Raw genomic sequence first — 53,102 nt, forward strand, 5'->3', positions numbered from 1 at the left:
TCAACAGAATTTGATGTGCAATTTTCAGAGAACAATAAATTTCTGAATATCTAGTGATGATGGCATAGAGGAAACACTCCTTCCCATTCCGAACAGGAAAGTTAAGCTCTATAACGCCGATGGTACTGCATGGGAGACTGTGTGGGAGAGTAGGAAGTTGCTAGGTACATTGTATGGCTCGATAGCTCAGTCGGTAGAGCAGAGGACTGAAAATCCTCGTGTCGCTGGTTCGATTCCAGCTCGAGCCACCATACAATTTTGGGGGTATAGCTCAGCTGGGAGAGCACCTGCCTTGCACGCAGGGGGTCAGGAGTTCGAATCTCCTTACCTCCACCAAATGAGAGAAGATGTTCAGTGGGAGCATCTTTTTTTTTATAAAAAAGTATAGAATTTGTGGATAAATGTTTCAAAACTATAAAAATATGTGGATAATATATATAAAATCTTAAATATAATTGTCATTTCATAGTTATATTGATACAATAATAAATATATAAGCAATAAAGATAAAGGAGAATTTAAATGGAAAATAAAGTATTAGCAAAAGTTGGTTCATATGAAATTACTGAACAAGAATTAAATGATATAATTTCAAAATATCCTGCAGAAAGAAAATCAATGGTAGAAAGTGAAGCAGGAAGAAAACAATTATTAGAGCAAATGATTCATTTTGAATTATTCAATAAATTAGGTAAAGATCTAAAAATTAATGAAACTGAAGAGTATAAGAAAACAGTAGCTCGTTTAGAAAAAGAAATTTTAACTCAAGCTACAATGAATAAAGTTTTATCAGAAATAACAATTACTGATAAAGAAATAGAAGAATTTTATAATGCTAATAAGGAAAGATTTGCAGAACAAGCTAAAGTTTCTGCTAAACATATATTAGTTGATAGTGAAGAGTTAGCTAAAAAAATAAAAGAAGAAATAACTTCAGGAGAAATAACTTTTGAAGATGCTGCTCTAAAATACTCAAGTTGTCCATCAAAAGAGCAAGGTGGAAATTTAGGTGAATTTGGAAAGGGTATGATGGTTCCAGAATTTGAGAAAGCTGCTTTTGAAGCTGAATTAAATGAAATAACTGCTCCTGTTCAAACACAATTTGGATATCACTTAATAAAAGTTGAAGCTAAACACGATGCTAAAATAAAAGAATTATCAGAAGTTAAAGAAGTAGTTACTCAGCAACTTATGCAACAACAACAAGAAAAGAAATATATGGATACAATTAAAGAATTAGAAGCTAAATACGGAGTTGTTAGAAACTAGTATTTTCTTATTTTTAAGTGTGAACTAATGGTAGATAAAATTATTAGTTCACACTTTTATTATATATATATATATATGAATTTATATGGTGTTTGATTGATATATATTAAATATTTAATATATATGATAGGTTTTATAATGACTTAAAAAAATCACTCTATTAGCACTTGAATTATTATTCTAAATGTATTACATTAAGCGTTTTATAGATAGTTCTTTTAATAATTCAATATAATCTAATATATATTTATCAGAAATGCTAATAAGCTCATTTTTATCATCTATAGACTCTATATCTTCAATAGCTATTGTTTTCATTCCTATACTCTTGGCACTTTTGATAGCAATTAATAAGTCTTCAAATACAATACAATTTTTTGGCGAAACATTTAATTTTTTAGCAGAAAGTAGATAGACATCAGGTTTATCTTTACCATTATCTACTTCAGAAGTAGTTGTTATAGAATCAAATAAATTATAAATTTCATTTTGTTTAAGAGCTGCTTCTAATAAATGATTTGAATTACTAGTAGCTAAACCTATTTTTATTCCTTTATATTTTAAATACTCTAAGAATTCCTTAGCTCCATTTTTTAAAGGTGTAGAAGTTGAATAAAACTTAAATGCCATGTCATTCCATGTATTCATAATAGTCTCTACTGAGTCTTGTATATTAAACCTTTTTTTAAAGTATTCTGCTGTTTGATAGAAACTTAAGTGGCCTATATCTTTATGTAAATCTTCTGGAACAGATAAATTTTTAGATTTAAGATATTCTATATCGATTTTATGCCAGATGCCTAATGAATCAATTAAAGTTCCATCCAAATCAAATATTGCAGCTTTTATATTATTAAGTATCATATTTATCCCCCTTTAAATAAGCTTATATATTATTATACTATATAATATGATTATTAATTAATTAAAATGGAAATACTTTTAATTAGAAAATATTTAAGCGAGATATTATAAAGTGGAAGGAATGAGTAAATAATGATAGTATTTCTCTTATTTTATATAATAATATTAATAGTTATAATAGCCTTATGTAAAGCAGCAGGTAAAGGAGATAAAGATATAGAAGCTATAATTAAATCAGAAGATGAGTTTAAAGAGAATATAACTCATAAAGAATAATAAAGAATTTCTATGAGGAGTTTATAAACTTACATATGAACTAATATATATTTTACAAGTATATAGTATTAAAAACATATAGTTGTACTTATATATTTATTTAGAAAGAAAATAAAAAAAAGAACTTATCTTTTGATAAGTTCTTAAATGGTCGGGGTGACAGGTCTCGAACCTGCGACCTCATGGTCCCAAACCATGCGCGCTACCATCTGCGCCACACCCCGTTGATTACTTTATATAGTATATGCGAAAATTATATAAAAGTCAATCGTATTAATAAATTTTTAAAAAAGGTTACAAAAATGAAATTTTTATGGTATTATATATATATGGAAAATAAAATTATATGTTCATATTGGTTAGGAAATTGTAAAAAATAATTTGTGATACTAATTAGAAAAATTAGCATTACTCTTAATGAAAACATTATCAATAAATTTTATAAAATTAATAAAAAATTACTAAATTTAATAAAAAAACACTTGAAATTTATAAAATGTAAGATAATTGTCAGAAATAATATTGTTCATAATTTTCTTAAATGATATAATAAAATATGTGTTAGGGGAAAACACACAATTTGAAAGGGGGGGAGGTTCTTAGGAACCGTTTGACTCATGAAAAGAAAAATAATAGCTGCGATAGTTGCGGCGGCATTGACATTAAATGTAGTACTACCGACAATAACAGCTAATGCTGAGCCAGTTAATAAAGAAGTACAAGCTGCTCAAGATCAATATGCAGAAATGCAAGCAAATATAGCTAAGATAACAGAAAAGATTAATTCATATAATTCACAAATAGAACCATTAGTTGTTAATGTTCAAAATAATAAACAAGAAATATCAGATTTACAAAAGCAAATGGAAAATACTCAACAAGAAATTGAACAAGCTAAAGAAAAAATATCTAAGCAAGAAGAAGTTCTTGGTAATAGATTAAGTGATATGTATAAATCAGGTGGAGAATTTAGTTATGTAAATCTTATATTTGGTGCTAATAACTTTAGTGATTTAATAAATAGAATTGAAGTTGCAACAAGAATAATAACAACTGATAAAAATATAGTAGAAACATTAAAAAATGATAAAGAAAATTTAGATAATCAAGTAAAATCATTACAGGAAAAAACAAAAAAAGTTGAAGATTTAAAAACAAAAAATGAAAAAGAACTTGAAAATCTTCAAAATTTAAAATCAGAACAGGAAGTTATTGGACAGAAAGCTAATGAAGCGCAAAAAGAGTTTGATAAAAAATACTTATCAAGATATGAGAAAGAAATTGTTTCAGGACAACTTTCTGTATTAAATAACAATTCAAGTTCAATAAGTGATTTAAAGAGTGCTATATCTCAAATAACAGATTTAAATAATAGTCAGATTAAAAGTCCTATAGTTAAGCAAGAAATACAAGATGCTATAGCTAATGGAAAAAGATTAATTAGTCAAAAAGAAGCGCAAGCTAGAGCAGAACAAGAAGCACAAGCTAGAGCAGAACAAGAAGCTAATAGAGGAAGTAACGGAAATAGTACAAGCAATAGCAGTGGAAGTAGTAGTAATAATAATGGAAGTAGTAATAATGTAGCTCCTCCATCAGCGAATAAAGCTACAGCACAAGCTGTTTTAAATGAAGCATATAAACACTTAGGAAAGCCTTATGTATGGGGTGCTACTGGACCAAATTCATTTGATTGTTCAGGATTTACAAGTTATGTTTATAAAAAAGTAACTGGAAGATGGATTGGAAGAACTACTTATGATCAAATTAATGTGGGTACTCCAGTTTCAAGATCACAATTACAACCAGGAGATTTAGTATTTACAAGTGCAGGACATGTTGGAATTTATGTTGGAAATAACAATTTTATAAATGCGCCTAGAACAGGTTCAAATGTAAGTGTTATGCCACTATGGTCATTCTATGCTGCTAGAAGAATATTATAATTTACAATAACTATAAAAAGTAATATGATTATAGAAGGTTTATGTCAAATTTATAATAAAAGACATAAACCTTTTTTATTATATATAATACTAATATAGAAAAGAATTATATTAGTAATTAAATGTGCAAATATTACATTGATGATTAAGTATTGATAATAAATAGATTGAATATGTTATAGTATTGTTATGTAAAATGCTTTAATGTATAATTAAAAGAATAATTAAAATATTAAATAACATAAGGAGTTTAGTAGTGGATAATAAGCTTGTTAGAGAAGATGAAAATTTAGATGATTTACAATTAAAAGGTCTTATGCTTATTCAAAAAAAAGATGGATTCAAGTTTGGAGTAGATGCAGTACTTTTATCGCATTTTGCAAATGTAAAAAAAAAGCATAGAGTTATAGATTTATGTACTGGTACAGGAATAATACCATTTTTATTAGAAGGAAAATATTCACCAAAGGATATTTTAGGAATAGAAATTCAAGATGAATTTGTAGATATGGCTAATAGAAGTGCAACTTTAAATAAAACTCATAATATATCATTTATAAGTGAAGATTTAAAAAATTTGAAAGCTCTTAAAAATATTGATAAGGCAGATGTTATAACAGTAAATCCACCATATAAGTTGAATAATGCAGGAATAGTAAATCCTTCTGATAAATTAGCTATTGCAAGGCATGAAATTATGTGTAATTTAGAGAATGTCATAGAAGCTAGTAGAATTTTATTAAAGGATAATGGAAGAATATATATGGTTCATAGACCAGAAAGGCTTGCTGATATAATTACACTTATGCGTAAATATAAAATAGAACCAAAAAGAATACAAATGGTTCATCCAAAATTAGGAAAAGCTCCTAATATTGTATTAGTTGAAGGCCAAAGAGATGGAGGGGCATTTTTGAAATGGGATGCACCTTTATATGTATATAATGAAGATGGAAGTATTTCAGATGAAATAAATAAAATTTATGGGAGGGATGTAAATGAATAATGGAAAATTATATTTAGTTCCAACACCAATAGGAAATCTTAAAGATATAACTTTAAGAGCATTAGAAATTCTAAAAGAAGCTGATGTGATAGCTGCAGAGGATACAAGACAAACTTTAAAGTTATTAAATCATTTTGATATTAAAAAGACTTTAATTAGCTATCATATGCACAATGAACAAGGAAAAAGTGAGGAAATAATAAATAGATTAAAAAATGGGGAGAAAATAGCATTAGTAAGTGATGCTGGAATGCCAGGAATTTCAGATCCTGGAAGCATTATTATAAAAAAGTGTGTTGAAGATGGAATCGAATTTGAAGTTCTTCCAGGAGCAACTGCTTTTGCAACTGCTTTAATATATTCTGCATTAGATAGTTCAGCTTTTGCTTTTAGAGGATTTATTTCAAGAGAAAATAAAGAAAGAAATAAACTTATAGAAGAAATAAAAGAAATGAAAGAAACTTTGATATTTTATGAAGCTCCACATAGATTAATTAGTACCTTAACATTTTTACAAGAAAACTTAGGAAATAGAGAAATGGCTGCATGTAGAGAATTAACTAAGCTTCATGAAGAAATAAAGAGAGGTAGAATATCTGAAGTTAAAGAACATTTTTTAGAAAATCAGCCAAGAGGAGAATTTGTTCTTGTAGTTAGTGGGAAAACGGAAGAAGAATTTGAAAAAGAAAAAATGGAAGAATGGGAACACTTAACAATAGAAGATCATATAAGAAAATATATAAATGATGGTTTTTCGAAAAAAGATGCAATAAAAATGGTTGCTAAAGATAGAAAAGAACCTAAAAGTGTAATATATAAATATTCAACTGAAATATAATACTAATAGGAATGTTGTATAAATAACACAGAAGGATAAATAGAGAGAAAGAATGGTTTTAATTTATATTTATTTGCATGTAAAAGATATCTATAATGAGCAAATACAATAAGATATAGGTTTGTAATTAATATAGAATTGTAAGTTTATAAAAATATTTTTTATAATATAAATATTTAAATTAAAAAGCTGATGCTTATGCATCAGCTTTAATCAACCAAATTAATCATATGTAACTATCTTTTATAAAAAGATTATTTTTTAAGTTCAGCAAAACAGTTTTTGCAGATATTTTTACCTTTGTAGTTAACTACGTCTCTAGCATCACCACAGAAGATACAAGCTGGTTCATATTTTTTTAATATGATTTGCTCTCCATCTACATATATTTCTAATGCATCTTTTTCTGCTATGTCAAGAGTTCTTCTTAACTCTATTGGAATAACTATTCTTCCTAATTCATCTACTCTTCTTACTACTCCTGTTGATTTCATAAAGGTTCCTCCTAAAATTAAATTGTGTATCTATCCTACAAGTTTCGACATTTCACTATGTTATCTTACCAAAACTGTAATTTAAAGTCAACAGATAAATGTTAACATTTAATAAACTACAAAAAATAATAATAAATACTACAGTTATAATATACTACCAAAAAATACTAATGTCAATAGTTTACAAATTAAAAAATTATTAACTAATTTTATTCAAAAATTAATAATAAATACCAGCATATATATACTAAAAATAGCTTTTTAATAAATAAATGTCTATATTTTATCGAATTGGATAAAATATATAAAAAGTCGAAAAAATAATTATAAAAAACAATAATAATTGTAATTTTATGGAGTTATAAGAGAAGATAAAAATTAGAAAATAATGATAAAATTAACTTGTAAAAGGTTTATATAAACTATATAATAATATTATAAATAGGGAAAAGAAAGTAAGGGTGGATATAGTGACTATGAAAATAAATTCAGATTATATTGCTGAACTGACAGAAGAGATGTCAAGAAGTAGCATGATAGCTTATGATGAGTTACCAAAATATGATTTATTCTTATCTCAAGTAATTGATTACTTAAATGATAAATTTACTGAAGATAAATATACAAATAATATAGTACAAAATTACATAAAGAGTGAAGTTATAACTAAACCAGAAGACGGAAAAAAAAGAGGATATACTAAACTTCATCTAGTTCAATTAGTTCTTTTAAGTTATATGAGACCAATTTTAACTACAGATGAAATTAAAAAAGTTTTTAGTCTTGCTTTTAATAACATAAACGACAGAACAGATGATATAATATCTTGGGAAACTGCATATAAAGTTTTTTCCGAAACTCAAAAAGAAAGTTTAGATTCCTTTTTAGCTTCTTCAAATGATATTGATGAAAAATTGGATAATTTAGTAAAAGAACTTAAATTAAATACAGACGAAGAGGATAAAATAAAAACTTTTATGTTTGTATTATCATTAATAGCTCAAGCGAGTGTTATAAAAAAATTAGTTCAAAAAATAGTGAAAGAACAGCATAATAAATAAAAATATTAATTATATAGAAGAGTAAAATTTAATATTAAATTTTACTCTTTTTTCATTTTCTTAACTGTAACACTATAAAATTAGGAGATTTATGGGTTAATTTCTTAATTTAAATAGGAAATTTATAAGTAATAATATTTTATTATTTAGAGAGAGATAAGAAGTTGAAAATTTAAACTAATTTGGCAGTTAATAAGAGGAAAATTAATATAAGATAAGTTATTAAGAACAAAATAAGTTTAAAATTATAGATTACGTAACTTTTATGAGTAGGTTATAATATAAATAATTAAAATAATGGAGGTTTGTGATGAGTAAAGTTTTTATAAAAGAATCTGTGAGAAGTCTTGTAGAATTTATACTTAAAAGTGGAAGTATAGATAATAGATTCACATCTATAACTAATAAAAGAGCATTAGAAGGAACTAGAGCTCATCAAAAAGTTCAGAAGAATAATGAGGATTTCTATAAAAAATATGATAAAGAAGTTTATTTAAAATCAGAATTTGATTTAGGAAACTTTATTTTAAAAGTAGATGGAAGAGCTGATGGAATAATAATAGAAGGTAATGATGTTATTATTGAAGAAATTAAATCTACTTATAAAAACTTAGAAGATATAAAAGATGATAATGAGACGCATTGGGCACAATTAAAATTTTATGCATTTATTTATGCTTTAGATAATGATTTAAAAGAAATAGATATTCAACTTACATATTATCAATTAGATGTAGAAGAAACTAAAATCTTTAGGAGAAAGGTTACTTTTGAAGAAATTGAAAAATATATATTAAGTATATTAGAAGAATATAAGATTTATTTTGATCTTCTTACTACATATAGAGAAAAGCGTGATTTAACAATAAGAAGTATGGAATTTCCTTTTGAAAATTACAGAAAAGGACAATTAAAATTAGCAAGGTCAGCTTATGGAACTATAAGAGAAAAAGAAACTATTTTTATAAAAGCTCCAACTGGAATAGGAAAAACTATATCAACATTATTTCCTGCGATAAAAGCTATTGAAGCATTAGGTAGAGAAAAGATATTTTATTTGACAGCAAGAGGAGTTAATGGAAAAGTAGCAGAAGATACATTAAATGTGTTGAGAGATAAGGGATTATATTTTAGAAGTTTATCTATAATGGCTAAAGAAAAGATTTGTTTAAATGATAAAGTTAGTTGTAATCCAGAGGAATGTATATATGCTAGAGGATATTATGATAAAAATAAAGAAGCAATAAAAGAATTTTTAGGTAAAGGAAATCATATATACAGTGATGATATTATAGAAATTAGTAAAAAATTAGAGATATGTCCATTTGAATTATCTTTAGATTTAATTGGATGGTGTGATTGTATAATTTGTGATTATAATTATATGTTTGACCCTAGAGTGGCTTTGAAAAGAGTTCAAGATGATGAAGACAAAGGAAAAATACTTTTGATAGATGAATGTCATAATTTGGTGGATAGAGGAAGGTCTATGTATTCTGCTTCACTTAATAAAGAATCTGTAATGAATTTAAGAAAAAAATTAAAGGGAAAAGATATAAATCTATATAAAATTCTAGGAAAAATAAATGATTGCTTTATAAAGCTAAGAAAAGAATGTGATGAAATTGAGAAGGAAAATTTCATCACAAAAGAACCTCCAGGAGAAATATTTAGACATTTAAGAAGATTTATGAGTGAGAGTGAAGAGAGTCTTGCTAAATATAAAGCAGAAGAATTTATAGAGGAATATCTTCAATTATATTTTGATATAAATAAATTTTTATCTATAGGAGAAATATATGGAGATGATTATGTAACTTATATAAAAAAGTCCGGAAATGATATAACTCTTAAATTATTTTGTGTTAATCCTTCTGAAAAATTATTAAATATATTGAAAGGTACTGGGGGAAATGTGCTTTTTTCTGCAACATTAACACCTATGAGTTATTATATGGACTTAATAGTAGGAAAAAGAGAAGCTTATAGATTAAATTTAGAAAGTCCATTTGATAAAAATAATTTACAAGTTATAAAAAAAGGAATTGATATAAGATATAAAGCAAGAGAGAGAACTTTAAGTATGGTTTGCGATGAAATAAAAAGATTTGTTTTAGAAGAAAAGGGAAATTATCTAGTATTTTTTCCATCATATGAATATTTAGATATAGCTTTTGAAGAAATAAAAAGTATTGATAATATGACTTTAATGGTTCAAGATCAATATATGTCTGATAGAGATAAAAAGAGATTTATAGAAATATTTGAAAATGAAAAAAATATTGTAGGACTTGGAGTTCTTGGAGGTATGTTTTCAGAAGGAATAGATTTACCAGGAGAAAAGCTTATAGGAACTATAATTGTAGGAGTTGGTTTTCCTAAAATATCCATTGAAAGAGAAATAATAAAAGAATATTTTGAAGATAAAGGTTTTGACTATTCTTATATTTATCCTGGTATTAATAAAGTTATGCAAGCTGTTGGAAGAGTTATAAGAACAGAAGAAGATAAGGGAAGGGCTCTTTTAATAGATGATAGATATTTCAATTATAAATATAAGAATATATTACCTAAAGATTGGTATTAAAATTTTAGAATAAGATTTTATATATTAAAAATAATATTTATTTAATGTGAAAAATTGAAGTAGATTAACTAAAAAGGTGCATAGAAATTTTATTAAATTAAATTTCTTATGCACCTATTTTATTAAAATATATATTTATACTGTTATTGTAATAGTATAAGAACAATTAAATTCTTCATCTATATTAAGACTTTGAATTCCTTCTTTTTCTTTAAATTCTCCAGTAAAATCTTCATAATCAGAATGACCAAACCAAGGTTCAATACATACAAATGGAGCACCAGTTGGTTTAGACCATAATCCCATATATGGGAATCCAGTGAAATCCATAGTTAAACTTTTATTATGATTTTTTGATTTTAATGAAATTTTGTTTGAGTTTAAGTTATCAAATACTAATGCATCATTTTTAAAGACTTCTTTGCTTAAATTTATTATATTTTTATTATTTAAGTAAGGTAATCTTTCATGTGAGAAATATCCTTCGGAATTAAGTGTTAAAAGGGATGAAGTTTCTTTTTTATTAAATTCAAAATAATAATCATTCATTGTTTCTTCAGGCATAATAGGACACATAAAGGCAGGGTGTGCACCTATTGAGAAAAATATTTCTTTTGAATCTTTATTTATTACTTTATAGCTTACTTTTACTCCGTTTTCAATTAAATCATATCTTATTTGAAGTTCAAACTTATAAGGGTAAACTTCTAAAGTTTTATTTGAATATGGAAGAGAGAAAATTATTGAAGTATCAGTTTTCTTTATCATATTAAATTCGGAAATTCTTGCTAGACCATGTTGAGGCAATGAATAAGTATTTTCTTCAACTATATATTTATTATCTTTAACTTTACCTACTATAGGGAAAAGTATAGGTGCGTGATATTTCCAAAACTCTTCATTTCCATTCCATAAAAATTCTGTTCCATCAATTTTAGATGTTAGGTTATGAAGTTCTCCACCAAAAGGACTTGCTGTAATTTTTATATTTGAATTTTCTAGTGTATAAATCATATAAAAACTCCTTTAAAAAAATAATTATTAATAATATGTTACCATATTATACAATAATTAAGAAGTAAATGTTATTTTACTTATAGCATGTACATATGATAATATAATTCAAAAGAAGTAATAAAATGAAAGAAAACTATTAAATGGTGAAGATATGAGAAGAAAAATAAAAAGAGAATCAATAATTGATACTTTAGTGTATCTCATTGTAAAAGTTAAAAATGATGATATTTTTGCATCAGGAGCACAACTAGCATATTATTTAATATTATCTTTTTTCCCTTTCCTTATTTTTTTGATGACATTAATAGGATTTAGTAATTTAAGTTCATCAGAAGTATTAATGTGGTTGCAAAGAGTATTACCACTTAATGTTGTAGATTTAACTAAAAATACTATTATTGAAGTAGTAGATTTTCAACATACAGGAATTTTAGGGGTATCTATTATAATTACTCTTTGGACAGCTTCAACTGGATTTAGAGGAGTTATAAAAGGAGTTAATAGAGCTTATGATATAGAAGAAAATAGATCTTTTATAACAAGATGTATAATTGCAATGTTAGGAGTAATTGCTTTAGCATTAACAGTTATTTCTACGCTTTTAATGTCTGTATTCGGAGAAATAATAGGAAGATATTTAAATGAGGCACTACCATTTGAGCATATTGTAGCATTTTTATGGAATGCACTTAGGCATTTTGTTATTATTGTTATACTTATAGTCGTTTTTGCAATTATATATAAAATAGCTCCAGCAAAAAAAGTTAGGTTTAGAGATGTATTACCAGGAGCTATAACTAGTACACTTGGATGGTTAATTGCATCAGCTGGATTTTCATATTATGTAAATAATTTTTCTAATTATTCAAGAATATATGGAAGTTTAGGAACAGTTTTTATTCTAATGACATGGCTCTATATTACATCTATGGTTTTTATATTTGGAGTAGAATTAAATTCAGTATTAGAAGAAGAAAAAAAATGGGAGTAAGCATTTTGCTTACTCCTAAATTTTTATTTTTCATATCCGTTTGGATGTGCTTTATGCCAATTCCAAGCAGTTTCTATTATTGTATCTACTGAATTAAATTTTGGTTTCCAATTTAGTTCTTCCATAGCTTTTTTACTTGAAGCTATTAAAGTAGCAGGATCTCCAGCTCTTCTTGGAGCAACTTCTGCAGGAATTGGATGTCCAGTAACAACTCTAGCTTTTTCAATCATTTCTTTAACTGAGAAACCAGTACCATTACCTAAATTGTAAATTCTGCTTTCTCCACCATTCATTAATCTTTCTAAAGCTAATGAGTGTGCTGATGCTAAATCAGAAACATGTATATAATCTCTTATACAGCTACCATCTTTAGTATCATAATCATCTCCGAAAATCATTATTTTTTCACGTTTACCAAGTGCAACTTGAAGAATTAATGGGATAAGGTGAGTTTCAGGTGAGTGATCTTCACCAATTTTACCATTAATATGTGCTCCAGCAGCATTAAAATATCTTAAAGTAGTATATTTTATTCCATAAGCTGTATCACACCATTTTAATATTTTCTCAACTAAAAGTTTTGATTCTCCATAAGCATTTGTTGGAAGTGTTTTTAAATCTTCTGTTATAGGAACAATTTCTGGTTCACCATAAGTTGCAGCAGTAGATGAGAATACAATGTATTTAACATTATGATCTTTCATTGCTTCTAAAAGATTTATTGTCCCATATACATTATTATTAAAATATTTAAGTGGTTCAGTCATACTTTCACCAACTAGAGAATAAGCAGCAAAATCAATTACAGCTTCAATGTTATTTTCAGAAAAAACTTTATCTAATATTTTTCTATCTCTTAAATCACCTATATAAAGCTTTCCTCCTAAAATAGCATCTTTATGACCTTTTTCTAAATTATCTAAAATAACTACATCTTTTCCATTTTCAAGAAGTTCGGCTACCATATGACTTCCGATATAGCCGGCTCCTCCACATACTAATATAGACATGTTGCAACCTCCTTACGTTATATAAAAATATTATAACATTATTCAAAAGAAAAATAAGCATTTTATATAAAAAATTATTTTTCGACAAACTAATACTGAAAGTGGAAAATAAAAGAATAATAATATGGGGAAAGATAGAAAAAAATATATAAGTTTAAAAGAATTAAAGGAAAAAAAATTTTTTTAGCTATCACCGTTTGACATAAAATCTATTAGAAATATGGTATATTTCAATTAAAGGATTATTGAGGGGGAATATAGTATGATAAAAGAGAATTTTGTATTTGTAAGAGTAACTAATGGAATTGAGAGAAAATATTTTTATAAATTGATTGAAAATGTTGTAAATAAGAGAGTAGTTTATGGAATTGAAATTGAAAGAATTGATTTTAAAGGAACAGAAGAGATTGATTCATTTAAAGATTCAGTAGAGTTAATTTCACCAGATGAGGACAAGGTAAGAGCACTTTTAGTTATGCTTTATGATAATCAAGTTTCGCCATTACATTTAATAGATATAGCTGGTGAATTTATTGATGAATGTGTGCATGATTTTGCTGAAGTAAGGATATGATTATAAATTTAACTTAACTTAGGTTATAATAGTTTTGAGAAGGAGTTGATTATATGATTTATGGAATAGGAAATGATATAATTGAAATAGATAGAATATCAAAAGCAGTATTTAGGACAAAAAACTTCTTAGCTAAATTATTTACAGAAAAAGAAATAGAATATTTTAAATTAAAGAATATGAAAGCTGAAACTATAGCAGGAAATTTTGCTAGTAAAGAAGCTATAAGTAAAGCTTTAGGAACTGGCGTTAAAGGATTTAGTTTATTAGAAATAGAAATATTAAGAGATGACAATGGAAAGCCAATTGTAAAATTAAGCGAGAATATATTAAAAAAATTCAATTTAGAAAATGCAGTAGTTCATGTCACTATTTCACATAATAAAACATCAGCAATAGCATTTGCAGTCATAGAGAGGTAATTTTTATGGAGATTTTTAGAAAAACTTCCTGTAAAAAAATGGAAGGAGAGGCGATTGAAAGCTTTAAAATTCCATCAATAGTATTAATGGAAAACGCAGGAGAAAGAATAGCAAATTATATTAAAAATGAAGGTGAAAAATTTGTTATAATAGCTGGTGTTGGAAATAATGGTGGAGATGGATTAGTAATATCACGTAAATTAATATTATCTAATAAAAAAGTACATATTTTTATTGTAGGAAATTTAGATAAATGCTCTAGTGAATTTAAAATAAATTTAGATATACTAATTAATATGAAAGTTGACATTTGTCATTTAAAATCAGAAGAAGATCTGCTAAATTTAAATAGGTTAATAGAAAGAGACACATTAATAATAGATGCTCTTTTTGGAATAGGTTTAAATAGAAATATAGATGGAATATATAAAAAAGTAATAAGTATAATTAATAAAAGCGAAAAAGTATTTTCAATAGATATTCCATCTGGAATGGATTCTGATACAGGAAAAGCATTAGGAATTTGTGTAAAAGCTTATAAAACTTTTACTATTGAATGTATAAAAAGAGGTTTTATACATAATGAAGGTGTTATTAATGTAGGCGAAATTAATGTAATAAATATTGATATTCCAAAAGAATTAAAAGAAAAAAATTCAGAAAAAGTATATATACTTCCTAGAGAAGCTTATATAGATAAAATCAAAAAAAGAGATAAATTAGGCCACAAAGGTGACTTTGGAAAGGTGGGGATAATTGGAGGGAGTAAAGACTTTGTTGGAGCAGTTTATATAGCTTCTGAAGCAGCTATAAGAACTGGGAGTGGCTTAGTAACACTAATTACGAATAAAGATATAGCTTCAATACTTAAATGTAGGGTAATAGAAGCTATAGTTAAAGAGTATGAAAGTACATATGAAATTAGTGGTTTAGACAAATTTGATGTTATTGCTTGTGGTCCAGGTTTAGGAAGAAGCAATGAAGCAAAAGAGGTGTTATATAAAAGTATAAAAGAAACGAAATGTCCACTTGTAATTGATGCAGATGGATTAAATATTTTAAGTGAGAATAAAGATCTTTTAAATTATATAAAAAATAGATCTATTCTTACTCCTCATCTAGGAGAAATGAGTCGACTAATAGGAAAAGATATAAAATCAATAGAAGATAACAAAATAGAGATAAGCAAGAAATTTGCAAAAGAAAATAATGTAATATTGTTATTGAAAGGGTATAATACAATAATTACAGATGGAGAGTATGTATATATAAATAAAACTGGAAGTAGCAAAATGGCATCAGGTGGTATGGGAGATTGTTTAACAGGAATTATAGCTTCTTTAATTGGACAAGGATTAAGTTTAATTGATTCTGCGTTATTAGGAGCATATATACATGGTTATTCTAGTGATTTTATAGGTGAAAAAATGTATTCTGTAAGTGCAAGAGACATAATAAATGTTTTACCTAAAATAATAGAAGATTTATTATGTGAAAATTAGAATAAATTCCTCATTTGATTAATATTACTATAAAGAAGCATTAATTAATGGGGGACAAATGAGTTTACTAGAAAAATTTAAAAAAAATGATAACAAAAATCTAAAAAAGAAAATAAAAATAGGAAGTATAATTATATTGCCAATATTTATACTAGGATTAATAGTATTTTTTAGGAATGAAGTTTCACTAACTAATGAACAGATTATAGATTCAATAAAAAATATGAAGCAGTATGAAAGTATAGTAGAGTTCACAATAACGAATACTAGAGGATCATATGTTGAAAAAGCTAAACTTCATTATTCAAAAAATCATGATCCTATTATGGAATTTGGTGATAGATTAGTTAAAACCTATAAGAAAGATTCTATTATAATGAAATATAAAGATGGAAAAGAATATAATTTAGAAAAAGATACTGATAGCTTTTATGTATTAGCAATAATTAATAATCTTCTTAATAATCCAGTTACTAAAATAGAAAATGAATCATTAGAATGGGGAGACTTGGAATATATAAAAGTTAGTATTGATATTATTTCTAATAATCAGCACTTAGATAAGGCAGTTTTTTATGTAAATAAAAAAGAAAAAGTACCTATGTTGATAAAAATTTTTGATGTAAACGGAAAAGAAAGAGTTAAAATAGAATACAGAGAGTTTAATAAAAAAAGATAAATGTTAGTAGCAAGAGGTGTATAGGATGAAAAATATAAGACCAGTTTGGGCGGAAGTAGATTTAAAAGCAATTGAAAATAATATAAAAGAAATAAAAAGAGTTGCAAAAGATAAAGAAATAATTGCAGTTGTAAAAGCCGATGCTTATGGTCATGGAGCTTTAGATGTAGTTCCAGTATTATTGAAAAACGGAGCAGATAGATTAGCAGTAGCAGTAATAACAGAAGCTATAGAATTAAGGAAAGCAGGAATTAATGTACCTATATTAATTTTAGGATATACTCCAATAAGCTTTGCTGATGATATAATAAACTACGATATTGAACAAACAGTATTTGATTTAAACTATGCGAAAGAATTGTCAAAAGCAGCTTTAAGATTAGGAAAAAAAGCTAAAATTCACATATCTTTAGATACTGGTATGGGAAGAATAGGTTTTATTCCTAATGAAGAAAGTATAAATTCAATAGAAGAAATAAGTAAATTAGATGGTATAGAAATAACAGGTATGTTTACTCATTTTTCAACTGCAGACGAAGCTGATAAAAATTATACAAGAGAACAATTTGAAAAGTATAAATGGACTGTATATCAATTAGAAAAAAGAGATATAAACGTAGGAATTAAGCATGTTGCTAATAGTGCAACAATAATAGATTTGGAAGAATATTATTATGATGCAATAAGACCAGGGATTATATTATATGGATATTATCCTTCAAATGAAGTAAATAAAGAAAAAATAAAAATTAGGCCAGCATTAACATTAAAAAGTCATGTTATTCATCTAAAAGAAGTAAAAGAAGGAACATACATAAGTTATGGTAGAAAATATGTAACAAAAGGTATTGAAAAAATAGCTACATTACCAATTGGTTACGCAGATGGTTATACAAGACTTTTATCAGGAAAAGTTAAGGTTATAATAAATAATAAATTAGTTCCGGTAGTAGGAAGAATTTGTATGGATCAGTGTATGGTAAATGTAAGTGAATTAGATTCAGTTAAGGTTGGGGATGAAGTTATATTACTTGGAGAAACTGAAAATTGTAAATATAATGCAGATGATATAGCAAAAGAAATAGATACTATAAGCTATGAAATTTTATGTATGATTGGTAAAAGAGTTCCAAGAGTATACAAAATAAATGATAGTATTGTCTCAACAAGACATTACTTATAGGATATTAAATTATTAATAAGTTTTTGACAAAATAACAGAATTATAGATATACTTCTTATATAAAGGCTCTTATATATAGGGGGGAAAAAGATGTTTTGCTCAAAACAGTTGAATAAAAAATGTTTTAAAAGAAAAAAAAGTAAACATAGTGAGAATGATTTAATATTATATATTGATAGCCCTTTTACTAAAGAGACTGAAATAGAAATGAAAGAAGGGTATCAAGAAATGGCATTTCTAAATTTAGAAATGGCAATGATGACTGATGATGAATTAAAAGAAGTTAATGATTATGAAAACTGGCTTTGCGGAGAGTGATAAATTAAATGGCGACTATGGTTGTAAAACGAGGGGATATATTCTATGCCGATTTAAGTCCGGTTATTGGCTCGGAGCAAGGTGGAATTAGACCCGTTATAATAATACAAAATGATATAGGAAATAGATATAGTCCAACAGTTATTGTTGCAGCTATAACTTCACAAATTAATAAAGCTAAGTTACCTACTCATGTAGAAATTTCATCTGAAGAATATGGTTTAAATAGAGACTCTGTTGTTCTTTTAGAACAAGTTAGGACTTTAGATAAAAAAAGGTTAAAAGAAAAAATTGGACATATGACCGATGCAGATATGAAAAAGGTAAATAAATCTTTGTTAATAAGTTTAAGTTTAATATAAGACGTACAAGCTATATTACTTAAATTATGAAAAAAGATAATTTTTATGAAGTTCACTTCGTTAAGCATAAAAGCAAATAAGATTTGAAATTTGCTTAACGAGGTGATTTTTTAGAATATATTATTTAAAGAATTAATATATATGTAGATAATAATAGATAAAGTTTTAACTAAAGAGAATTTAATAATAGATAATATGAATTATTTATAATCTATTGTAAGTTATAAATGAATAGATTTTATCAATTTTAAAACTACTTTAATTTAAATATTAAGGTAGTTTTTATTTTATAATTAATAAATTTTTAAATGTTTACATGAAGAAAAATTAAAATCTTGCGAAAAAGTAATATATATTATATTACTTATTAAATATTTTAATTTGAATTTAAACATAATAAATATATTAAATATAATATATATTATGTAAACAATTAGATTAAATAGAATTTAAAATATATGCTATTAATAATAGAGTATACTAAAGAATGAAATATGATATATAAATGATATAAAGTAGGTTTAATAGTATATACAAAGAGCGTGATATATGTTAAAATAACTTATAGAAAAGAAAAAATAATCTATAAAAAGTTAAATTAAAGCTAGGAGGACATTAAATAATGAAACAAAATAAACAAGAGCTTATGGAAACAGCTAAAATTATTAGAAAAGATATTGTTGAAATGCTTACAGAATCAGCATCAGGTCATCCAGGAGGATCATTATCAGCAGCTGATATAGTAACAGTATTATATTTCAATGAAATGAATATTGATCCTAAAAATCCTAAAATGGAAAATAGAGATAGATTTGTACTTTCAAAAGGTCATGCAGCACCAGTTTTATATAGTGCATTAGCTAGAAGAGGATTTTTTGATCCAGCAGAATTAATGACTTTAAGAAAAATTAATTCAAACTTACAAGGACATCCAAATATGAATGATGTACCTGGAGTTGATATGTCAACAGGTTCATTAGGGCAAGGAGTTTCAACAGCAGTTGGAATGGCTTTAGGAGCTAAAATAAATGGTCAAAAAAATAGAGTTTATGCATTACTTGGTGACGGAGAATTAGAAGAAGGTCAAGTATGGGAAGCAGCTATGGCTGGAGCTCAATACAAATTAGATAATTTAACTATATTTATAGATTTTAATGGATTACAAATAGATGGAAACATAGAAGATGTTATGAATCCTTCTCCAATAGATAAAAAATTTGAAGCTTTCGGATGGAATGTATTAGTTATAGATGGACATAATTATGATGAAATTCTAGAAGCTATAGAAAAAGCAAAAACTTGTAAAGGTAAACCAACAGCTATTATATGTAAAACAGTAAAAGGAAAAGGGGTTTCATTTATGGAAAACCAAGCTGGATGGCATGGGGCAGCACCTAACAAAGAACAATGTGAACAAGCAATAGCAGAAATTGGAGGATTAAAATAATGAGTAAAATAGCAACTAGAGAAGCTTATGGAAAAGCTTTAAAAGATTTAGCAAATACTAATAAAGATGTTATAGTTTTAGATGCGGACCTTTCAAAATCAACTAAAACAGCAGATTTTAAAAGTGTAGCACCAGAAAGATTCTTCAATATGGGGATTGCAGAAGGAAATATGATGGCAGTTGCAGCTGGTCTTTCAACATGTGGAAAAATCCCATTTGTAAGTACTTTTGCTATGTTTGCTGCAGGAAGAGCTTTTGAGCAAATAAGAAATTCAATATGTTATCCAAGATTAAATGTAAAAATATGCGCAACTCATGCTGGATTAACTGTTGGTGAAGATGGAGCTTCTCATCAAGCAATTGAAGATATTTCATTAATGAGAAGTATTCCTAATATGACAGTTATTAATCCATCAGATGCAGTTGAGACTGAGGCTGCTATAAAAGCAATTGTTGAAATGAATGGACCTTGTTATGTAAGACTTGGAAGAGCTGCTGTTAATGTAATAAATGATAGACCAGAATATAAATTTGAAATAGGAAAAGGAGTTACTTTAAAAGAAGGTAATGACTTAACTATTATAGCTACAGGAATTATGGTAGATGCTGCTTTAGAAGCTAGTGAAGTTTTAAAAGAAGAAGGAATCAATGCAAGAGTTATAAATATTCATACTATTAAACCAATTGATTCAGAATTAATAATAAAAGCTGCAAAAGAAACTGGTGCTATAGTTACTGCAGAAGAACATAATATAATTGGTGGATTAGGATCTGCTGTAGCAGAAGTTGTTACTGAAAATTATCCTGTACCAGTATTAAAAGTTGGAGTTAAAGATACATTTGGAGAAAGCGGAAAACCAAATCAACTTTTAGAAAAATACGGATTAACTAGTAAAGATATTATAGAAATATCTAAAAAAGCTCTAAATTGTAAAAAATAATACAATTGGAAATAAATTTGTGATATAACAGTATAGAGAGATCTATACTGTTATTTTTTATAATAGTACATATTAAAAGGGGATATTAGAGAAAATGAAAGAAAAATTTAAAGAATATTTAATGATAACTATAGGAATGTTGTTTGTAGTTATAGCAATTCAGTTCTTTTTTATACCAAATAATATAACTGCTGGAGGAGTAACAGGAATTTCAGTAGTTATATGTGAGTATATTAAAGGATTAAATGTAGGTTTAGTAATGGGAGTATTAAATATATTCTTATTTATTATTGCATTTATTTTTATAGGAAGAGATTTTGGTGGTAAAACAATATATGCAGCCATGGGAATATCTTTTATAAATTGGGCAATAGAAGAATTTTTTACTCCAATGGCAGTAACAAATGATTTAATGCTTTCTACAATTGCAGGAAGTTTATTTTTAGGAACTGGACTTGGAATAGTATTTACTCAAGATGCATCAACTGGTGGTACGGACATAATAGCTAAAATACTCAATAAATTTTTTCATATAGAAATGGGAAGAGGAATGCAAATAGTTGACATAATTGTTGTTATATTTAGTGGAATAACATTTGGAATAGAAAAAGCTATATATGCTGCAATTTGTGTTATTTTAACAGGAATAGTTATAGATAAAGTTATTTCTGGATATTATACATGTCATCAAGTAATAATTTTCACAAATAAAACAAAATATATAAAAGAATATATAATAAATGATATAGATAGAGGTTGTACTATTTTCACAGGTGAGGGTGGTTACACCGGAGAAAATAAGAATATTATATATTGTGTACTTGAAAGAGCTCAATTAATGAAAGTAAGAAAATTTTTAAAAGAAAATGAACCAGAAGCTTTTGTTATAGTAAATGATGCTCATGATGTATTAGGAAAAGGATTTGAGAAAATTGAGTGATAGCTATAATGTAAAGGAGTAAGTATATGAAAAAAGCAGTAGTAAAAGATTATGTAATGATAACAATCGGAATAATATTAGTAGCAATATCAGTTGAATATTTCTTTGCGCCAAATGATTTAGCTGCTGGTGGAATAACAGGATTAGCAATAGTGATAAATAAATTTATACCATCAATCGGAATTGGAGTTTTGACTTTAGTTTTAAATGTTATTTTATTTGCAGTTGCATTTATGTTTATTGGAGGAAATTTTGGAGGAAGAACTATATATGCGAGTCTTTTATTATCAGTTTTTATGTGGATTATAGAAAAATTTTTTAATCCTTTCGCATTAACTCAAGATTTAGTAATAGCAACTATATTTGGTACAATAATATCTGCAATAGGGATGGCAATTGTATTTAATTCAAATTCATCTACAGGAGGAACTGATATTATAGCAAAGCTTATGAATAAATATATTCATATTGATATTGGAAAGTCTGTTTTAATAGTAGATTTTTTAATAACATTTGCAGCAGCTTTATTTTTTGGATTAACTTTAGGATTTTATGCTATGCTTAGTGTAATTCTTCTTGGAATTCTTATTGATAAAATGATAGAAGGATTTAATGTTGCTAAACAAATTATAATAATTAGTGAACACAGTGAGAAAATAAGTAGGTTTATTATGCAGGAACTTGGAAGAGGATGTACTTGCATAAAAGGTTTTGGTGGATATACTAAAAAAGAAAAATTTGTAATTTACACTGTTCTTGGAAGGAATGAATTCATAAAGCTTAAGAACCATATAAGAGAAGTTGATAAAGATGCATTTATTACTGTTGGGGAAGCTCACGAGGTTTTTGGTGAAGGATTTAAAATAAATGAAAATTAATAACGAAAAATAGACAAAAAAGAAAAACTTAATAAATTTTTATATAAAAATGAATATTCTATGTGATATAATAAAATTTATAATGGACAAGGGCATGTAAATATGTCCAATTCTATAAGGAGTGTAAAATAATGATTGAATTTAAAAGTGTATCAAAGATTTATGATAATAATGTAAAAGCGCTTTCAGATGTAAACATAACAATAGATTCAGGTGAATTTGTTTTCTTAGTTGGTCCATCTGGTGCTGGGAAATCAACTTTTATAAAAATGATACTAAAAGAAGTTGATCCTACAAATGGTACAATAACGGTTGCAGGTCAAGACCTATCAGAGATATCAAGAGGGAAGACACCTTATTACAGAAGAAAAATAGGTATGGTTTTCCAAGATTTTAGACTTATACCAACTTTAAATGTATATGAAAATGTTGCTTTTGCAATGAAAGTTGTAGAAGCTTCACCAAAAGAAATTAGAAGAAGAGTTCCAATGGTATTATCACTTGTTGGGTTATCTCACAAATATAAAATGTTTCCAAATGAATTGTCTGGAGGAGAACAACAGAGAGTTTCTTTAGCAAGAGCAATTGTTAATAATCCTTCAGTTTTAATTTGTGATGAGCCTACAGGAAACCTTGACCCTCAAACTGCTAGTGAAATAATGGAGCTTTTAGAAGACATTAATTCAGCAGGAACTACAATATTAATGGCTACTCATGCTCAAGAAATAGTTAATGATATGAAAAAGAGAGTTATAGCTATTGATAAAGGTGAAATTGTAAGAGATGAGGAAAGGGGTAGATATACTGATGAAGATTAATACGATAAAGCATTTTATAGTTGATGCTTTAAAAAGTTTAAAAAGAAACAAAACAATATGTTTAGCTTCAGTAATAACTGTACTTATTACGTTCTTTGTTCTTGGTATATTCGTACTGGTAAGTAAGAACGTAGGTTTAGCGTTAAATGGAGTTCAATCTAAGGTTGAATTAAAAGTATTTTTACAAAATGATATTAAGTTAGTAGATCAAAGAGAAATTGAAATAAAATTAAAAGATATGCCAGAAGTTAAGGATGTTACTTACGAATCAAAAGATCAAGCATTCATAAACTTCCAAAAAGGTTCAGAAAATAATAAAGGATTACTTGAAGGATATAGTTTACAAAACAATCCATTCCCAGCATCTTATGTTGTTAAGTTAAATAAGCCAGAAGATGCACAAACAGTAGCGAATGCTATTAAAAATATGCCTGGTGTTGATAGTATAGGAAATCAACAAGATTTAATTAATACAATAACTAGAATTGTAAATGCAGTTAGAATTATTGGGGTTATTCTATTCCTAATATTAATAGGAGTTGCAATATTCTTAATAATGAATACAACAAAACTTACTGTTTATTCAAGGCGTAGAGAAGTAGGAATAATGAAGTTTGTTGGAGCAACAGACTGGTTTATAAGATGGCCATTTATTATAGAAGGAATGATAATAGGGCTTGTAGGAGCTATATTAGCTACTATTCTTGTAGGATTTGCATATCAAGGGTTCTTTAGCTGGATAACAACTAAAATGTTATTTGTAGATATAGTAGGAACTTCATATATATACACATCATTATTATGGCAATTTGCTATAGCAGGTACTGTTATAGGTGGAGGAGCAAGTTACTTCTCATTAAGAAAATTCTTAGTTGTATAAAAAGAATGAAATTGAATATACTATAATGTATAATAAACTCAGTGGATAATTTATCCACTGAGTTTTATTTTAAATTTTTATGTAAAATAAAGATATGTGAGGAAAGAGTATGAGAAAAGAGGGGTTAAATAAAGTAATTATAGCTGTTGCTGGAGTTGTTATAGCAACTGGAGCTTTTTATGCAGGTAATATTGCATCAACAAAAGGATTAATACTTACCAATATAAATTCAAAAGTGAAAAATGCTATTCAAGAAGCTAGCGATACAGCTAAATATAAAGAATTATTTGATGTGAGAAATGCGATAATTTCAAATTATGATGGCGAAGTTGAAGATAAAGTGCTTTTAGAAGGAGCAATAAAAGGAATGGCAAATTCCTTAAAAGATCCTTATACAATCTATATGACTAAAGAAGAATATGAAAGTTATAATGAGCATAATTCAGGGGAGTATGTTGGGATTGGAGTTCATATAGGAATTAAAGATAGTAAAGTAGAAGTAGTAAAACCTATGGAAAATTCTCCTGCCAAAAAGGCTGGGATAAAACCAGAAGATATAATAGTAGAAATAGACGGACAAGAGATTAAAGGTGATATAGAAAAAGCAAGCAAATTGATAAAAGGAAAGAAAGGTGAAGCTGTAAATCTTGTTATTGAATCGAAAGATTCAAAAGAAAAGAAAAATGTTAAAATAATAAGAGGTGAAATAAAGACAGAAGACGTTATAGTAGAGATGCTTTCAAATAATATAGGATATATTCAAATAACAGGATTTAATGAAGGTGTTACAGACAAATTGAAAAAAGGGATAAATTCTCTTAAAGAAAAAGGAATGAAAGGACTTATTCTAGATTTAAGAGGAAACCCAGGAGGATATCTTCATGAAGCAATAGGTGTAGCATCACAATTTATAAAAAAGGGAGAAACTATAACCTATACTATAAATAAATATGATAAGAAAGAAGTTAAGAAATCAAAGGGCGGAGTTGCTGAAGGAATGCCATTAGTAACATTAATTGATGGTGGAAGTGCTAGTGCATCAGAAGTTGTAACTGGAGCTTTAAGAGATTATAAAGTTGCAACTATTGTAGGAGAAAATAGTTTTGGAAAAGGAATAGTTCAAGCACCAATTGAATTTAGTGATGGAAGTGCCTTAAAGGTTACAATATCAAAATATTATACTCCTAATGGGGAAAATATTCATAAAAAAGGTATAAAACCAGATATAGTAGTAGAAATCCCTAAAGAAGTTTTAGAAAAACCTTATGATAGAAATACAGATATTCAACTAAAAAAAGCCATAGAAGTTATTGAAGATAAAATAAAATAAACTTTTAGGAGATGAATTTTGGATTTAGCGGGTTATACTTTAAAGACTTTATCAAAGATTATTGTAGATCCATTCTTTTTTGGAGTACTTATAATAATTGGAATAATATTTTATTGGAAAAATTCTAAAATATCAAAAATGCAGAAAAAGATATTAGGGGAGAGTTTAAATTCTCCTCTTGAATTGACTCTTTCTCAATTCGCATTAGGGATAATAGCAGGAATAATTTTAGGTTTTATATGTAATTTTATTGGAATAATATTTAAAGAGGATTCAGAAATAGAGATTCTATTTATAATATCTATAATACTAATGGTTATAAAACCAAGATTCTCATGTTATTGTTATGGAGCATCTATTTTAGGATTTATAAGTTTATTATATAAATATGTAATAATAAGAGGAAAGGCAACTAATAATTTAAATATTGATATTATCATGTTAGTTACATTTGTAGGTATTTTACATATTATAGAAGGATTGTTAGTTATAATAGATGGTAGCAAAGGTTCCATTCCAGTATTTTCAAAAAAACAAGGAGTTATATGGGGAGGATATTTATTAAATAGATATTGGTTTTTGCCTATAAGTATATTAGTATTTGTTAAGCAAAATGCATTTTGTTCAATTTCACAGAAATATATAAATACTCCGAGTTGGTGGCCAATTTTAAGATCTCCAGATACTATATCATTAATAAGTAGTAGTGCTATTTTAATGATGACTTTTTACGGAGTTTTCAATTATTCAGGGTTAACTTTTACGAAGAATAGAAGAGAAAAAAGACTAGAAGTTGGAATAATAATTATTATTTATGGAATAATTATTACAATATTAGGACAAATAGCTAATTTGGGATTAATTTTTAAAATATTAGTATTAATTTTAGTTCCTATCTTACATGAAATACAGATAAAAGTTCAAAGATATAGGGAAAATAAAAGAAAACCAATATTTTATAGTTTGCCAGGGAGAATATGTGTAATAGAAGTTATTCCTAATTCTCCATCATATAAAACTGGAATTAGAGCTGGAGATATAATAAAAAAAATAAATGATAAAATAGTTATGTCTGAAAATGAAATATATATAATGAAGGATTGTATTCAAAGAGAAGTTGAGATTACTATCATAAAAAAAGATAAAGAATTAAAATTAAAAATTGATAAAGATTTAAATAAAGGTCTAGGAATACTTGTTGTACCAGTTTCAATATTAAATAAAAATAATTTTGGACATGTTTTAAAAGAAAAACAAGATCAACTTAAAAAATTAGATGAAAATAAAAAGATTAAAATTGGATAACTTATAAAGAGAGGTGAAAAGGAATGGATACTTTTAAGATAGAATCAAAAATTAAACCAATGGGAGATCAACCAAAAGCAATAGATACATTAGTTGATTCCTTAAATAAAGGTAATAAATATCAAACTTTACTTGGGGTAACTGGATCAGGAAAAACTTTTACTATGGCAAATATAATAGAGCGAGTTGGAAAACCAACACTTGTACTTGCTCATAATAAAACTTTAGCAGCTCAACTTTGTGCTGAGTTTAAAGAATTTTTTCCAAATAGTATAGTTGAATATTTTGTTTCATATTACGATTATTATCAACCAGAAGCATATGTTCCTCAAACTGATACATTTATAGAAAAAGATGCATCAATAAACGATGAAATAGATAAACTTAGACATTCAGCTACATCTGCACTATTTGAGAGAAGAGATGTTATAATAGTTGCTTCCGTATCTTGTATTTATGGATTAGGAAATCCGGATGAATATAAAAAGCTTACAATAAGCCTTAGAAAAGGAATGGAAAAGGATAGAGATGAAGTAATAAGAAAACTTATAGAAATTCAATATGAAAGAAATGATATAGATTTTTCAAGGGGAACTTTTAGGGTTAGAGGAGATTCTCTTGATATAATTCCTGCATCTCAATCAAATAAAGGGATAAGAGTTGAATTTTTTGGAGATGAGATTGATAGAATAAGAGAGTTTGATGTTTTAACAGGAACTATAATTGGGGAAAGAGAGCATGCTCATATAATGCCAGCTTCTCACTTTGCTGCGTCACAAGAAGTTATTGAAAGATCTATTAGAAGAATAGAAGATGAATTAGAAAAAAGATTAATAGAACTTAATTCACAAGATAAATTATTAGAAGCTCAAAGATTAAGACAAAGAACTAATTATGATATAGAAATGATTAGAGAAATGGGATATTGTAGTGGAATAGAAAATTATTCTAGGATACTTGATGGAAGAGAAGCAGGTTCTCCACCTAAAACTCTTATAGATTATTTTCCAGAAGATTTTTTAATGTTTATAGATGAAAGTCACGTTACACTTCCACAAGTTAGAGCTATGTATGCAGGTGATAGATCAAGAAAGGATTCTCTAGTAGAATATGGATTTAGATTACCTTGTGCATATGATAATAGACCACTTAAGTTTGAAGAATTTGAAAGTAAAATAAATCAAGTTGTATTTGTAAGTGCTACTCCGGGAAAATATGAAGAAGAACATGAAAAAGTAGTTGCAGAGCAAATAATTAGACCAACAGGACTTTTAGATCCACCAATAGAAATAAGACCAGTAACTGGACAAATAGATGATCTTTATAGTGAAATATTACAAACTACAAAGAGAGGATTTAGAACTCTTATTACAACATTAACAAAGAAAATGGCTGAAGATTTAACTAAATATTTAACAGAGCTTGGAGTTAAAACAACATATATGCATTCTGATATAGATACAATAGAAAGAATGAAGATAATAAGAGATTTAAGACTTGGAGAATTTGATGTATTAGTAGGAATTAACCTTTTAAGAGAAGGATTAGATATACCAGAGGTAGCTTTAGTTGCAATACTTGATGCAGATAAAGAAGGATTTTTAAGATCAGAAACTTCAATGGTTCAAACTATTGGAAGAGCTGCAAGAAATGCAGAAAGTAAAGTTATAATGTATGCTGATAATATTACAGGCTCAATGGATAGAGCTATAAAAGAGACTAATAGAAGAAGAAGTATACAAATGACTTATAATGAAGAACATGGAATAATTCCAAAAACAATTATAAAAGATGTACGTGATGTTATAGAAGCCACAAAAGTTTCAGAAGACGAGGCTAAATATGAGGCAGAAGTTAAAGAAAAGAAATTAACTAAAAAAGAAAAAGAAAAATTAATTAAAGATTATACAGATGAAATGGTGGTTGCAGCTAAAAATCTTCAATTCGAGAGAGCTGCTGAATTAAGAGATATGATTGAAAAATTAAAATCAAACTAAATGTTAGAATTAAAAAGCAATGCTAAAAAGCATTGCTTTTTATATTAAGAAATAAAATTTACTTATAATTATGAAGTATTTAAATAGGAATAGTTTTAAATTTGATGTTTGTTAACTAGATATTAAAAAAAAATACTTTGAATATCAAAATGTTTTTATTATAATTTGAGACATAAAATATTTATAGATAGGTGATTTGATGAAAAAAATAAAGAAAATTTGGAGAACTTTAGCTATTGCAATCATAATATTAGGATTAACAATATCTTTCATAATGCAAGTTTGGGTAAAACCTGATATATCAAATTCAATAGGACGAGTTCTAGGTTACTTTGATTATTTTACTCAATGGAGTAATATTTTTGTTTTAATTTGGTTTATAAATGATACATTCTTAGATAATAAAATTAAATTTTTTAATAAAAGAGGTGTAAGAGGAGCATTAAACTTATATGTATGGGTTGCTGGAGCAGTTTTCTGGCTAATTTTAAATGCTCAATGGCATCAAGTTGGATGGGATAAATTTGAGACATGTATATTACATGGATTTACTCCAGTAGTTTTCTTCTTAGATTGGTTATTCTTTTATCCAAAAGGAACTTATAAGTTTAAGCATATTATCAAATGGGAAATATGGCCAATTTGCTATATGATTTTTGCTATTGTAATGGGAAAAATAACAGGATATTTTCCATATTCATTTTTCAATATAGATAAAATGGATTTATATCAATTTCTTTCATCAATGGAATTTGTAGTTATAGGGTTTATTTTATTTGCAATTATTTTAGTTGCTATAGACAAGCTATGTTATGCTATAAATAAAGCAAGAGGTAAGGAATTAGACTTAAGCTTTTTATCAGGAATAGATGCGACTTTGGATAATTAATAATACTTGGATAAAAAAGAATTTCAGAAATGAAATTCTTTTTTTAATTTAAGTAAATAAATTATTTATGTTCCAAAGAGATATAATGTGATTTAATTCCATAACAAAATCGTTAACTATTTAAAAATAAAGTGCTATAATCTAAAATAGTATTATACTTAGGAGGAGAGTTATGGAAGAAATAAATATTCAAGAATTAAGAGAAAAAGCTGAAGGATATTATCAAAGAGGTGAGTTTTTCTGTTCAGAAGCTATAATAAAAGTTATTAAAGATGCTTTTGCACCAGAAATAAGTGATGATATTGTAAAAATGGCATCAGGATTTCCAGTAGGAATGGGAAGATCAGGTTGTACATGTGGAGCATTATCTGGAGGTATTATGGCATTAGGTATGATGTTTGGTAGAAATAAACCAAATGGAACTGAAGTAGATAAAACTATGCAAATATCAAAAGAGTTACATGATAAATTTAGAGAAATGAATAAAAGTACATGCTGTAGAGTATTAACAAAAGGGTTAGTTATGGGATCAGATGTACATAAAAAGCAATGTGTTAGATTAACAGGAGAAGTTGCAGAAGAAGTTGCTAAGATAATAATAAGAGAATCTAAATAAATATAGATAAAAGAGCCTAAAAAGAAAAAAATCTTTTTAGGTTTTTTTATTTAATATTTATAAAAAATATAAAAGTTTAAAAATAAAATAACTATTTTATTTATATAAATTTGATTAAAAATTACGGGAACATATTTTCGATAACATGCATTTTTAGTTAATTAAATATGATATAATTAGCAGATAAGGAATTAAATAAAATCATAGCTTTAGCTGTATTAATTTTATAGGAAAAGATTAAAATAGATATAGATAGAAAGAGAGGAAAAAGATATGAAGGATAAAATTATTATAAAAGGTGCTAAAGTACATAATTTAAAAAATATTAATTTAGAAATACCTAGAGATAAATTGATAGTATTTACTGGTCTTTCAGGATCAGGTAAATCATCATTAGCATTTGATACTCTTTATGCAGAAGGACAAAGAAGATACGTAGAATCTCTTTCTGCATATGCAAGACAGTTTTTAGGTCAAATGAATAAGCCTGATGTTGAATATATAGAAGGACTTTCACCAGCAATTTCAATAGATCAAAAAACAACAAGTAAAAATCCACGTTCTACTGTTGGAACTATAACAGAAATATATGATTATCTAAGATTACTTTATGCTAGAATAGGAATTCCACATTGTCCTAAATGTGGAAAGATAATAAGCCAGCAATCTATAGATCAAATAATAGATCAAGTTATGGAATTAGAAGAAAGAACAAAGATACAAGTACTTTCTCCTATAGTAAGAGGGCGAAAAGGAGTTCATGAAAAAATATTAGATAATATTAAGAAAAATGGTTTTGTCAGAGTAAGAATTGATGGTGAAATATATGAACTTGGAGAAGATGAGATAAAATTAGATAAAAATAAAAAACATAATATAGAAGCATTAGTAGATAGACTTGTTATAAAAGAAGGAATAGAAGGTAGACTTTCAGATTCTGTAGAAACTGCTTTAAAACTTGGAGATGGACTTGTAATTATAAATATAGTTGGTGGAGAAGATAGACTTTATAGTGAAAAATTTTCATGCCCTGATTGTGGAATTAGTATAGAAGAACTTGCTCCTAGAATGTTTTCTTTTAACTCTCCTTTTGGTAAATGTGACTGTTGTGATGGATTAGGAACATTAATTGAAATTGATGAAGATTTAGTTATTCCAGATAGAAGTCTTAGTATAATGGAAGGTGCAATAGCTCCTTGGGGAGAAGGAAGAACAAAAGAAGATTCATGGACTTTTGCTATACTAACTTCTTTAAGTAAGAAATATAAATTTGATTTAAAAACCCCAATTAAAGATTTAGATAGAAAGATAGTAGATATAATTCTTTATGGAACAGATGGAGAAAGAGTAAAAGTAGATTATGTTAAAGATGGAATAAAAGCAACTTATAATGTGGCTTGGGAAGGGGAAATAAATTCTCTTCAAAGAAGATATATGGAAACTAATTCTGACATTATTAAAGGTGAAATAGAACAGTATATGAGTGATGATTATTGTCCAAAGTGTAAAGGTGCAAGACTTAAAAAAGAAGCACTTGCAGTTACTGTTGGAGATAAAAATATATTCCAATTTACTGAAATGTCAATAAAAGAAGAATTAGATTTCATAAATAATATAAAATTATCTGAAAAAGAAGCTATAATAAGTGATCAAATAGTTAAAGAGATAAAAAGTAGATTAGAATTTCTTATTAATGTTGGACTTGATTATTTAAATTTATCTAGAAGTTCAGGAACATTATCAGGAGGAGAATCTCAAAGAATAAGACTTGCAACTCAAATTGGTTCAGCACTAATGGGAGTTTTATATATACTTGATGAGCCAAGTATAGGACTTCACCAAAGAGATAATGATAGACTTATACAAACATTAAAAAATCTTAGAGATGTTGGAAATACTGTTATAGTAGTTGAACATGATGAAGATACAATGAGAGAAGCTGATTTTATAGTTGATATTGGCCCAGGTGCTGGAGAACATGGTGGAAAAATAGTGGCAACAGGTACTCTTGAAGAAATATTACAAGATGAGAATTCAATAACTTCTCAATATTTAACTGGAAAGAAAAAAGTTGAAGTTCCTAAAGAAAGAAGAAAAGGAAATGGAAATAAAATATCTGTTATAAAAGCAAGTGAGAATAACTTAAAAAATGTTTCAGTTGATTTTAATTTAGGTGCATTAACTATGGTAACAGGAGTTTCAGGTTCAGGAAAAAGTACTCTTGTTAATGAAATACTTTATAAAGGATTAAATAAAATAATAAATAAAAGCAAAAATCCAGTTGGAATGCATAAAGAAATTAAAGGCGCAGAAAATATAGATAAGATAATAGCTATTGATCAAAGTCCAATAGGAAGAACTCCACGTTCAAATCCTGCAACTTATACAGGAACTTTTGATATAATAAGAGAGCTTTTCTCACAAACACCAGAAGCTAAAATGAGAGGATATAAACCTGGAAGATTTAGTTTTAATGTCAAAGGTGGCAGATGTGAAGCTTGTACAGGAGATGGAATTATAAAAATAGAAATGCAATTTTTATCTGATGTATATGTGCCATGTGAAGTTTGTAAAGGAAAAAGATATAATAGGGAAACATTAGAAGTTAAATATAAAGGAAAAACTATTGATGATGTACTAAATATGACAGTAGAAGATGCTTTAGAATTTTTTGATAGTATACCTAGAATAAAAAATAAATTACAAACTTTATATGATGTAGGACTTGGATATATAAGACTTGGGCAACCTTCAACACAATTATCAGGAGGAGAAGCTCAAAGAATAAAACTTGCATATGAACTTTCAAAAAGAAGTACAGGAAAGACATTCTATATTCTTGATGAACCTACAACAGGACTTCATATAGATGATGTAAATAGATTAATTTCAATATTACAAAGACTTGTAGATGGGGGAAATACAGTAGTAGTAATTGAACACAATTTAGATATGATTAAATGTGCTGATTATATTACAGATTTAGGACCAGAAGGTGGAGATAAAGGTGGAAATATTGTTTATTCTGGACCTTTAGAAGGAATATTAAAAGAAGAACATTCATATACAGGGAAATATTTAAGTAAAATCTTAAAATAGGCAATAAACCAAGCAAATGTTAATATTAACAAAATTTTAACATAATTGCTTGGTTACATTAATATAAAATTAAATGTAAGATAAATGTATGAATTAAAGCTAATTTTAGTGTATAATCTAAAAGATAAAGTAATATGAGGTGAAAATATGAGTTTTGAAAGATTTATAGGAGGCGTTTTTGGAATTTTCTTTATTTTAATATTATTCATCATAATTATATCTGCATTAAAGATAATGGCTAAAGATGTTAAAAGTGGTGAAAAAAGAAAATCAACTGCTAATAAAAAACATCATGGAATTGAAGTTGTAAAAGCAGGCAAGAATGTAAATCTTAAAGTTGGAACAATTGTACCCGTTAAGGTTATAACTACAATAGGAAGATCGAGCGATTGTACTATAGTATTAAGTGATAATTATGCATCAACAAAGCACGCAAGAATTGTAGTTAAAAATAATGTTTTAATACTAGAAGATTTAGGAAGCACTAATGGTACTTATCTAAATGGAGAAAAAATTAAAGGTAGAGTTAAGCTTTTCACTAGAGATGAAATAAGAGTTGGAACAGCAGTATTTAAAGTGTTAGCTTAATGTGATTGAGGTGAAAAAATGAAAAAAAATAGAACAGGATTAGGAATTCTAATTCTTATATTTATCCTGTGTATGGGTCTTTTTACAAATCTAGCAATTTTAAAAACACCTATAAATACAAAGCCTCTTTATGTTGGTTTAATTTTATGTGTTGTAATTGGAGTTGCTTATTTTATTACTAGGAAAACAAGTAAAAATGGAGATAAATTTATATTTTTATTTGCAAGTGTAGAAGCTGTAATTGGAATTGCAATGTTATATAGATTGCGTCCAGAAACAGGTGAAAGGCAACTTGGATGGTTCATAGTTGGTTTAGTTATATTCTTAATAATAATTAAGTTTTTACCGGATTTTAGGAATTTCACTAAATATCAGAATCTTTATTTAATAGGTGTTATAATATTTATGCCTATGGCCCTTATTTTTGGTAGAGATGTAATGGGAGCTAAAAACTGGGTATTCATAGGAGGATTTAGTTTTCAGCCATCTGAATTTGGTAAAATCGCATTAGTTTTATATCTTGCAGCTGCACTTAGAGGATTTAAAAATAAAAATGCAAAAGAAAATATAAGACAAATATTTAAACCTGGATTAGTAGTTATGTATTCTATGGCTTGTATGGTGTTACAAAATGACTTAGGTTCAGCACTTATTTTCTTTGGTATATCAGTAACTATGTTATTTATAGCAACAGCAAAGAAGAAGTACATAGCAATTTGTTTAGGACTTGCAGCAATTGGATCCTTTGTAGCATATAAGATAATTCCACACGTTACTCTAAGAGTGGAAATATGGCTTAATCCTTGGAAATACGCTAGTGATAAAGGATATCAGTTAGTACAAGGTTTTTATGCAATATCTACAGGTGGAGCATTAGGACTAGGATTAGGGCAAGGATATCCAGGGTTTGTACCAGTTAATACAACAGACTTTTTATTTGCAGTAATTTGTGAAGAGTTAGGTATTGTTCTAGGTATTGGAATGATAATTGTCTACTTCCTTTTATTTTATAGAGCAATAAGAGCTGCATTCGTTACTGATGATGAATTTTTACAACTTACAGTAGTTGGATTTAGTGCAATGCTAGCATGTCAAGTATTAGTAATAATCGGAGGTATATTTGCAGTTATACCTTTAACCGGAATTGCGTTACCTCTTGTTAGTTATGGTGGAACATCAATGATAACTACTATGTTTGCACTGGGAATACTTCAAAAAGTTTCAGGAGAGAGCTAATATGAATGATTTAAAAAAGAATGTAACAAAAGTTATGATAGTATTTCTATTTTTATTTATAGCTCTAATTTCATATATTGCGTACTTTCAGGTTTTCAAAGCTTATGATATTGCTCATAAGCAAGGAAATAGAATTGTATGGGCACAAAGAAATTCAGTATTAAGAGGAACTATTTATGATAGAAATATGAATCCTTTAACAAAGAGTGTTAGAACAGGTCCACTTTCTCAAAAAGTAGAGTATCCATATGGAGGTATATTTGCACATCCAATAGGATATATGAGTGAAAGGTTTGGAGTTACTGGATTAGAAGGAACTTTTGATAAACAATTATCAACTTATAATAGTACTAGAACAGATTTAAAAACTTTAATAAATAACTTTAGTTGGCAAAATTTAAAAGATATGTTCTTCCAAAGAAATAATAAGAGTAATCAAGTTGGTAATAGTGTAGTTACTACACTTGATACTAAAGTTCAAGAAGCTGTAGTAAAAGCTTTTGGAAACCATAAGGGAGGAGCAGTTGCAATTGATCCAAAAACAGGGCAAGTTTTAGCAATGGTTTCAATGCCAACATTTAATCCAAATGACTTAGCAGCAGAAATGGCAAGAGCTAATAAAATAGAACAAGAAAATAAAAATTTACCTGACCCAGGTAGTCCTCTAGTTAATAGAGCTATCAATGGATTATTCCCACCTGGATCTACATTTAAGATTGTTACAACAACAAGTGCTTTAAATAATATTCCAGGAGTAGGATCAGAAATATTCCATGATACAGGAGAAATTAAATTCCCTGATGGGCAAGTATTACACAATAATGATTATGAAGTAGATGGAAATATAGATTTAAGAAGAGCATTTGTACTTTCAAGTAATGTTGTTTTTGGTACTCTTGCAATGCAACTTCAAAATCCTAAGTTAAGACAAACAGCTGAAATGTTCGGATTTAATGAACAAATACCTGCAATTGGATTTGCTATGACACCAAGCCAATTCCCTAAATATGATAGTTGGCAAATTGGATTAATAGCTCAATCAGGTATAGGTCAAGCGGGAGTTCTTGCATCACCAATGCAAATGGCTCTTGTAGCAGGAACTGTTGCAAATAATGGTGTAATGATGGAACCTAAGTTAGTTAATAAGATTATTAATCAACAAGGGCAAACAGTACAATCATTTAGTAACCAAGAATATAGAAGAGTTATGTCACAAAGTGATGCAGCAACAATAAAGAGCTATATGACAAGTTTAGTAGAAAATAATATGGCCGGAGGATATTGGTCATTCTTTAAAGGATATGATGTTGCAGCTAAAACAGGTACAGCAACTCATGATGGAAAAGCACCAGATTCATGGCTTGAAGGATTTGCACCAGCAAATGATCCTAAAATAGCGTTTGCTGTTTGTGTAGAGGATGCAGGTTATGGAGCAGGAGCAGCTTCAGATGTTGCAGGAGCTATGCTTCATGCTTTCTTTAACAATAAACCACCACAATAAATAATTTTTAGAGGTAAGTGAATTGGCTTGCCTCTAAATTTTTGAGTATAATTTTATAAGATAAGATATAATTTGACAAAAAAGACGATTAAAAAACAAATAAAAGTATTTTCAATAGAATTAAATTGTGATTTAATTAATTTGTAATTAACTGTATAAGATAATTATTAAAAAGGAGGAGGTAAAAATTTTTGATTTTGAATATCACTTAAAAATGTTACCTGATAAACCAGGGGTTTATTTAATGAAAAATAAACTTGGTGAAGTAATATATGTTGGAAAAGCAAAAATTCTTAAAAATAGAGTAAGACAATATTTTCAAAATTCAAAGAATCATTCTGAAAAAGTTCGAGCAATGGTAAAGAATATTTGGGAATTCGAATATATAGTTACAGATTCAGAAATGGAAGCCTTAATTTTAGAGTGTAATTTAATAAAAAAATATAGCCCTAGATATAATATCCTTTTAAAGGACGATAAATTCTATCCTTTTATAAAAATAACAATGAATGAAGATTTTCCAAGAGTTTTTGTGACACGTAATTTTTCTAAAGATGGAAATAAATATTTTGGTCCTTACACTGATGGAAGTGCAGTTTATGAAACAATAAATTTGATTAGAAAGATTTTTCCTGTGAGAACTTGTAAGAAAAATATAGTTGTTGGTGGTGAGCCTACAAGACCTTGCTTAAATTATCATATTAAAAAATGCATGGCTCCTTGTGGAGGACATATATCAAAAGAAGACTATATGAAAATAATTGATTCGATAGTTGATATATTAAATGGAAAAGATAAAGCAATATTAGCAGATTTAAAAGCTAAAATGGAAGAAGCAAGTTTGAATTTTGAATTTGAAAAAGCTGCAGTTTATAGAGATAAAATTATATCTATTCAGACTTTAGTTCAAAAACAAAAAATGTTTAAAGTAACTGAAGGTGATGAAGATTTTATAAATATATATAGAGACAATAATGATAGCTGTGTACAAGTTTTTTTCCTAAGAGATGGAAAAATAACAGGAAGAGAGCATTTTATAATTGAAAATACGTTTGATGAGAGTGATGAAAAAGTATTATCACAGTTTATAGTTAATTTTTACAGTGGAACAGCAAAAGTTTCAAGAAATATATATATTCCTAATATTGAAGATGAAGAAATTTTAGAAGAATTCTTAACTATAAAAAGAGGAAGCAAAGTTTCTTTAAAAATTCCTCAAAAAGGTGAAAAGAAAAGTATGTTAGATATGGTTAAGGAAAATGCAAAAATAACTTTAGAAAAGTTTAAAGATAAAATATTACAAGAAAAAGCAACTAATAAAAATTCATTAAATGAATTATCAGAAATATTAGGATTAGATATATTTCCTCACAGAATTGAAGCTTATGACATATCTAATATACAAGGAGTAGATTCTGTAGGAAGTATGATAGTATTCGAAGATGGAAAAGCAAAAAACAGTGACTATAGACGATTTAGAATAAAAACAGTAAAAGGTGCTAATGATTATGATAGTATGAGAGAAATCTTAACTAGAAGATTTGAGCATGGCTTAAAAGAAATACAAGAAATACAAAATAGGAATTTACAATTTTCTAAAGGAAAATTTTCTAACTTCCCAGATCTAATAATAATGGATGGAGGAAAAGGTCAGGTTAATATCGCTTTAGAGGTATTGAGAGATCTTCAAATAAATATAGAGGTTTGTGGATTGGTTAAAGATGATAAGCATAATACCAGAGGTATAATTTATAATAATGAAGAATTTATAATAAGAAGTAATTCTGAATTAATGCAGATGCTTAGAAGAATTGGAGACGAAGTACATAGATTTGCTATAACATATCATAGATCCTTAAGGGATAAGAGAACTCTTCATTCAATATTAGATGATATTCCTAATATAGGGAATAAGAGAAGAAAAGAACTTTTATTGAAATTTGGAAGTGTAGATAATATTAAAAAAGCAACAATAGATGAACTATTAGAAACACCAGGAATTAATAAAAAAGCGGCAGAAAGTATAATTAACTACTTCAACAAAAAAGAATAACAAAAAGAGTTAAACAATTTGTAATTTTAATGCACTTGTTTTAATTTCCAATTTAGAATATACTATAAAATTATAACAGTAATGAGGAGTTTAGTAATGAATGAATATAATAAATTATTCAAAGAAGTATTTTTAGAAGATCAAATAGAATATAATGCATTAATGAGTGAACATATATACTTTAAAGTTGGAGGACCAGTAGATGTACTTTTAGTACCTAGAAATGTAGATCAAGTTATAAAAGCTTTAAAGATATGTAAAGACAACAATATTCCATATTATGTTATAGGAAATGGTTCTAATCTTTTAGTTAAAGATGGTGGAATGGATGGTGTTGTAATTAAGCTTACAGAGCTTAAGCAGTTAAAAGCAGATGGCGAAAAAATAGAAGCTGAATGTGGTGTTTTATTAAAAGATGTAAGTAAATTAGCTTTAGAAAATTCATTAACAGGATTTGAATTTGCATGTGGAATTCCAGGATCAGTAGGAGGAGCTGTATTCATGAATGCAGGTGCTTATTTAGGTGAAGTTGCTCATGTGATAGAAAGTGCTAAAGTTATTGATAAAGATGGAAATATAAAAGTATATAGTAAAGAAGAATTAGAACTTGGATATAGAACTTCAAAAGTTATGGAAAATAATGAGATAGTTTTAAGCGCAGTTTTTAAACTTGAAAAAGGTGAATTCCAAAAAATAAAGGATAGAATAGATGATTTAACTTATAAGAGAGAATCAAAACAACCTCTTGAATATCCTTCAGCAGGTAGTACTTTTAAAAGACCAGAAGGATATTTTGCAGGAAAGTTAATTCAAGATGCCGGACTAAAAGGATTTGAATTAGGTGGAGCAGCTGTTTCAAGCAAGCACTCTGGTTTTGTTATAAATAAAGGTGGTGCAACTGCAAAAGATATATTAGATTTAATTCATCATGTTCAATCTGAAGTTAAGAAGCAATTTGGAGTTGAATTACATCCAGAAGTTAGAATAATAGGTAAAGATAAATAGGATTTAAAAAGAAGACTTTTATATAAAGTCTTCTTTTTTTATAACTTTATTGAAAAAAAATACATTAATGTTATAATAAGTATAATTGTTGAGGGGGGCGGTGTTATGAAAAAAATTATTAGAAATGAAGTTTTAAATTTAGAAGCATATATAGCAGGGAAACCTATAGATGAGGTTAAAAGAGAATTAGGTATAGAAAGAGTTATTAAGATGGCATCAAATGAAAATCCTTATGGATGTTCAGAAAAAGTAAAAGAAGTATTAAAGGATACAATTAATGAGGCATGTCTTTATCCTGATTCATTATCTTATGAATTTAAGAATGAATTAAGTAAGAAATTTAATATTGAATCAGATATGATTTTTTGCGGAGCTGGATCTGATTCACTTATTAAAGATATTTGTGCTACTTTTTTAAATAAATCAGATGAGAGTATAATGGCTAGCATAACATTTCCAAGGTATAAAAGTAATACACTATTAATGGGAGGAATTCCAATAGAAGTTCCATTAAAAGAAAATAAATTAGATTTAGAAGAAATTATAAATAAAATAAATGATAAAACTAAAATAATATGGCTTTGTAATCCTAATAATCCAACAGGAACTGTATTCACAAAAAAAGAGTTTGATGAAATTATAAATAAAATACCTAAGAATATAATTATCGTAATGGATGAAGCTTATATTGAATTTGTAGATAAAGAAATAGAGTTACCAGATTCATTAGAACTTTTAAAGAAACATGAAAATATTATTATACTTAGAACATTTTCTAAAGCATATGGACTAGCTTCTTTAAGATTTGGTTATGGAATAGCAAGCAAAGAAATAGTTTCATATTTAAATAGAGTAATAAATCCTTTTGATTCAAATCTTTTTGCACAGAAGGCAGCATTAGAAGCAATTAAAGATAATGAACATTTAGAATATGTAATAAAAAATAATAGAGAACAAAAGGAATATTTTTTAAGAGAGTTTAAAAAGTTAGGATTAGAGTATATAGAATCACAAGCTAATTTTATAATGGTAGATATAAAATGTGATGATAAAAAAATATATGAGTATTTATTAAGAAAAGGGTTCATAATAAGACCTGGATTTTTATTAGGAATGAAAGGGTATTTAAGAATAAGTATAAGTAAAGAAGAAAATAATAAAGAATTTATGTATAATTTAGAAGAAGGATTAAGAGAAATAACTAAAATATAAACTAACTATAATATGAAAATAAGTAGAATTAATATCTACTTATTTTTTTTATTTAAATTTTTTGAAAAATATACAACTTAAAATTAGATTATTATAGAAAAGTAAAGTGTATGTTAAAAATTCTTAATTCAAGAAATGGTTATAGAAAAATAACAATATAAATATATTATGATATAATAATCATATACCAATGTTAAGTAGGAGGAAACTAGATGAGATTTGTAATAGTAACTGGACTTTCAGGAGCTGGAAAAACAGAAGCAACTAGAAGTTTAGAAGATTTAGGATATTTTTGCGTAGATAATTTACCACCACAACTTATACCAAAGTTTGCGGAGGCATGTAGAAGCAGTCTTGAAAAGGTAGCTATAGTTACAGATATAAGAGGTGGAGTTTTCTTTGATGATCTATTTGAAAGTTTAAGATATTTAAAAAATAATGAAATAGAATATGAAATTCTTTTCTTAGAAGCATCAGATGAAGTTCTTGTAAAAAGATTTAAAGAGGCTAGAAGAAGCCACCCTCTTTCACCAAAAGCGAGAGTTCTTACTGGTATAACCGAAGAAAGACACAAATTAAGAGAAGTTAAAGATAGATCTGATCAAATAATAGATACTTCAAAATATAAAATTGGAGATTTAAGAGAAAAGATAAATGAATTATTTGGGTCAAATGCAGAACCTGATAAAGAGCTTTCAATAACTGTATTAAGTTTTGGTTTTAAATATGGAATACCAGTAGATTCAGATTTAGTATTTGATGTTAGATTTATTCCAAATCCTTTTTATATACCAGAACTAAAAGCTTTTTCAGGAAATGAAGCTCCTGTTAGAGATTATGTTATGAAACAAGAAGAGACTATTGGATTTATAGAAAGATTAGAGGAAATGCTTAAATTCCTTATTCCTAAGTATACTAAGGAAGGAAAGAGACAGCTTATTATTTCAATTGGTTGTACAGGAGGAAGACATAGATCTGTTGCTATAGCAAATAAAATTTATGAAATTCTTGAAGCTGATGGTTATAAAGCTGGAATTGAACATAGAGATGTTTCAGAAGATGTTCATAGAGGAGCTAAAAAGCTATGAGGCTATCTGATTGGCTCAAGCCAGGTATTAAAGTTAAACGTTGGGTTTTCTTTGGATTATTTGGTATTCTGCTAATTGCATTTGGATTTACAGAACTTGTTACTCACAGAGTTTATGATTTTTACTATAAATTATTCTATATATGTCTTAATATAACTGGAGTATTTGTTATTTATATTGCTGGAAGTGAAGCTATAAAATCAACAATAGCTCTTATGAATAAAGGATATATAAAAATGTCTCTTGACAGTAAAAAAATAGAAACTCTTATAACTGAAAAAAGACTTCTTGTAAAAGGTTCTAAAATTGTTGTTATAGGTGGAGGAACTGGTCTTTCTACGATGCTTAGAGGACTTAAATACTATACTTCTAATATAACTGCTATAGTTACTGTAGGAGATGATGGTGGAGGTTCAGGAGATTTAAGAGAAGATCTGGGAATGCTTCCTCCTGGTGATATAAGAAACTGTATTTTAGCATTAGCAGATACAGAGCCTTTAATGGAAGATTTACTTCAATATAGATTTACTGAAGGAAGACTTAAAGGACAAAGTTTTGGAAATTTATTTTTAGCAGCAATGGATGGAGTATCTGAAAATTTTGAAGATGCTGTAAGAAAAATGAGCTCTGTTCTTGCTGTAACAGGAAAAGTTATTCCTGTTACTTTAGATGATATGCAGCTTATTGCTTATTTAGAAAATGGAAACAAGGTAGTAGGTGAATCTAATATACCAGAAGAGGCCCAAAAACAAAAATCTAGGATTAAGAAACTAACAATAAATCCATCTAATGCAAAACCTTTAGAGGGTGCATTAAAAGCTATAGCAGAAGCAGATGCAATTGTTATGGGACCAGGAAGTCTTTATACAAGTGTACTTCCTAATCTCCTTGTAAAAGGAATAACAGAATCTATAAAGAAAAGTAGTGCATTAAAAATATATATTTCAAATGTTATGACACAGCCAGGAGAAACTGATGGATTTAATGTATCTGATCATGTGAAAATTCTTAGAAAATATTGTGGGCGAGATATTGTAAATTGTGTTATAGCAAATACCGGTGCTATAAGTAATGAAATGAGAGAAAAATATAAAGCAAAAGGTTCTGATTATGTTAATATTGATTATAAAAATCTTGAGGATATGGGGATAGATTTAGTTGAGAAGAATTTAATAAGAACTAAAAATGGTACTATTAAACATGATTCAGACTATTTAGCACAAGTTTTAGTTGAAACTATAATGGAAAAGAAATTACTATTTGATAGAAAAAAAATTATTGAATATATGTATCTTTCTCAAAGAATTAAAGAAAGAGATAAGACAGAAAAGAAAAATCTTAGAGCAATGTTTGATAAAGATAAATTATAATTATATAAAAGTGTTAAATTAAGGGGAGAAAAGGATAAATTTCTCTCCTTAATTTTATATAGTGAATGAATAAATTTATGATATAATTAAATATTGTTATAAAAGAAAAATATTTAAGTTAAACATAAAAGGAGAGCAATATAAGATGTCATTTTCATCAAAAGTAAAAGGAGAGATTTGCAGATATAGTGATATAAGTAAAGAAGAAGCATTAGCAGAATTATCAGCTATAATGAAAGTAAGTGGAACAATAGCATTTAGTGGACTTGGATTATCTTTTAGAATAACTACTGAAAATCCAGCTAGTGCAAAACTTATATTTTTATTACTTAAAGAACACTTTAATATACACTCTAAATTAATGGTTAAAAAAAGTAATTCTTTAAAAAAGAATAATATCTATATGGTCGTTATAGATGAAAGTATGGGTGTACGTGAATTATTGAGTACTACTGGTATTTTTAAAGAAGTAGATGGAATAATGAATTTAGACTATAGTATTGAAAAGGAAATGATTGAGTCTGATGAAACTAAAAGGGCATATATAAGAGGTGCTTTCTTAGGTGGAGGAAGTATAAGTAATCCAGAAAAAACTTATCATTTAGAATTTGTAACTCATAGTGAAGAATACGCAAATGAGCTTTGCAAGCTTATAAATAGCTTTGGTCTTAATTCTAAAGTAATTCAAAGAAAAAATAGTCATATAATTTATATAAAAGAGGGAGAGCAAATAGTAGATCTATTAAATATCTTAGGAGCTCATACTTGTCTTTTAGAACTTGAAAATATAAGAATAAAAAAAGAAATGAGAAATAATGTTAACAGGCTTGTTAACTGTGAAACTGCTAACCTTTCAAAAACTGTTAATGCGGCAGTAAGACAGGTCGAAAGTATTGAACTTATAAAGGCTAGTGTTGGACTTCAAAGACTTCCAAAAAATCTTCAAGAGATTGCTGAACTTAGACTTCAATATCCAGAAGAATCTTTAAAAGAACTTGGAGAAATGCTTGATCCACCAATTGGAAAATCAGGAGTTAATCATAGATTAAGAAAAATTGAAAAAATTGCAGAAGAAGTTAGGTCAGGAACATATTAGTATCTACCTTAACTTCAAATATAATAGAAAGGATGTGATTTAATGAAAAAAGACTTTTGTCATTTACACCTTCATACAGAATATAGTCTTTTAGATGGTTCTGGAAAAATTAAAAAGCTTGTAGAAAGAGCTAAAGAGCTTGGAATGGATAAAATGGCTATAACAGATCACGGAGTTATGTATGGATGTGTAGATTTTTATAAAGCTTGTAAAGAGGCTGGAATAAAACCTATATTAGGATGTGAGATATATGTTGCAAGTAAGTCAATGAATATTAAACATACTGATAAAGATAATAAAACAAATCACTTAGTCCTTTTAGTAAAAAATGAAAAGGGATATGAAAATCTAATGAAAATAGCTTCAGATGCGTCAATAGAAGGTTTTTATTATAAACCTAGAGTTGACCATGATTATTTAAGAGCGCATAGTGAAGGATTAATTGCTTTAAGTGCTTGTCTTGGAGGAGAGGTTCAAAGAAATCTTCTTCAAGAAAATTATGAAGAAGCTAAAAGAATAGCTCTAGAATATAAAGAGATTTTTAAAGAAGGATTTTATTTAGAACTTCAAAATCATAATATGGAAGAGCAACAAAAAGTAAATGAACTTAATATAAAAATATCAAAAGAAACAGGAATTCCATTAGTTGCAACTAATGACGTTCATTACATAAATAGAGAAGATTCAAAATCACATGATATTTTAATGTGTATTCAAACGGGAAAAACAGTAGATGATCAAAATAGAAGAAGATATCCATCAGATCAATTTTATTTAAAATCACCTGAAGAGATGTGGGATATGTTTGACTATATACCAAAAGCTTTAGAAAATACAGTTAAAATAGCAGAAGAATGTAATTATGACTATCAATTCCATGTTTCTAAATTGCCTAAATTTCCTTTACCTGAAGGAACTGATCCATTTATATTCTTAAGAGATTCTTGTTTCAAAGGATTAATTAGAAAATATGATGTTTTAAACGAATTTAGAAATAAAGAATATAATTATGAAGAAATAATAAAAAAATCAGAAGTTAATGAAGAAATAAAAACTATAGTTGATAGATTAAATTATGAATTAGGCGTAATAAATCAAATGGGATATGTTGATTACTTTTTGATTGTTGGAGATTTTATAAAATATTCTGTGGACAATGGTATTCCAACTGGTCCAGGAAGAGGTTCAGCAGCAGGTTCAATAGTAGCATACACATTAGATATAACAAAAATAGATCCATTAAAATATAGTCTATTATTTGAGAGATTTTTAAATCCTGAGCGTGTTAGTATGCCAGATATAGATTCAGATTTTTGTTATGAAAGAAGACAAGAAGTAATAGATTATGTAGTTGATAAATATGGGGAAAGAAATGTATCTCAGATAATTACATTTGGAACAATGGCTGCTAGAGCTTGTATAAGAGATGTAGGAAGAGCAATGAATTATGCTTATTCAGAAGTAGATAGAATTGCAAAGATGATACCAACAATGCTTGGAATAACAATTGAAAAAGCACTAGATCTTAATCCGGAACTTAAATCAGCTTATGATTCTGAAGAAAGAGTAAAAAACTTAATTGATATAAGTAAAGATTTAGAAGGATTACCAAGGCATTCCTCTACACATGCAGCAGGAGTTGTTATAGCATCAAAACCTTTAGTTGAGTATGTCCCACTTCAAAAAAATGATGAAATGATAGTAACTCAATTTGGAATGAACACATTAGAAGAACTTGGACTTTTAAAAATGGATTTCCTTGGTTTAAGAACTCTTACGGTAATGAGTGATGCTATTAAAATGATTGAATACAATCGAGGCATAAAAATAGATTTAGATAAAATCGATACAAATGATAAAGAAGTATATAAAATGATTGGAGAGGGAAAAACAGCAGGAGTATTCCAGTTAGAATCTCCAGGAATGGTATCTTTCATGAAAGAACTTAAACCAGATTGTTTAGAAGATATTATAGCAGGAATATCACTATATAGACCAGGTCCAATGGCTGAAATTCCAAATTATATAGAAAGAAAAAGAAATCCAGAAAAAGTTCAATATATAACTCCTGAACTTGAAGATATACTTAATGTTACTTATGGAGTAATGGTTTATCAGGAACAAGTTATGGAAATTGTTAGAAAGCTTGCTGGTTATTCAATGGGAAGAAGTGACCTTGTAAGAAGAGCTATGTCTAAGAAAAAACATAAGGTCATGGAAGAAGAAAGAAAGAATTTTATTTATGGAATAGTAGATGATAATGGAAATATAGAAGTTCCAGGATGTCTAAGAAATGGAGTTTCTGAGGAAGCTGCAAATAAAATTTATGATATGATGATGGACTTTGCATCATATGCATTTAATAAAAGTCATGCTGCTGCATATGCAATAATAGGATATCAAACAGCTTTCTTAATGAAATATTATCCTGTTGAGATGATAGCTGCAATGCTTAATTCTGTAATGGGAACAAGTGAAAAAGTTGCTCATTATATTAAATTTGCAGAAACTCAAGGTATACAAGTAATTAGACCTAATATTAATTTAAGTCATACAAGATTTACTGTTGATGGAGATAAAATAATATTTGGACTTGCAGCAGTAAGAAATGTTGGAGTAAATGTATGTGAAGGAATAGTTAAAAGTAGAGAAAGCAAAGGACAATTTACTTCATTAATAGATTTTATAAATAAAATAGATTTAGGTACTATAAACAAAAGAGCTGTGGAAAGTTTAATAAAGTCTGGAGCTATGGATGATTTTAAGGTATATAGATCAAAAATGCTTGGAGTATTTGAAAAATTAATGGATGGAATTTCAAGTGAGAAGAAAAGGAATATAGATGGACAAATAAGTTTATTTGGTGGATTAGATGAAGAAGAAAATTTACCACAAGTTGATTATCCAAATATAAATGAATTCAATAAAAAAAATTTATTAAGTATGGAAAAAGAAATGACAGGACTTTATTTGTCAGGTCATCCATTAGATGAATATGAAAAAAGTATAAAACTCCAAACATCAATAGATATACAAAGTATTTACAATTCACATAAAATTCTTCAAGAGGAAGCTGAGAAAGGAATTGCAGATGATGAAATGCTTAATGATATTAAAGTTAAAGATAATCAAACTGTAATTCTTGGAGGAATTTTAACTGAAGTTAATCAAAAAGTCACTAGAAATAATACTTTAATGGCGTTTTTAACTTTAGAAGATTTAACTGGTGAAATTGAGGTTATAGTATTTCCTAAAACTTTAGATAGAGTTAGGGAATCTATACAATTAGATGGATTAGTAACAATAAGAGGAAGAATAAGTTTAAAAGAAGATGAACCTCCAAAGCTTATTTGTGAAAAAGTAGATCCTTTAGAACAAGTAAATAGTAATAAAATTTATATAAAAGCTGATAATAGAGATGTAGTTAGAAAAATAAACTTTGAGCTAAAGGGAATAGATTCATATTATAAGGGAGATACACCAGTATATATTGTAGATGCGGAAGAAAGGAAAACATATAGAGCTCCAAGAGAAAGTTGGATGAATTTAAATACTGATATAGTAATTGAATTAAAAAGAAGATATAAAGATGAAAATGTAAAAGTTGTAGAAGATTAAGATAAAAAAAGAGGCTTGGAATATATCTAAGTCTCTTTTTTTATTAAATAAATTAAAAAAATTTGATAAATTATTAAAATAGACTAAAAATAAATAAAATTAATAAATATATTCTTGAAATTTGCTGTAAAACAAGAGATAATTAAATAGAAGATATAAATAAAATAATATAAAAAAGATATTAAGTGTAAATTGAAAAATTATTAATATATATATATTAATAATGATAATTTCACAATATAGAGTCTTTAAATTAACAAAAGCTCAAGTGAAAATTTTTACAAAAATTAATTCCTTAAAAAATTTAAATAGTTATATAAATATATGTTTAATAGGGTATAATAGTTTTGTAATTAATTGTTTATATAGTATATCTTATATACGTTTGAAGATAAATATCAAAAAGTGTAGACAATACATTGCTAAAAGTCTATATTTTATGTACAATTATAATCGGTCATATAAACGTGGGAAGTTTTGTTACCAGTGGGTCAAAATGAGACCCTGTGGTGATTTAAGGAGGAGTAAAGATGAAAAAGATAGCTATTTTAACTAGTGGTGGAGACGCACCAGGAATGAACGCTGCTATAAGAGCGGTAGTAAGAACTGCTTTAAATGCAGGAATCGAAGTTATGGGTGTTCACAGAGGATATAGTGGATTAATCAATGGTGAATTATTCCCTATGAATAGAACTTCTGTTTCAGATATAATTCAAAGAGGAGGAACAATCCTTAGAACAGCTAGATGTCCAGAGTTCAAACAAGAAGAAGTTAGAAAAAAAGCTGTTAAAATATTAAAAGCATACGGAGTAGATGCTTTAGTAGTAATAGGAGGAGATGGTTCATTTACAGGAGCTAAGCTTTTATCAAAGCTTGGGGTTAAAACTGTTGGTTTACCAGGAACTATCGACAATGACTTAGCTTACACTGACTACACTATAGGGTTTGACACAACTTTAAACACAGTTTTAGATGCAATAAATAAAATAAGAGATACATCAACTTCACACGAAAGAGTTTCTATCGTAGAAGTTATGGGAAGAAACTGTGGAGATATAGCTTTATATACTGGTTTAGCAGGTGGAGCAGAAGCAATTATTACACCAGAAAAAGGTTTTGATAAAGATGAATTATGCAAAACTATATTAGAAGGAAAACTTAAAGGAAAAATGCACAATTTAATTCTTCTAGCAGAGGGTGTTGGTGGAGCATTTGAATTAGCTAAAGAAGTAGAGGACGTTACAGGAATCGAAACTAGAGCTACAGTGTTAGGTCACATCCAAAGAGGGGGAAGCCCAAGTGCTTTTGACAGAATTTTAGCATCAAAAATGGGAGCTAAAGCTGTTGAAGTATTACTAGAAGGAAAAACATCAAGAGTTATTGGTTCCGTTGATAATAAAATTGTAGACTTTGATATAGATGAAGCGTTAGCTATGGAAAGCAAGTTTGACGAAGATTTATACGAAGTAGCAAAAATATTATCAAAGTAATCATTAATTAAATAGATTTAAATATATAAATTTTAGGTTTAGCTACAATAATGAAGTAGGGAGTGTTATTTGTAATGAGAAAAACTAAAATGATCTGTACAATAGGTCCAGCAAGTGAAAGTGAAGAAATTTTAACTAAAGTTATTGAAGCAGGAATGAATGCTTCAAGACACAACTTCTCTCACGGTGATCATGAAGAGCACAGAGGAAGAATGGAAAACGTAAGAAGATTAGCTGCTAAATTAGGAAAAGAAATAGCTATCGTTCTTGACACTAAAGGTCCAGAAATAAGAACTGGAAAATTTGAACCAAGCAAAGTAGAATTACAAAAAGGTTCAGAATTCACTATATATGTTAAAGAAGATGTTGTAGGAGATACTACTAAATGTTCAGTAACTTATGATGGATTAGCTAATGATGTAGTTCCAGGAAACACAATCTTAATAGATGATGGTTTAGTTGGATTAAAAGTTAAATCAGTAGAAGGAAATAAAATTGTTTGTGAAGTTATGAATACTGGATTAGTAGGAACTCACAAAGGAGTTAACGTTCCTGGTGTTTCAATAAAATTACCAGCATTAACTCCAAAAGATGAAGCTGATTTAAAATTTGGATGTGAAATGAAAGTAAACATGATTGCTGCTTCATTCGTAAGAAAAGCTGATGACGTTTTAGCAATAAGAAAAGTTTTAGATGAAAATGGTGGAAAGGACATTTTAATATGTCCTAAAATAGAAAACCAAGAAGGTGTTGATAACATAGATTCAATAATCGCTGTTTCAGACGCTATAATGGTAGCTAGAGGAGACCTTGGTGTTGAAATTCCAATAGAAAATGTACCTGGAGTACAAAAAATGATAATTGAAAAATGTAATCAAGCTGGAATTCCAGTTATTACAGCTACACAAATGTTAGATTCAATGATCAGAAACCCAAGACCAACAAGAGCAGAAGTTTCAGACGTAGCTAATGCTATATTAGATGGAACTGATGCAATCATGTTATCAGGAGAAAGTGCTAATGGATCATATCCAGTAGAAGCAGTTTCAACTATGGCAAGAATTGCTACAGAAGCTGAAAAACAATTAGATTATGAAGTAGCTGTATCAAAAGCTAAAAAACATATACCTGCAATAGCTGGTGTTATCAGCAGAGCTGCTTGCAATGCTGCTAATGAATTACAAGCTGCTGCAATCGTAACTTCAACTAAGAGTGGAGCTACTGCTAAGAGATTATCTCAATGCAGACCAGAATGTCCAATATTAGCTATAACTGCAGATCCAGTTGTTGCTAAACAATTAGTATTCTCATGGGGAGTATTCCCAGTTGTTGCTGATAAATTTGAATCAACAGATGCAATGATGGAAAAATCAGTTGTTATAGCTGAAGAAAAAGGATTTGCTGCTAAAGGTGATACAGTAGTTGTTGCTGCTGGAGTACCAGTTGATAAAGTTGGAGCAACTAACTTAATGAAAATTGAAGTAGTAGAATAATCTACTTTTAAAAAAGATCGAGGGAATCTCGATCTTTTTTTATTATATAATATGTTAAATAATTTATTTTAAAATTAATTAAGCTATATCAATTATTAAGTTAATTGTTATAGCGTTTTTATTATAAAATTTTAAATCCAATTATAGTTAATATAATGTAATTTTAATAAATAACTATAAGCATAATAGGTAAAATATTAAAAAAATATATATTAATATGAAATTGCTTATATAAAGATAAATCTTAAGAAAATCTTAATAAATATATATGGGGAAAATAAGATATAATGAATATTATCTATTGTAAAAGTAAAGACTTTAGAGGATAAGTGTATAATTTTGATTATACGGCAACTGATTCGAGTTTGTACTCAAAGTTATTGTTATAATGACGGCAACCATTATAATAATAAAAACAAATGCTTAGGATTATTATTCTAAGTATTTGTTTTTTTTTGAAAAAATTTATAAGGGTATAGTTAAAATATATAAAAATTTCCTATTTTAATAAATAAATTGTTATATTTTAGAAATTAGATGTTATAATTAAATTATAAAAAGAGGGGGAATAGTAGAAATAAAACTACTAAATTAATGATATGAAAAAAGCTTTTATTGGAAACATAAAAATTACTGATCACAAAATTTTAAAGAATGCTGAAATCGATGTACATAAGAATAGTACTAAACATATTATTATTACAGGTAAAAATGGAAGTGGAAAAACTGAATTACTAAATTATATATATATTTATTTAAATTCTTTAAATTTAAAAGAGTATCGAAATGTAGTTAACTTAAATAAGGATATAAATGAATGCAATAAAAATTTAAATTTTTTAAGAAATGAAGAAATACTCACTGAGGTATCAAAAGGTGAAATAAACAAATTAAAAAATCGCATTAATTTTTATAATTTAAAAAAGATAAAATTTTGTAATGGGATTGATATAAAAATATATAATGATGATGAGCTTCAAAAAAATTTGATATGGGTGAATTTGTTTTTGAGTATTATAAGTCAAGAAGAAATATAGACATTATAAAAAGTAAATCTGAAGATAAAAATAAAGTTGATAGGTTTATAGAATTTTTATATCAATTAAAAGATAGAAAAGATGAGGCTATAGCTATAGAAGATGAGGAAGAAGAAATAATAATAGATAGATGGTTTAATATGTTTGAAAGATTGATAAAGCATATACTTATGAAAAAAGATGTAAAATTTTATTTTGATGATATAGATAGTGAATATAAAATGAAGGAGAAAAATAGAGAAGCTTATAATTTATATGAATTATCTGATGGGCATTCTGCAATATTAAAAATATTTATTGAGCTTATGATAAGTATGGAAAAATCAAGAACTAATAAATATGATGTTGAGGGAATTGTATTGATTGATGAAATAGAAAAGCATATACATCCAGAACTTCAAAAAATAATACTTCCATTATTAAATGAGTTTTTTCCTAATGTACAATTTATAGTAACTACAATGTCATCATATATAAAGGAAAGTATGAAAAGTTGCTTTATTTATGATTTAGATAAAAAATAGAAATTTTTTTATAAAAGGGGTTTACAACGGATAATAATTATTATATAATAAAAATGTACCAAAGAGGTACATAAAAAAGAAATAAAATCTAAAGCTTTTAAGAGTTTAAATTTGTGGAAGTTTTTAAAAGTTTTAGCTAGATAGAGAAAATAAAAGTGTGTTAAATAAGAGGAGGAAATTAATATGAAAAAATTTATTTGTACAGTATGTGGATATGTTCATGAAGGAGAAACTGCACCAGAAAAATGTCCAGTA

The 53,102-nt window shown here is 27.3% G+C and carries 46 protein-coding genes, 3 tRNA genes and 1 rRNA gene; 45 read left to right on the top strand and 5 right to left on the bottom strand.

The genetic code is table 11. The annotated features are described in order from the left end of the window. Nucleotides 1–49 precede the first annotated feature (49 nt). From rrf to HMPREF1092_RS00670, 4 genes are all read left to right on the top strand, one after another. A 5S ribosomal RNA gene (rrf, locus tag HMPREF1092_RS00655) occupies nt 50–166 on the top strand. A 9-nt stretch (nt 167–175) separates the two neighbouring features. Continuing rightward, nucleotides 176–251: transfer RNA gene (locus HMPREF1092_RS00660), tRNA-Phe, on the top strand. Nucleotides 252–260: 9 nt separating this feature from the next. Continuing rightward, nucleotides 261–336, top strand: a tRNA-Ala gene (locus tag HMPREF1092_RS00665). Between the two features lie 186 nt (nt 337–522). Further along, complete coding sequence (locus tag HMPREF1092_RS00670; RefSeq protein ID WP_002596643.1) at nt 523–1,269, top strand: peptidylprolyl isomerase; 747 nt, start codon at nt 523–525, stop codon at nt 1,267–1,269. A gap of 189 nt (nt 1,270–1,458) precedes the next feature. Here the strand turns inward: HMPREF1092_RS00670 and HMPREF1092_RS00675 are convergent, their stop codons facing one another. Further along, a complete protein-coding gene (locus tag HMPREF1092_RS00675; RefSeq protein WP_040413772.1) occupies nt 1,459–2,130 on the bottom strand; it encodes an HAD family hydrolase in 672 nt (223 codons plus the stop codon). Between the two features lie 135 nt (nt 2,131–2,265). On the opposite strand from HMPREF1092_RS00675, the gene HMPREF1092_RS17040 reads away from it, so the two are divergent. Further along, nucleotides 2,266–2,409 (top strand): hypothetical protein, encoded by a 144-nt coding sequence (locus HMPREF1092_RS17040; RefSeq protein ID WP_002596645.1) that lies wholly within the window; start codon nt 2,266–2,268, stop codon nt 2,407–2,409. 148 nt (nt 2,410–2,557) lie between these two features. On the opposite strand, the gene HMPREF1092_RS00680 is transcribed toward HMPREF1092_RS17040, so the two are convergent. After that, nucleotides 2,558–2,633 (bottom strand) — tRNA-Pro (locus tag HMPREF1092_RS00680). 393 nt (nt 2,634–3,026) lie between these two features. On the opposite strand from HMPREF1092_RS00680, the gene HMPREF1092_RS00685 reads away from it, so the two are divergent. The 3 genes from HMPREF1092_RS00685 (at nt 3,027) to rsmI (ending at nt 6,196) form a co-directional block, all read left to right on the top strand. Then, on the top strand, nt 3,027–4,352 hold the full coding sequence (locus HMPREF1092_RS00685; RefSeq protein WP_002596646.1) for a C40 family peptidase: 1,326 nt from the start codon (nt 3,027–3,029) through the stop codon (nt 4,350–4,352). A 316-nt stretch (nt 4,353–4,668) separates the two neighbouring features. Next, nucleotides 4,669–5,358: a tRNA1(Val) (adenine(37)-N6)-methyltransferase gene (locus HMPREF1092_RS00690; RefSeq protein WP_081606326.1), complete on the top strand. Its 690-nt coding sequence runs from the start codon at nt 4,669–4,671 to the stop codon at nt 5,356–5,358. Beyond that, the gene (rsmI, locus tag HMPREF1092_RS00695) at nt 5,351–6,196 is read left to right on the top strand and encodes a 16S rRNA (cytidine(1402)-2'-O)-methyltransferase (RefSeq protein WP_002596648.1); all 846 of its coding nucleotides are present in this window, start codon (nt 5,351–5,353) and stop codon (nt 6,194–6,196) included. Before HMPREF1092_RS00690 ends, rsmI begins: the two co-directional genes overlap by 8 nt. A 254-nt stretch (nt 6,197–6,450) precedes the next feature. Here the strand turns inward: rsmI and HMPREF1092_RS00700 are convergent, their stop codons facing one another. After that, on the bottom strand, nt 6,451–6,690 hold the full coding sequence (locus HMPREF1092_RS00700; RefSeq protein WP_002596649.1) for an AbrB/MazE/SpoVT family DNA-binding domain-containing protein: 240 nt from the start codon (nt 6,688–6,690) through the stop codon (nt 6,451–6,453). A gap of 476 nt (nt 6,691–7,166) precedes the next feature. On the opposite strand from HMPREF1092_RS00700, the gene HMPREF1092_RS00705 reads away from it, so the two are divergent. Both HMPREF1092_RS00705 and HMPREF1092_RS00710 read left to right on the top strand, forming a co-directional pair. After that, nucleotides 7,167–7,751, top strand: coding sequence for a DUF1836 domain-containing protein (locus HMPREF1092_RS00705; RefSeq protein WP_002596650.1), 585 nt, complete (start codon nt 7,167–7,169; stop codon nt 7,749–7,751). Nucleotides 7,752–8,061: 310 nt separating this feature from the next. After that, nucleotides 8,062–10,338 carry a helicase C-terminal domain-containing protein gene (locus HMPREF1092_RS00710; protein WP_002596651.1) on the top strand — a complete coding sequence of 759 codons (2,277 nt, stop codon included), beginning with the start codon at nt 8,062–8,064 and terminating at the stop codon, nt 10,336–10,338. 135 nt (nt 10,339–10,473) lie between these two features. Here HMPREF1092_RS00710 and HMPREF1092_RS00715 read toward each other — a convergent pair whose 3' ends face one another. Further along, nucleotides 10,474–11,352 carry an aldose 1-epimerase family protein gene (locus HMPREF1092_RS00715; protein ID WP_002596652.1) on the bottom strand — a complete coding sequence of 293 codons (879 nt, stop codon included), beginning with the start codon at nt 11,350–11,352 and terminating at the stop codon, nt 10,474–10,476. 154 nt (nt 11,353–11,506) lie between these two features. Here HMPREF1092_RS00715 and HMPREF1092_RS00720 point away from each other — a divergent pair, with 154 nt between their 5' ends. Next, the gene (locus HMPREF1092_RS00720) at nt 11,507–12,346 is read left to right on the top strand and encodes a YihY/virulence factor BrkB family protein (protein WP_002596653.1); all 840 of its coding nucleotides are present in this window, start codon (nt 11,507–11,509) and stop codon (nt 12,344–12,346) included. Between the two features lie 23 nt (nt 12,347–12,369). Here HMPREF1092_RS00720 and galE read toward each other — a convergent pair whose 3' ends face one another. Further along, complete coding sequence (galE, locus tag HMPREF1092_RS00725; RefSeq protein ID WP_002596654.1) at nt 12,370–13,356, bottom strand: UDP-glucose 4-epimerase GalE; 987 nt, start codon at nt 13,354–13,356, stop codon at nt 12,370–12,372. Nucleotides 13,357–13,618: 262 nt separating this feature from the next. Here galE and HMPREF1092_RS00730 point away from each other — a divergent pair, with 262 nt between their 5' ends. From HMPREF1092_RS00730 to HMPREF1092_RS16900, 34 genes are all read left to right on the top strand, one after another. Next, nucleotides 13,619–13,930, top strand: a complete 312-nt coding sequence (locus HMPREF1092_RS00730; RefSeq protein WP_002596655.1) for a DUF6514 family protein — start codon at nt 13,619–13,621, stop codon at nt 13,928–13,930. A 53-nt stretch (nt 13,931–13,983) separates the two neighbouring features. After that, nucleotides 13,984–14,352 carry a holo-ACP synthase gene (gene acpS / locus HMPREF1092_RS00735; protein WP_002596656.1) on the top strand — a complete coding sequence of 123 codons (369 nt, stop codon included), beginning with the start codon at nt 13,984–13,986 and terminating at the stop codon, nt 14,350–14,352. A 5-nt stretch (nt 14,353–14,357) separates the two neighbouring features. Then, nucleotides 14,358–15,854, top strand: coding sequence for a bifunctional ADP-dependent NAD(P)H-hydrate dehydratase/NAD(P)H-hydrate epimerase (locus HMPREF1092_RS00740; protein ID WP_002596657.1), 1,497 nt, complete (start codon nt 14,358–14,360; stop codon nt 15,852–15,854). 58 nt (nt 15,855–15,912) lie between these two features. Beyond that, nucleotides 15,913–16,533, top strand: coding sequence for a germination lipoprotein GerS-related protein (locus HMPREF1092_RS00745; protein ID WP_002596658.1), 621 nt, complete (start codon nt 15,913–15,915; stop codon nt 16,531–16,533). A 25-nt stretch (nt 16,534–16,558) separates the two neighbouring features. Beyond that, nucleotides 16,559–17,716, top strand: coding sequence for an alanine racemase (gene alr, locus HMPREF1092_RS00750; protein ID WP_002596659.1), 1,158 nt, complete (start codon nt 16,559–16,561; stop codon nt 17,714–17,716). Between the two features lie 90 nt (nt 17,717–17,806). Then, complete coding sequence (locus HMPREF1092_RS00755; RefSeq protein WP_002596660.1) at nt 17,807–18,034, top strand: hypothetical protein; 228 nt, start codon at nt 17,807–17,809, stop codon at nt 18,032–18,034. 8 nt (nt 18,035–18,042) lie between these two features. Beyond that, nucleotides 18,043–18,396 (top strand): type II toxin-antitoxin system PemK/MazF family toxin, encoded by a 354-nt coding sequence (locus HMPREF1092_RS00760; RefSeq protein WP_002596661.1) that lies wholly within the window; start codon nt 18,043–18,045, stop codon nt 18,394–18,396. Nucleotides 18,397–19,018: 622 nt separating this feature from the next. Beyond that, on the top strand, nt 19,019–19,843 hold the full coding sequence (locus HMPREF1092_RS00765) for a transketolase (RefSeq protein WP_002596662.1): 825 nt from the start codon (nt 19,019–19,021) through the stop codon (nt 19,841–19,843). After that, nucleotides 19,840–20,784, top strand: coding sequence for a transketolase family protein (locus HMPREF1092_RS00770; protein ID WP_040413589.1), 945 nt, complete (start codon nt 19,840–19,842; stop codon nt 20,782–20,784). The genes HMPREF1092_RS00765 and HMPREF1092_RS00770 overlap by 4 nt, the downstream gene beginning before the upstream one ends. Nucleotides 20,785–20,878: 94 nt before the next feature. Further along, nucleotides 20,879–21,724 (top strand): YitT family protein, encoded by an 846-nt coding sequence (locus tag HMPREF1092_RS00775; RefSeq protein WP_002596664.1) that lies wholly within the window; start codon nt 20,879–20,881, stop codon nt 21,722–21,724. A gap of 26 nt (nt 21,725–21,750) precedes the next feature. Beyond that, a complete protein-coding gene (locus tag HMPREF1092_RS00780) occupies nt 21,751–22,602 on the top strand; it encodes a YitT family protein (protein ID WP_002596665.1) in 852 nt (283 codons plus the stop codon). A gap of 131 nt (nt 22,603–22,733) precedes the next feature. After that, entirely contained in the window at nt 22,734–23,420 is a 687-nt protein-coding gene (ftsE, locus tag HMPREF1092_RS00785) for a cell division ATP-binding protein FtsE (protein WP_002596666.1), read from the top strand. Beyond that, nucleotides 23,410–24,300, top strand: a complete 891-nt coding sequence (ftsX, locus tag HMPREF1092_RS00790) for a permease-like cell division protein FtsX (RefSeq protein WP_002596667.1) — start codon at nt 23,410–23,412, stop codon at nt 24,298–24,300. Before ftsE ends, ftsX begins: the two co-directional genes overlap by 11 nt. Nucleotides 24,301–24,409: 109 nt before the next feature. After that, nucleotides 24,410–25,630: a S41 family peptidase gene (locus tag HMPREF1092_RS00795; protein ID WP_002596668.1), complete on the top strand. Its 1,221-nt coding sequence runs from the start codon at nt 24,410–24,412 to the stop codon at nt 25,628–25,630. Between the two features lie 18 nt (nt 25,631–25,648). Next, nucleotides 25,649–26,935, top strand: coding sequence for a PDZ domain-containing protein (locus HMPREF1092_RS00800; RefSeq protein ID WP_002596669.1), 1,287 nt, complete (start codon nt 25,649–25,651; stop codon nt 26,933–26,935). Between the two features lie 23 nt (nt 26,936–26,958). Then, complete coding sequence (uvrB, locus tag HMPREF1092_RS00805) at nt 26,959–28,932, top strand: excinuclease ABC subunit UvrB (RefSeq protein ID WP_002596670.1); 1,974 nt, start codon at nt 26,959–26,961, stop codon at nt 28,930–28,932. 199 nt (nt 28,933–29,131) lie between these two features. Continuing rightward, nucleotides 29,132–29,821 (top strand): Pr6Pr family membrane protein, encoded by a 690-nt coding sequence (locus HMPREF1092_RS00810; RefSeq protein ID WP_002596671.1) that lies wholly within the window; start codon nt 29,132–29,134, stop codon nt 29,819–29,821. Between the two features lie 172 nt (nt 29,822–29,993). Beyond that, complete coding sequence (locus tag HMPREF1092_RS00815) at nt 29,994–30,437, top strand: C-GCAxxG-C-C family protein (protein ID WP_002596672.1); 444 nt, start codon at nt 29,994–29,996, stop codon at nt 30,435–30,437. A gap of 273 nt (nt 30,438–30,710) precedes the next feature. After that, nucleotides 30,711–33,536, top strand: coding sequence for an excinuclease ABC subunit UvrA (gene uvrA, locus HMPREF1092_RS00820; RefSeq protein ID WP_002596673.1), 2,826 nt, complete (start codon nt 30,711–30,713; stop codon nt 33,534–33,536). A 147-nt stretch (nt 33,537–33,683) separates the two neighbouring features. Beyond that, nucleotides 33,684–34,124 carry an FHA domain-containing protein gene (locus HMPREF1092_RS00825; protein WP_002596674.1) on the top strand — a complete coding sequence of 147 codons (441 nt, stop codon included), beginning with the start codon at nt 33,684–33,686 and terminating at the stop codon, nt 34,122–34,124. An 18-nt stretch (nt 34,125–34,142) separates the two neighbouring features. Beyond that, a complete protein-coding gene (locus HMPREF1092_RS00830) occupies nt 34,143–35,360 on the top strand; it encodes an FtsW/RodA/SpoVE family cell cycle protein (RefSeq protein ID WP_002596675.1) in 1,218 nt (405 codons plus the stop codon). Between the two features lies 1 nt (nt 35,361). Beyond that, nucleotides 35,362–36,861, top strand: a complete 1,500-nt coding sequence (locus tag HMPREF1092_RS00835; protein ID WP_002596676.1) for a peptidoglycan D,D-transpeptidase FtsI family protein — start codon at nt 35,362–35,364, stop codon at nt 36,859–36,861. Between the two features lie 187 nt (nt 36,862–37,048). Beyond that, nucleotides 37,049–38,914, top strand: coding sequence for an excinuclease ABC subunit UvrC (gene uvrC, locus HMPREF1092_RS00840; RefSeq protein WP_040413590.1), 1,866 nt, complete (start codon nt 37,049–37,051; stop codon nt 38,912–38,914). A gap of 96 nt (nt 38,915–39,010) precedes the next feature. After that, entirely contained in the window at nt 39,011–39,919 is a 909-nt protein-coding gene (gene murB, locus HMPREF1092_RS00845; protein ID WP_002596678.1) for a UDP-N-acetylmuramate dehydrogenase, read from the top strand. Between the two features lie 105 nt (nt 39,920–40,024). Beyond that, on the top strand, nt 40,025–41,131 hold the full coding sequence (gene hisC / locus HMPREF1092_RS00850; protein ID WP_002596679.1) for a histidinol-phosphate transaminase: 1,107 nt from the start codon (nt 40,025–40,027) through the stop codon (nt 41,129–41,131). A gap of 212 nt (nt 41,132–41,343) precedes the next feature. After that, complete coding sequence (gene rapZ, locus HMPREF1092_RS00855) at nt 41,344–42,219, top strand: RNase adapter RapZ (RefSeq protein ID WP_002596680.1); 876 nt, start codon at nt 41,344–41,346, stop codon at nt 42,217–42,219. Further along, nucleotides 42,216–43,589, top strand: coding sequence for a gluconeogenesis factor YvcK family protein (locus tag HMPREF1092_RS00860; protein ID WP_002596681.1), 1,374 nt, complete (start codon nt 42,216–42,218; stop codon nt 43,587–43,589). Before rapZ ends, HMPREF1092_RS00860 begins: the two co-directional genes overlap by 4 nt. Nucleotides 43,590–43,734: 145 nt before the next feature. Continuing rightward, a complete protein-coding gene (gene whiA / locus HMPREF1092_RS00865; RefSeq protein WP_002596682.1) occupies nt 43,735–44,685 on the top strand; it encodes a DNA-binding protein WhiA in 951 nt (316 codons plus the stop codon). Nucleotides 44,686–44,727: 42 nt separating this feature from the next. Then, complete coding sequence (locus tag HMPREF1092_RS00870; RefSeq protein WP_002596683.1) at nt 44,728–48,303, top strand: DNA polymerase III subunit alpha; 3,576 nt, start codon at nt 44,728–44,730, stop codon at nt 48,301–48,303. 530 nt (nt 48,304–48,833) lie between these two features. After that, entirely contained in the window at nt 48,834–49,793 is a 960-nt protein-coding gene (gene pfkA, locus HMPREF1092_RS00875) for a 6-phosphofructokinase (RefSeq protein WP_002596684.1), read from the top strand. A 74-nt stretch (nt 49,794–49,867) separates the two neighbouring features. Then, nucleotides 49,868–51,286, top strand: a complete 1,419-nt coding sequence (pyk, locus tag HMPREF1092_RS00880; RefSeq protein ID WP_002596685.1) for a pyruvate kinase — start codon at nt 49,868–49,870, stop codon at nt 51,284–51,286. A gap of 599 nt (nt 51,287–51,885) precedes the next feature. After that, nucleotides 51,886–52,323, top strand: a complete 438-nt coding sequence (locus HMPREF1092_RS17415) for a hypothetical protein (RefSeq protein WP_002596686.1) — start codon at nt 51,886–51,888, stop codon at nt 52,321–52,323. Continuing rightward, the gene (locus HMPREF1092_RS00890; RefSeq protein ID WP_002596687.1) at nt 52,278–52,847 is read left to right on the top strand and encodes an AAA family ATPase; all 570 of its coding nucleotides are present in this window, start codon (nt 52,278–52,280) and stop codon (nt 52,845–52,847) included. The genes HMPREF1092_RS17415 and HMPREF1092_RS00890 overlap by 46 nt, the downstream gene beginning before the upstream one ends. Nucleotides 52,848–53,030: 183 nt before the next feature. Continuing rightward, nucleotides 53,031–53,102, top strand: a 72-nt coding sequence (locus HMPREF1092_RS16900) for a rubredoxin-like domain-containing protein (protein ID WP_002596688.1), incomplete at its 3' end; no start/stop codon positions are given.

Source organism: Clostridium thermobutyricum (assembly GCF_000371465.1).
GTDB lineage: Bacteria > Bacillota > Clostridia > Clostridiales > Clostridiaceae > Clostridium > Clostridium thermobutyricum.

What these genes read in the sequence shown, in the direction of transcription:
- HMPREF1092_RS00670 (WP_002596643.1), top strand. Translation starts at nt 523, where the DNA reads ATGGAAAATAAAGTATTAGCAAAAGTTGGTTCATATGAAATTACTGAA.
- HMPREF1092_RS17040 (WP_002596645.1), top strand. Translation starts at nt 2,266, where the DNA reads ATGATAGTATTTCTCTTATTTTATATAATAATATTAATAGTTATAATA.
- HMPREF1092_RS00685 (WP_002596646.1), top strand. Translation starts at nt 3,027, where the DNA reads ATGAAAAGAAAAATAATAGCTGCGATAGTTGCGGCGGCATTGACATTA.
- HMPREF1092_RS00690 (WP_081606326.1), top strand. Translation starts at nt 4,669, where the DNA reads ATGCTTATTCAAAAAAAAGATGGATTCAAGTTTGGAGTAGATGCAGTA.
- rsmI (WP_002596648.1), top strand. Translation starts at nt 5,351, where the DNA reads ATGAATAATGGAAAATTATATTTAGTTCCAACACCAATAGGAAATCTT.
- HMPREF1092_RS00700 (WP_002596649.1), bottom strand. Translation starts at nt 6,690, where the DNA reads ATGAAATCAACAGGAGTAGTAAGAAGAGTAGATGAATTAGGAAGAATA.
- HMPREF1092_RS00705 (WP_002596650.1), top strand. Translation starts at nt 7,167, where the DNA reads ATGAAAATAAATTCAGATTATATTGCTGAACTGACAGAAGAGATGTCA.
- HMPREF1092_RS00710 (WP_002596651.1), top strand. Translation starts at nt 8,062, where the DNA reads ATGAGTAAAGTTTTTATAAAAGAATCTGTGAGAAGTCTTGTAGAATTT.
- HMPREF1092_RS00715 (WP_002596652.1), bottom strand. Translation starts at nt 11,352, where the DNA reads ATGATTTATACACTAGAAAATTCAAATATAAAAATTACAGCAAGTCCT.
- HMPREF1092_RS00720 (WP_002596653.1), top strand. Translation starts at nt 11,507, where the DNA reads ATGAGAAGAAAAATAAAAAGAGAATCAATAATTGATACTTTAGTGTAT.
- galE (WP_002596654.1), bottom strand. Translation starts at nt 13,356, where the DNA reads ATGTCTATATTAGTATGTGGAGGAGCCGGCTATATCGGAAGTCATATG.
- HMPREF1092_RS00730 (WP_002596655.1), top strand. Translation starts at nt 13,619, where the DNA reads ATGATAAAAGAGAATTTTGTATTTGTAAGAGTAACTAATGGAATTGAG.
- acpS (WP_002596656.1), top strand. Translation starts at nt 13,984, where the DNA reads ATGATTTATGGAATAGGAAATGATATAATTGAAATAGATAGAATATCA.
- HMPREF1092_RS00740 (WP_002596657.1), top strand. Translation starts at nt 14,358, where the DNA reads ATGGAGATTTTTAGAAAAACTTCCTGTAAAAAAATGGAAGGAGAGGCG.
- HMPREF1092_RS00745 (WP_002596658.1), top strand. Translation starts at nt 15,913, where the DNA reads ATGAGTTTACTAGAAAAATTTAAAAAAAATGATAACAAAAATCTAAAA.
- alr (WP_002596659.1), top strand. Translation starts at nt 16,559, where the DNA reads ATGAAAAATATAAGACCAGTTTGGGCGGAAGTAGATTTAAAAGCAATT.
- HMPREF1092_RS00755 (WP_002596660.1), top strand. Translation starts at nt 17,807, where the DNA reads ATGTTTTGCTCAAAACAGTTGAATAAAAAATGTTTTAAAAGAAAAAAA.
- HMPREF1092_RS00760 (WP_002596661.1), top strand. Translation starts at nt 18,043, where the DNA reads ATGGCGACTATGGTTGTAAAACGAGGGGATATATTCTATGCCGATTTA.
- HMPREF1092_RS00765 (WP_002596662.1), top strand. Translation starts at nt 19,019, where the DNA reads ATGAAACAAAATAAACAAGAGCTTATGGAAACAGCTAAAATTATTAGA.
- HMPREF1092_RS00775 (WP_002596664.1), top strand. Translation starts at nt 20,879, where the DNA reads ATGAAAGAAAAATTTAAAGAATATTTAATGATAACTATAGGAATGTTG.
- HMPREF1092_RS00780 (WP_002596665.1), top strand. Translation starts at nt 21,751, where the DNA reads ATGAAAAAAGCAGTAGTAAAAGATTATGTAATGATAACAATCGGAATA.
- ftsE (WP_002596666.1), top strand. Translation starts at nt 22,734, where the DNA reads ATGATTGAATTTAAAAGTGTATCAAAGATTTATGATAATAATGTAAAA.
- ftsX (WP_002596667.1), top strand. Translation starts at nt 23,410, where the DNA reads ATGAAGATTAATACGATAAAGCATTTTATAGTTGATGCTTTAAAAAGT.
- HMPREF1092_RS00795 (WP_002596668.1), top strand. Translation starts at nt 24,410, where the DNA reads ATGAGAAAAGAGGGGTTAAATAAAGTAATTATAGCTGTTGCTGGAGTT.
- uvrB (WP_002596670.1), top strand. Translation starts at nt 26,959, where the DNA reads ATGGATACTTTTAAGATAGAATCAAAAATTAAACCAATGGGAGATCAA.
- HMPREF1092_RS00810 (WP_002596671.1), top strand. Translation starts at nt 29,132, where the DNA reads ATGAAAAAAATAAAGAAAATTTGGAGAACTTTAGCTATTGCAATCATA.
- HMPREF1092_RS00815 (WP_002596672.1), top strand. Translation starts at nt 29,994, where the DNA reads ATGGAAGAAATAAATATTCAAGAATTAAGAGAAAAAGCTGAAGGATAT.
- uvrA (WP_002596673.1), top strand. Translation starts at nt 30,711, where the DNA reads ATGAAGGATAAAATTATTATAAAAGGTGCTAAAGTACATAATTTAAAA.
- HMPREF1092_RS00825 (WP_002596674.1), top strand. Translation starts at nt 33,684, where the DNA reads ATGAGTTTTGAAAGATTTATAGGAGGCGTTTTTGGAATTTTCTTTATT.
- HMPREF1092_RS00830 (WP_002596675.1), top strand. Translation starts at nt 34,143, where the DNA reads ATGAAAAAAAATAGAACAGGATTAGGAATTCTAATTCTTATATTTATC.
- HMPREF1092_RS00835 (WP_002596676.1), top strand. Translation starts at nt 35,362, where the DNA reads ATGAATGATTTAAAAAAGAATGTAACAAAAGTTATGATAGTATTTCTA.
- murB (WP_002596678.1), top strand. Translation starts at nt 39,011, where the DNA reads ATGAATGAATATAATAAATTATTCAAAGAAGTATTTTTAGAAGATCAA.
- hisC (WP_002596679.1), top strand. Translation starts at nt 40,025, where the DNA reads ATGAAAAAAATTATTAGAAATGAAGTTTTAAATTTAGAAGCATATATA.
- rapZ (WP_002596680.1), top strand. Translation starts at nt 41,344, where the DNA reads ATGAGATTTGTAATAGTAACTGGACTTTCAGGAGCTGGAAAAACAGAA.
- HMPREF1092_RS00860 (WP_002596681.1), top strand. Translation starts at nt 42,216, where the DNA reads ATGAGGCTATCTGATTGGCTCAAGCCAGGTATTAAAGTTAAACGTTGG.
- whiA (WP_002596682.1), top strand. Translation starts at nt 43,735, where the DNA reads ATGTCATTTTCATCAAAAGTAAAAGGAGAGATTTGCAGATATAGTGAT.
- HMPREF1092_RS00870 (WP_002596683.1), top strand. Translation starts at nt 44,728, where the DNA reads ATGAAAAAAGACTTTTGTCATTTACACCTTCATACAGAATATAGTCTT.
- pfkA (WP_002596684.1), top strand. Translation starts at nt 48,834, where the DNA reads ATGAAAAAGATAGCTATTTTAACTAGTGGTGGAGACGCACCAGGAATG.
- pyk (WP_002596685.1), top strand. Translation starts at nt 49,868, where the DNA reads ATGAGAAAAACTAAAATGATCTGTACAATAGGTCCAGCAAGTGAAAGT.
- HMPREF1092_RS17415 (WP_002596686.1), top strand. Translation starts at nt 51,886, where the DNA reads ATGAAAAAAGCTTTTATTGGAAACATAAAAATTACTGATCACAAAATT.
- HMPREF1092_RS00890 (WP_002596687.1), top strand. Translation starts at nt 52,278, where the DNA reads ATGGGTGAATTTGTTTTTGAGTATTATAAGTCAAGAAGAAATATAGAC.